A 57,671-nucleotide genomic window follows, 5' to 3' on the forward strand; every position below is an offset into this window, starting at 1 on the left:
GAAAGAAGCCGCCATGCAGGGCGCGCTCGACCACAATGGCGGTTTCGGCCGCGCGGGCGAACTGCACGATGCGGTCGGGGTGGGGCGCCTTGGCGGCGGCGAGCGCCAGGGCGCGGCCGAAGCCGATGAGGTAGTGGGCGTCCTGAACGATGTAGTGGGTGAACCGCGCGCGGGTCAGGGTCCCGGCGGCGAGTTCCGTGTTGAACGGCATCGTCCGGATCGTCTCGTAGGCCGCGGCGTTGGCGGCCCAGGCTTGTGCGGAGAACGGGCTCATGCGGCGGCCCCGTGCGAGGCGGCCGCCTCGTGCGAGAGGGTGACGGCGTGCTGCGCCACGTTGCCCGGCGCCAGGAGGCGCTGCGAGTCCCGCTCGCGCAATTCGCCCGCGTAGCCCGCCCAATCGGCGTGGCCGGTCCAGCATTCGAGGGACAGGAATGGCGCCGTCGGCTTCGTCCACACGGCGAGGTGGGGGAAATCCGAGACCGCCATGCGCAGGGCGCTGCCGTCCGGAGCGACGAAGCGCATCCAGGTGCTCGCGGCCTCGCGCAGAACCAGGGCCTCGGTGAATAGGGCGGGGTCGAGGGGCAGGGTGGCGCCGTCGAGGGGGATCGGCCGCTCGGTTCGCAGGAGCAGGCCGCCGGCCCCCACCTCCGGCACCAGGGGGCGTTCGGGTTTTTCGAAGTCGACGCGATAGCCGCCGCCCGCCGTCCGCTCGCCCCCGGCGAAGGGCCATGGAAACGCGGGGTGGAACCCGAGGGCATAGGGCAGGGGGCTGGCCCCGGTGTTCTCGATCCGGATCTCGAAGGCGAGGCGGCCGGGCTCGACCCGCGCGGTGATGTCGAGGCGGAACGGGAACGGATAGTGCGGCAGGGTCGCGGCGCTCTCCTCCAGACGCAGGGTCACGCGATCGTCCGTGCGCGCCAGGACCCGGAACGGCAGGTCGCGGGCGAAGCCGTGCTGGGCCATGGGGTAGCTCCGGCCCTCGACCTGGACGGCTCCCTGCGCTGAGGCGCCGACCACGGGAAACAGCCAGGGGGCATGCCGGTCCCAATGCGCCGGGTCGCCGCTCCAGAGATACTCGGTCCCGTCCACCCGCCAGGAGACCGGCTCGGCGCCGCGGAGGGCGATGACGGCCTCGGTGTTCCCCGCCGTGAGGGTGATGCGTTCGCCCATGGTTCTCCCCGGTCGTTCTCTCATACTGCCTTCGGTCGATCGATCCGGCCTGTCGCGCCCGGTCAATCCGATACGATCAATCAGTAGCGGTATCATGCGCTGTGCTGGGCCAGCCGCCACGCCTCGAACATCAGGATCGGCCACAGGCCGACGGCATGGTTGCGGGTGCCGGTCTGGTGTTCGGCGAACATCGCGCGCACCCGCGCGCGATCGAGGAAGCCGCCGCCGAGATCGGGCGCATGGAGTAGGTCCCCGGCATAGGCGCGCAGGGGACCGCGCAGCCAGGCGGCCAGCGGCGGGGCGAAGCCCTGCTTTGGGCGCTCGAACACGGCGCGGGGCACGTGCCGGGCGAGTACCTCGCGCAAGAGCCATTTCCGGGCCCCATTGCGCACGAGGAGGTGGGGCGGCAGCCGCCACGCGAAGGCGACCACCGACCGGTCGAGGAGGGGAACGCGCGCCTCGAGGCCCGCCGCCATACTGGCGCGGTCGACCTTGGCCAGAACGTCGTCGGGCAGGTAGGCGAGGCTGTCGAGGCGGCGCATCCGGTCGAGGAGGGGGCCGTCGCCGGGGCGGTCCATGGGGCTCGGCAGGCCGGGAACGCCGTTGGCGAGGGCTCGCGCGTCGGGGTTGAGGGTGAGGAGCCGGGCGTAGACATCGAAGCCATCGCCGGGCAGCTGGGCTGCAGCCTTGCGCAGGCGGTCGGCGCCCTCTGGCCCGCCCCACGGATCGGGCAGGGCACGCGCCGCGAGGGAAAGGCCAGCCTGCGGCATCCGCCGCACCGTGCCGGCGGCGGCCCGGCGCAGCATTCGGGGGATCGGCGCCACGCGGGTGGCGAAGCGCGTCGCCAGGGCATAGCGGTCGTAGCCGGCGAACAGTTCGTCGCCGCCATCCCCCGACAGGGCGACGGTGAGGCCGGCCCGGCGGGTCGCGGCGCAGAGCAGCGCAGTGGGCAGACCGGAGGGATCGGCCAGGGGCTCGTCGTAGAGGCGGGGCAGATCGGCCACGAGGGCGAGGGCGTCGGCCTCGCGCACCGGGATGGTGGTGTGATCCGTCCCGAGGTGGTGGGCCACAGCCGCCGCGTGGCCGCTCTCGTCGAAGCGCGGGTCGTCGGTGAACCCCACCGCGAAGGTTTTCGTCGGTCTCCCCCCGGCCATGAGGGCCGCGACGAGGGACGAGTCGATGCCCCCCGACAGGAAGGCGCCCAAGGGAACGTCGGCATTCATCTGCCGCTGGACGGCCCCGCTGAGCAGGGCTTCCAAGGCGTCGATGGCGTCCGCATCCGAGCCGGTGAACGGGTCGGCCTGGCCGGCCGCGATCACCGCGTCGAGGCTCCAGTAGGGGGCGATGACGGGGGCTTCGCCGAGGCGCCAGGACAGCCAGTGCCCCGGTTCGAGCTTGCTCACCCCGGAGCGGATCGCGCCCGGCGCCGGCACGTAGCCGTGGCGCAGCAGGCTCGACACGGCGGCCGGATCGATGGAAAACGTCGCGGCGGGACAGGCGTCGAGGGCCGTGAGCGTCGAGCCGAACAGGAAACGCCGGTCGGTCGCGGCGTAGAACAGCGGCTTCACCCCCATCCGGTCGCGGGCGAGCCAGAGCCGTCGCTCCTGGCGATCATAGGCTGCGAAGGCGAAAATGCCCTCGACATCGGCCAGGGCCCCGGCGACGCCATGCCGGGCGATGCGTTCGACGAGGATCTCGGTGTCGGAATGCCCGGCAAAGACGTGGCCACCCGCCGCCAGGGCGGCCCGCGCGGCCTCCGTCCCGTAGAGTTCGCCGTTGTAGGTCAGGACCCAGCGCCCATTGCGGGAGGCCATGGGCTGGGCGCCGGCGGGGCTGAGGTCCACGATGGCGAGGCGGCGATGGCCCAGAGCCACGGCCCCTTCCGCCCACACCCCGCGCCCGTCCGGGCCACGATGGCTGAGGGCGTCGGCCATGCGCCCGGCCGCGTCGGTGAGGTCGCCGGGCGAGAGGCGGGGATCGACGAGGCCGGCAATGCCGCACATGGGGCGCTCAGGCGTTGGGCACGCCGACACCGACGTAGCGGAAGCCGTGGCGGGCGATGTCGTCCGGCCGATAGACGTTGCGCAGGTCGACCACGGTGCGGCCGGGCATGCGCGCGGCGAGTTCCGTCCAGTCGAGGGCGCGGAAGGCGTTCCACTCCGTGACGATGACGAGGGCATCGGCCCCCGTCGCGCACTCGTAGGGATCGTCCGTGTACGTGATGTCGGGCATGAGTGCGCGGGCGCCCGCCATGCCCTCCGGGTCGTAGGCTCTGATCCGGGCGCCGCCATCCTGGAGGCCCGCCACGATGGCGAGCGACGGCGCGTCGCGCATGTCGTCGGTGTTCGGCTTGAAGGTGAGGCCGAGGATCGCGATGGTCTTGCCCCGCACCGAGCCGCCGCAGGCCGCCGTGACCTTGCGGGCCATGGCACGCTTGCGCTGGTCGTTGACGGCCACCACGGCTTCCACGAGGCGCAAGGGCGTGCCGGAATCCTGCGCGGTTTTCACCAGCGCCAGGGTGTCCTTGGGGAAGCACGAGCCGCCATAGCCCGGCCCTGCGTGCAGGAACTTCGCCCCGATGCGGTTGTCGAGGCCGATGCCGCGCGCGACCTCCTGCACGTTGGCGCCCACCTGCTCGCAGAGATCAGCAATCTCATTGATGAAGGTGATCTTGGTGGCGAGGAACGCGTTGGCCGCGTATTTCGTCAGCTCGGCCGTGCGCCGGCCGGTGACGAGGATCGGCGCCTGATTGAGGTAGAGTGGCTGGTAGACCTCGCGCATCACGGAAGCGGCGCGGTCGTCCTCGGCTCCGATGACGATGCGGTCGGGCCGTTTGAAGTCGGAGATCGCCGCGCCTTCGCGCAGGAATTCGGGATTGGAGACCACCGCGAAGGCGGCGTCTGGCCGGGCTTCGCGGATGATGCGCTCGACCTCGTCCCCGGTGCCCACCGGCACCGTCGATTTCGTCACCACCACGGTGTAGCCGTCGAGCGACGCGGCGATGTCGCGGGCGGCGGCGTAGACGTAGGACAGGTCGGCGAAGCCGTCACCGCGCCGGGACGGCGTGCCGACGGCGATGAACACCACGTCGGCCTGGGCCACGGCCCCTGACACTTCCGTGGAGAAAGTGAGCCGGCTATGGCGGACATTGTCGGCCACGAGGGTGTCGAGGCCGGGTTCGAAGATCGGAATGCGCCCGTCTTCCAGGGCGGCGATCTTCGCCGGATCGGTATCGACGCAGCACACCGTGTGGCCGAAATCGGCGAAGCAGGCTCCGGAGACGAGCCCGACATAGCCGGCGCCGATCATGGCGATTTTCATGCGGTGATGTCCTTAGGCTTGAAAGGTCGGGCCGGGCGAGACCGGCGCCGCCGTAGCGGGTAACCGCCCGCTCTTAAGCCCGGCGTCGAGAGAATAATAGTCGCGCAGAAGGGATGAATAGCTGGCAAAATGATTGGTCTCTGATCCTTGTCGGGGGAAAGTGTCCGGATGGTCGAGGGAGAGCAGCACGTCGTTGAGGCGCCCCGGATCGTTGGCGAGGGCCGGATCGAGGCGGTTGTCCATGCCGAGGGCCCGTAGGCGCTCGGCCGGCGCGCCGAGGTCGAACACCGCGACGGGCAGGCCCGAGACGAGGGCGATGGACAGGGTGTAGCAGTAGGTTTCCGGCCAGATCGACGGGATCAGGATCAGGTCGATCGCGTGGCATTCGAGGAGGGCCAGGGCTTCGGCGTTGTCGGCATAGCGACCCGTCTCCACGACGCCCATGGCGGCCATCTTCTCGGGGATGTCCGAATGGCCGATGATCGTGAAGGCGAGGTCGAGGCCGCGCCGACGGGCATCGCGGGCGAGGGCATGGATCACGTCCGCGCCCTTGTGAGCGCCGATTGCGCCGAGCACGCCGATCCGGCGGACGGGTCCGCCGCGTGGGGCGCGGGGCGGCAGGGGCTCGGGCAGTTCCTCCTCGTGGGGCAGGACCGTGATGGCGAGCGGACCGAACAGGGCGTCGATGCGGGTCGCCGTATCGTGTGACGGCGCCAGGATCCGGTCGGCCGCGCGGTAGAAGGCGGCGTGGCGCGCCATCCGGTCGAGACCCGGCCGGGCTTCGGCGCAATCGCAATCGGCGCAGGGGCGCCCGCCGGGCAGGCCACAATAGATCCCCTCCCGGGTCACGAGGTGGTTGCGTAGGCAGACGCTCGAATAGTCGTGCAGGGTCACGACGGTTCGGCCGGGCGCTGCCTCGATGAGATCCATCAGGGCGGATGTCGCCGTCGCATCGAGGCCATAGAATGAGTGGACGTGGGTGAAGAGTGGCCCGAGCCAGTCGAGGAACCGCGCGACGATGCGGTAATCGTCGAGCACCGACAGGGTGCGCAGGTTCGGCAGGTAGGGGCCGTCCGCGCCGAACAGGCCGAGGCCGATGCCCGCCCCATCCGTGATCGTGAGGGTGACGACGCGGACTCCCTCGTCCGTGAGACGCCGGGCGAGATGATCGGCGTGGACGGAGGCCCCCCCACCCTTCGCGTGGACGACGAAGACGGCGGTGCGGGGGCCGGCCGCCCGCGCGAGGCGGTAGAGGTCGAGGGCGAGCCGCACGTCGGCGGCTGGATCGGCGGCGACGAAGCGCTCGATACGCAGGGTGTAGTCCGGGTGCTTGGCCAGCAGCGCGGCTTGGCCTTGCGTGTATTCGGAATCGTAGACGTCCGAGAACGAGATCTTGCCCGAGTGGTAGACGAAAACGTCCGCCGCGAGGATGTTGCGCCCGCCCGCCTTGAGGACGCGCAGGCAGTAATCGTTCTCCTCGCCGTAGCCCTTGCCGAACGCCTCCGCGTCGAGGGGGCCGAGTTCGGCGATGAGGGATCCACGCATGTAGAAGCAGAACCCAACGCCCGTCGGCACCTCGACCCAGCGGCCGGGATTGGCCGCCGCCGCCGCCGCGTCGAGGGCGCGGGGCGAAAGTTCGAGGGCCACGGTGTTATTGCGGTCGGAATCCGGATAGCTGCAGATCGTGGCGTTGTTGGAGAACGGGGTGATCGTGCCGATTGAGGGATCGCGCGTCGCGTGGGCCAGCAGGCGGTCGATCCAGTCGCCGAACACGATGGTATCGCTGTTCAGTAGGATCACATCCCGCGCGCCCGTCAACTCCAGGGCCCGGTTGATGGTGCCGACGAAGCCGAGGTTCTGCGGGTTCTCATAGTAGGTGAACAGGTCCCGCGCCGCGAGGGCGCGCAGGTCCGCCGTCAGACGCGGATCGGGGCTGGAATCGTTGAGGACCAGGAGGGCGAACGGCGCGACCTGGGACTCCGTCAGCACCGCGTGAAGGGTGCGCAGGGTCTCGTCGTAGCCTTTGTAGACGGGCACCACCACGACGACCCTGGCGGCCTCGATGGTGGCGGCCGCCGTCACGCCGTACCAATCGGCGGCTTCGGGCGCCTTCGTCGGCGGCCATTTGGCATCGCCGAGGGGATTGGGCTTGCGTCCCTCCGCCCGGCCGAACCGCAGATAGTGGAAGAACGGGTTGGTGCCCCCGAGCGCAAGATCGGGGTTCGTGCGGACGTAATAGGAGGTCCAGAACAACTCCGTCGGGTCGCGGCCTTCCTTCCAGCCATGGCTGGCGTAATGGGCGACAGGGTCGACGCCCGACGCGGCGACGTCGGCGTAGCTCGCCCGGTAATGCGCCGCATCGAAATATGGCCGGATCGCCGCGATGACTTCGGAAAGCGGCGTCCGATCACCGTGGGCCTGTGCGAAATCCGGCATCGGCGTCGTTGAGACGTAGTGATAGAACGGGCTGAGGTTCAGCAGGCGAACGTGGGGATTCGCCTGGAGGTAGGTCGTCCCGTCGAAGTCCGGGCGCGGGTCGAGGCCGCGCCGCCAGCCGGACGCGAGATAGTCGAGGAGCGCCGTCTCCGGATCGACGAGGCCCGTGAGCGACCCGTAATGCCGGGCATCGAAATACGGGCGGACGACCTCGGCCTGGACGGCGTGGAACGCCTCGGGCGTCGCCGGCCGCGTCGTGCGGCTCGCCCGTGCCGCGCCCGCCTCGGCATGAGCTTCGAGGGGATTGCGCGTCAGTCCGGCGGTCTTGAGGTACTTGTCCTTGTAGTACAGCGTCGAGAAGTCGGGGGCCGGATCACGGCCTTCGCGGAACCCATGTCTGAGATAATGATCTAGGGGGCCGCCGCCGTAATCGCCGACATCGGGGTATTGCGTGGTGTAGTATTCGGCGTCGAACAGTTTTCGGATGCGGCGTGAGCGTATCGAGAAAAGAGAATACGCTTTCGATTTCATGGCGTACTATGATCCTCCCCCGGCCGGCTGCTCGTACGCGGTCGCGGTCCGATCGGTCAACCCGTGCTTCAGCGGGCCGGATCAAGCCACCGGCGTCTGGGTCAGGGGCAGGACCACGGCGCTGCGGTAGGCGCGCAGGAGGTCGGTGTCGAGCTTTTCCCCCATGTCCCGCATGATCTCGTGGGCCGCCTCGTGGGGGAGGGGATTGCGGTAGGCCCGCCGTTCGGTGAGGGCGGAATGGATGTCGCAGATGGTGACGAGGCGCACCAGATCGGGGATTTCCGTCCCCGACAGGCCGTCCGGATAGCCGCTGCCGTCGAGCATCTCGTGGTGGTGGCGCACCACCGCGAGCAGGGTCGGGTCGAAGGTGCCCTGGTCTTCGAGGAGATCGGCGCCCACGGATGGATGGGTCCGCATCACCGCCATCTCGTCGGCGGTCAGGCGGTCGGGCTTGTTCAGGATCGCCAGGGGAATCCGTGACTTGCCGATGTCGTGCAGCAAGGCCGCGCGCGCGAGATTCATCTGGTCGGCCCGCGCGAGCGACAGGCCCGCGCCGAAGGCGGCGGCATAGCCGGCGACGCTGAGGGAATGCTGGTAGAGCTGCTGGTCGTAGCGGCCGATGATCTCGAGCCAGGTGCGGATGCCGTATTCGGACACGGCTTCGAGGATCGCCTCCGTGCCGGCCTCGACGGCGGCGAGGGACAGGGGGGCGCCGCGCCGGGCCGCATCGAACGCCTCGGTGACGGAGTGATTGGCCGTTTCGGCCTTGGTGCCAACCTGGATTCTGCGTCGGTCGGCCTCGTCGAAGCGGCGCTCCCGGCCGGCCTCGATGCCGTCCATGAGATCGAAGACCGCCGCCAGGACGGTCATGCGGGGGGCGTTCGCGGGCAGGAACCGGGTTGGCGGGCGTGTCGTGACGGGGCGCGGGGCGAGTTGGAGGCTCGGGACCCGCAAGCCGTGCAGGCGCGTGAGCCAAGTGGTCGCCGCGGCTTCATCTTCCGTGACGTCCACCACCGCCAGGAACGGGCGCTGCGCCGGCATCTCGGATCCGGACGCGATCTGCCGACAGGTGACGACGGTGCCGATTGCCCGCACCAGTGGGGCGGCCTGTTCCGGGCGGTCCGAGATGACGAGAACGGAGGCTTCCTGAATCACGTGTGCGTCCGTTCGCGATGGCGCACGGTTCCGTCCCGAAATGGGCGAACTGCCGCCTTGATCGATATCATTATCGAACGCTTTACTACAAAACATTTCATGCGCCCCGGGCCAAGCGAAGGCCGCGCCAGGGCCGGTCGGGGGCCGGTCGCCCGTCCGGCCCCGGTTCTTGTTCCCTCTCCGCGGGCGTGCCACACGCCCCGGGCAGGCGGAGGAGCGACGCCGATGGGGAAGCGGAACGTCACGGGGAACGCCCCGTTGAACCGGCGCGAGATGGTGGCCGCCGCCCTCCTGCGCCTCGCGCCGCGTCTGCCCGATTTCGAGGCGGGGGTGGCCCTCGACCGGGCCCTCGCGAGCCCCGGACTGCGTGGGGCGGCCCCCGAGACGGCGGCTTGGCTCTCCCTCGTGGCCTATGCCCGTCACGTCTTCACCGAGTACGACGCCCTCCTGGATGACGGCTACGACCGCGAGAGTGCCCGCCATTTCGTGCGCGACGATCTCAATGCGGCCCTTGGCGCCTGGGGTGTGCGCCGACAGATCTCCGATGCGGACACCGACGCTCCGAACGGGGCCGACGATCCGTTCTGAAATCGGCCACGATGCCGTGGGACGAAAGCCCCCTCGCGGAGGCGGTCGCCGCCGCCGGCTCGGCCCGACACCGAACGGAAAGGACGTCCATGACGACCAGAACCCAGCCCCGTCGCATGGTCGCGGTTTCGTGATGCGGGTGCGCGCCCTCGCGGCCGTCGCCGCCCTGTTTCTCATATCGGGGGCCAGGGCCCAGGAGCCGGCCCGCTCCGCCGAAGCCGTGCCGGAATCCACCGATCCGGCGATCTGTACGGGGTTCGACTGGCCGCTCCTGCGCGAGCAGGCGTGGTTCGCTGCCCCGAATCTGCCCCGCCTGGAGAGTGGGGGGGCCCTGTCGGCCGGAATGCCCGGCGCCGTCCTGAAGCTGAAGCCGCAGGCCGACTTGGTGCCGCCGTTCCAGCCGACGCGGGAGCCCAAGCCCGGAACCTATGGCGGCGTCCTCACCGTGCCGGCCCCGGTCACGCCGGGCCTGTATCAAGTCACCCTCTCGGCTAAGGCCTGGGTCGATGTCAGCCAGGACGGAACGACACCGCGCCCGCCCCTCGCGCATACCGCCCAGCATGGATGCCGAGGCCTTGCCAAGAGCGTCCGGTTCCAGCTCGGGACGGCCCCCCTCGTCGTGGTGGTGAGCGGCGCCCGCGCCGACACCATCCGCATCGCCGTCGCCCCGGCCGAATAGGTCGCGCGACGGTCCCCGATCGGTTAGCCTCGCCCGATCCTCGATTGCCCCCGTGCCTGGAGCCTAAGCCCTGTCCCTCCGCCGGTTCCCTCGCCCGATCCCCGTCGCAGCTCTCGCGCTCCTCGCCCTCGGTTCGGCCGTCCAGGCCCAGGACCGGGGCACCCTCGACCCGAAGCCCCTGCCGCCGCTGGCCGACCCGGACGCCCCTGGCACCCCCGCCAAGGCCCTGTTCGGTCGCGCGACCTCGCCCGCGCCCGGGCCGGCCCACGCCTACGGCTCCTATGCCAAGGGGTGCTTCTCGGGTGGCGAGGCCCTGGCCGCCGACGGGCCGACCTGGCAGGTGATGCGCCTGTCGCGCAACCGGATGTGGGGCACCCCGCCCCTGGTGGATTTCCTCGAGCGGCTCGCCGCCCAGGCCCCGCGCGTCGGTTGGCCCGGTCTCCTCGTCGGCGACATGTCGCAGCCGCGCGGCGGTCCGATGCTCACGGGGCACGCCTCGCACCAACTCGGCCTCGATGCCGACATCTGGCTGACCCCCATGCCGGATCATCGCATGAGCCGGCGCGAGCGCGAGGAGACCTCCGCCACCGACGTCGTGCGCGCCGACCGCCTCGACATCGATCCCCGTGTCTGGACGCCCGAGCACCTGAAGCTCATCCGCCTCACGGCGAAGCAGCCCGAGGTGACGCGCCTGTTCGTGAACCCGGCGATCAAGAAGGCCCTGTGCCGCGAGGCGGGGGGCGACCGGGCCTGGCTCTCGAAGGTGAGGCCCATGTACGGGCACAATTATCATTACCACATCCGCCTCGCCTGCCCGGCGGGCCAGGATCAGTGCGACGATCAGGCCCCGCCCCCCGGCGGTGACGGCTGCGGCGAGGAACTCGCCTACTGGTTCAGCGACGCGGTGCTCCATCCGCCGAAACCGACGAAGCCCCCGAAGCTCAAGCCGCCGATGACCATGGCGGCCCTGCCGGCCGCCTGCCGCGCGGTGCTCAAGGCGCGTTGACCCCTCGGGGGGCGACGATGGGGGGACGGCCTTCCCAAAGCCCCGCTTCGTCCCACTTAAGGCGCCATGCTGAACGATCGCCGTCTCGCGTTGCGAGCCCTGCGCCGCCCCGATCCCCAGACCCCGGCGGTCGACCGGCCTGGGCAAAAAAAAATCCTGAGTTGGAACCTCCTGCGGCGCACGGGCGCCAACGTCGCCGCCCTCGCGGCCCTGATCGACCGCGAAAAGCCCGATCTCGTGCTGATGCAGGAGGCCACGAAGGAGATCGCCGGCCTCCGGGACCGCCTCGGGGGCGATTACGCCTGGGTGCCCCTGCCGGGGCGCATCCACGGCCCCGCCCTGTGGAGCCCGACGCCGTTCCTCGCGCCCCCGACCGTCGTTGAGCTACCGTCCGGGGCCATGTTCGATCGGGTCTGCCAGATCCTCGATCTCGGCGATTTCGGGGTCGCTAACGTCCACCTGTCCCATGGCCAGATGCTGAACCGGCGCCAGTTGCGCCGCATCGCCGAGCACCTGCCCGAGTGCGCGGCGGTGATCGGCGATTACAACCTCGTCGGCCCGCCCCTGCTCGCCGGGTTCCGCGATGTCGGTCCGCGCCTGCCGACCCATGCCATGGGCCGCATCGTTCCCTTACGCCTCGACCGTTGCCTCGTGCGTGGCCTGACCTGCCACGCCTCCGCCGTGCTTCCGCGCGGCCCCTCCGATCACCGCCCCATCGTCGTCGCACTCGCCCCGACGCCGTTCATCGCCCGGCGCCCCGAGGAGACGCGCTCCGGCAATCGGCTCGATCGCTTCGCCCTGCGAATCTCGGCCTCGCTCAAGCGCCGCGTCGGCTGAGGGGCAATGTCGGGCTTAAGCCCGACACCCGCTCGACAAGGATGATCCCTCCGCAAACCCAATGGTCACAAATAGGGGAGGGCGAGGCGGACGGCGGCGTCGCGCAGCCGGATGGGCAGGGGGCGGGCGGTCAGGTCGCCGAGCGTCAGGCGCTCTTCCATCTTCGCCCGCATGATGGCGTCGAGGGCCTGGGCGAGGCCGGCATCGTAGAACTCGACATTGACCTCGAAGTTGAGGCGGAAGCTGCGCATGTCCCAGTTCGCCGAGCCGACGAAGCACCACGTCCCGTCGACGACGAGGATCTTCGAATGGTCGAAGGGCGGGGCGTCGAGCCAGATTCGGACGCCGCTGCGCAGGAGCGGTTCGACATGGGCCCGCGTCGCCCAGTCGACGAAGCGGTGGTCGCTCACCTTCGGGATGATGACGTCGACCTGGATGCCCCGGCTCGCGGCGAGGCCGAGGGCGCCCGTGAGGATCTCGTTGGGAAGGAAGTAGGGCGTCGACAGGCGGATGCTGTGTCGTGCGCAGGCCACGGCCTGGAAGACCGCGAGTTCGATCTTGCGCAGGTCGGCGTCCGGCCCCGAGGTCACCACCCGCGCCGGGACGGTGCCGGCGGGGGACAGGCTTGGGAACCACGTCTCGCCCGTGAGGTCCTCGCCCGAGACGAAGATCCAGTCGCTGGCGAAGGCGGCGGCCAGTTGGTCCACCACCGGGCCGACGATGCGGAAATGGGTGTCGCGGATCGGATGCGGCGGGTTCTCGGCGACGCGGTTGTCCTCCGCGATGTTGAGGCCGCCCGTGAAGGCGATGCGGCCGTCGAGGATCAGCAGCTTCTTGTGCGAGCGCATGTTCAGGAACGGCATCCGCCACGGCAGGGCGGAGTGCATGAACCGGCCCACCGGAACGCCGGCCTGCTGCAGGCGCCGGGTGATGCCGGCCCGGAAATAGCCGCCGCCGATGCCGTCGATGATGACCCGGACGGCGACGCCACGGGCGTGGGCCGCCGCCAGGGCGTCGCAGAAGGCCCGGCCCGTGGCGTCGTCGCGGAAGATGTAGCTCGACAGGGCGACGGAGGTTTGCGCCGCCGCGATGGCTTCGAGCATCACCGGGTAGGCGGCGTCGCCGTTGCGGAACAGCGTCACGGCGTTGCCTGGCCGCAGGGGCAGGTGGGTGATCCGCCGCACGGCGTGGTCGAGGGGGCGGAAGGCTTCCGGCAGGGTCTCGGGCAGGGGCGGCGGCGTCAGGGCGTCATCGGGCGAGCGGGCGGCGCCGGCGCTCTGGGTCGGGCGAATGCGCAGCTTGTGCGCCCGGCGCGTGACCCGGTTGATGCCGAACAGGGCGTAGAGGCCGGACCCGAACAGGGGCGAGAGCCAGGCGAGGCCGATCCAGCCGATGGCGCCCCCGACCTCGCGCTTGCGCAGGAGCACGTGCATGGTCACGACGACGGAGAGGCCGAGCCCGAGGAGCGCGAACACTTCGGAGCGGATCGACAGCAATTGGCCGATCCAACTCAACAGAGCCTGTTCCAACGCCGCTCCTCACCTCGCCCGTGGCCGGCTTGATACGGGAAACGACGCCCCGCCCCAAGCGCGCTTCACAGGTCCCCGCAAAACTCCCGACCCTGGACGGTTTTCGTTTCGAGGCCGACGGTGCGACGGGAGTTGTGCGAGCGACACTCAGGCCCGGGCGAGATCGCCGAGCAGGCTCGCCGCCACCGTCGCCTTCGAGACCGTCAGTCCCGAGTCGGCGATGGCCTCCACGGCCGTGCGAATGCGGCTGAGTGCCGGCCCCCGCGCCGTGATCCAGGCTTCGACGGCCTCCGGACCGTCACCGACATCGGACACCACCTCCGCCGTGAGGCGGCGGTGGGCCGTGGAGATGCCCGACACCGCCCGCTCCAGGGCGACGCGGTCGAAGGTGTCGTTCACCGGGACTTTGCGGGCGTCGGCCACGAGGCTGTCGAGGCGGAAATGGTGGCCGAGGGCGAAATGCGTCGCCGCGATCCCCGCCACGGGGCGCCCGCCATCCTCGGCCACCCGGACGATGTCGGGGCCGGCGGAGAGAAACGCCAGGGAAGCGAGGCGCCGGGCGGCGTCGGGGGCGAGGCCGTAGCCCGTCAATTCCGCCTGCCGGGCGTCGAGGGCCTGCATCGCTTGCGCGTCGAGCACCTCCGGCAGGGCGGCCATCACGGCGGCGATGCCGTCGCGGTAGCGCGCCACCAGGGGCGCGATGTTGCCCGAGAGGTCGAGGTTGCGGATGAACCAGACGATGCGCCCGATCAGCAGATCCTGCACGTCGGCATAGAGGTCGAGCTGGGCTTGGCCCGGCACGGCGCCGGCGAGGTCGTCGATGGCGAGGTTCAGCTCCATCAGGCCGAAGGCGTCGCGGGTCACCGCGTAGGCTTTCGCGATAGCGGCCGCATCCGCCCCGGTCTCGTCGATGAGGCGGGTGACCAGCGAGGGGCCGCCCCGGTTGACGATGATGTTGGAGAGCGCCGTGGCGATGATCTCCCGGCGCAGGCGATGACCCTTCACGGCGTCGGGGAACTGCTTGCGCAGGGCTTGGGGGAAGTAGCGCTGCAGTTCGCGGTCGAAATACGGGTCGTTCGGCACCGGACTCGCGAGGATCGCGTCGTAGAGCGAGAGTTTCGCGTAGGCGAGGAGCACGGCGTATTCGGGCCGGGTCAGGCCCTCGCCCCGGCGCAGGCGTTCGGCGATGGCGGCATCGTCGGGCAGGAACTCCACCGCCCGGTCGAGGCGGCCCTCGGCTTCGAGGGCTTGCAGGGTCCGCACCGCGAAGGCCGTCTCGCCGACGCCCCGGCGCTGGGCCAGGGACAGGGCCAGGGTCTGGAGTTCGTTGTTGCGCAGCACGAGGGCCGCGACCTCGTCGGTCATGCCGACCAGGAGGGCGTTGCGGGCGGCGGCGTCGAGGCGTCCGTCGCGTTCGGGGCCCATCAGGGCGATCTTGATGTTCACCTCGACGTCGGAGGTGTTCACCCCGGCGGAATTGTCGATGGCATCGGTGTTGAGGCGCACGCCCGCGCGCGCCGCCTCGATGCGGCCGCGCTGGGTCAGGCCGAGATTGGCGCCTTCGCCCACCACCTTGGCGCGCACGCCCGAGCCGGTGATGCGGATGGCGTCGTTGGCCCGGTCGCCCACCTCCTCGTCGGTCTCGGACCCGGCGCGGATGTAGGTGCCGATGCCGCCGAACCACAGGAGATCGACGGGGGCCTTCAGGATCGCCTGCATCACCTCGGCCGGCGTCGCCTCGTTCTGCGGGAGGCCGAGCACCGCCTGAATCTCCGGCGACAGGGGAACGGTCTTCAGGCTGCGGGAGAAGACGCCGCCGCCCCGCGAGATCAGGGATGCGTCGTAATCGCGCCAGCTCGACCGTGGCAGATCGAACAGGCGCCGCCGCTCTGCGAAGCTCGCCGCCGGATCGGGGGTGGGGTCGAGGAAGATATCGCGGTGGTCGAAGGCCGCGACGAGCTTCAGGCTGCGCGACAGCAGCATGCCGTTGCCGAACACGTCGCCCGACATGTCGCCGACCCCCGCCACGGTGACGGGGTCGGCCTGCACGTCGACGTCCATCTCGCGGAAATGGCGCTTGACCGCTTCCCAGGCGCCGCGCGCGGTGATGCCCATGCGCTTGTGGTCGTAGCCCTGGCTGCCGCCCGACGCGAAGGCGTCGCCGAGCCAGTGGCCGCGCTCCAGGGAGAGGGCATTGGCGACGTCCGAGAAGGTGGCGGTGCCCTTGTCGGCCGCCACCACGAGGTAGGCGTCGTCGGGGTCGTGCCGCACGGTGTCGGCGGGCGGGCGGATCGCGTCGTCGACGATGTTATCCGTGAGGTCGAGGAGCGTACGGATGAAGACCCGGTAGCTCTCGGTGCCCTCCGCGAGCCACGCCTCGCGGTCGGAGGCCGGCGGCAGGCGCTTGGGGAAGAACCCGCCCTTGGCGCCCACGGGCACGATGACGGCGTTCTTGACCTGCTGGGCCTTCACCAGCCCGAGGATCTCGGTCCGGAAATCCTCCGGCCGGTCGGACCAGCGCAGGCCGCCGCGCGCCACGTAGCCGTAGCGCAGGTGCATACCCTCGAGGCGCGGCGCGTAGACGAAGATCTCGAAGAACGGACGCGGCAAGGGCATGCCGCTCACCTTGGCGCAGGCGAACTTGAACGCGATGGTCTCGCGCGGGGCCCCGTCCTCGCGGCTCTGGAAGAAGTTGGTCCGGACGGCGGCTTCGACGAGGTTGATGAAGCGGCGCAGGATCCGGTCCTCGTCGAGGCTGGTGACGCTGGACAGCGCCGTCTCGATCTCGGTCCGGATGGCGGCCTCGCGCGTCGCGCGGTCTTCCACGGCCGGATCGAAGCGGGCGTGGAACAGGGCGACGATGCGGGCGGCGATGGCAGGGTGCTGGGCGAGGGTGGCGGCGAGGTAGCCCTGGCCGTAGCGGACCCGGAGCTGGCGCAGGTAGCGGCCGAGGCCGCGCAGGAGGGCGACGTCGCGCCAGCCGAGGTCGGCTTCGAGCACGAGGCGGTTGTAGCCGTCGGATTCCGCCTCCCCCGCCGCGATGGCGAGGAGGGCGGACTCCAGGGGGGCTTCCAGCCGGTCCCGGTCGATGGCCGCCCCCGTGGCCCGCGCCAGCAGCATGTCGTGGAGCCAAACCTGGGCCGCCTCCGGCCCCTCGCCGAGGCGGATGCGGTAGGTCCGCTCGTTGATCACCCGGAAGCCGAGGTTCTCGAGGGCCGGTACCCGGTCCGACAGGGACACGGCGGCGCCGCGTGAAAACACCTTGAGGCGGATCTGATGGGCCTGATCGCTGTCGCGGCGGCCGATATCGACGGCGCGCGGGCGGGCTTCGCTCAAGGATTCGAGGATGGCGATGTCGGCGATGGCGGCTTGAGGCGTGAAGTTCTCCCGGTAGGCGGCCGAGAACGCGTCCGCGTAACGGGCGGCGAGGGCGCGGGCCTCCCGGCCGGGTCGCGCCTCGGCCAGGGCCAAGCGCAGGTCGTCGCCCCAGTTCCGCACCAGGGCGCCGATCTCGGCCTCGAGGCGGGCGGGATCGGGCTCCGGCGCCCGGCCTTCGGACAGGCCGCCGATGATGTAGTGGGTCCGGGCAAGGGAGCCTTCGGGGAAATCGGGATAGGCCGCCGAGAGCCGGCCGCCATAGGTCCGGGCGAGGTGGAGGCCGATGCGGGTGCGGACCCCGGAATCGTAGCGGTCCTTCGGCACGTAGACGAGGAGGGAGACGAAGCGGCCGAAGCGGTCGAGGCGGGGCAGGACCCGGATGCGCGGCCGTTCGGCGAGGCTGCCGATGGCCAGGGTGAAGCGGTAAAGGCGGTCGGTCTCGATCTGGAACAGGTCGTCCCTTGGGTAGGTCTCCAGCACGTTGAGAAGGCTGCGCCCGGCATGGCTCGTCGGGTCGAGGCCGGCGCAGGCGACGACGGCGGCGACCTTTTCCCGCAGGTACGGGACGTCCCGGGCCAGGGCCGTGTCGGCGCTCGCCGTGAACAGGCCGACGAGGCGCACCTCGCCCGCGAGGCGCCCGTCTTGCGCGAACAGCTTGATCCCGACGTAATCGAGATGGCCCGCACGATGTACCCGCGACCGGATGCTCGATTTGGTGACCAAGAGGGCCTGGGGACCTTCGAGGAAGGCGCGGATCTCCGGCGTGTCGTCGGCGACGGCCTGGCCGCCGCGCAGGACCTCCACGGCGGGATCGCGCAGCACGCCGAGGCTCGCCCCCGGCACCGCCGCGTGTCCGTCTTCGGCCAGCGCATATTCGCGCAAGCCCAGGAGCGTGAAATGGCCGTCGCGCAACCATGCGAGGAAGGCGTGGGCCTCCGCCACCTCGGCCGCCGGCAGGGACGGGCGCCCGGCCCCGTACTGCTCCGTCAGGTCGGCGAGGCGCGCCTCCATGGCGTCGTGATCGTCGGTGACCCGGGCGACGTCGCGGAACACGCGGGCGAGGCCGGCTTCCAGGCGGTCGCGGGCCTCGCCCGCATCGAGGCGGTCGAGATGGAGGTGGATGAAGCTCTCGCGGCCGAGGGCGCCCTGCATGTCCGCCGTGGTCTCGCCGACCACGCGCACGAGGCCGCCATCGGCATCGCGCTCGACGCCGAGGATCGGGTGGGCGACGAGGTGGGGGGTAAGGCCCTGCTCGGTCAGTTCCGCGAGGGCGGAGGCGAGGAGGAACGGCCGGTTGTCGTTCACCACCTCGACCACGGTGAGTTCGCGGGGACGCCCGTCGCGGTCCACCGTCAGGTCGGAGAGGCGCAGGTCGCAGGGCGTGCCGGGACGACGGGGGGCGGCGAGGTGCTGGCGGGCCGCGAGGGCGAGGTCGGCGAGGGCTTCCGGCGGGTAGGGCGCCAGATCCTCCGGCGGGACGCGCCCGAACAGATCGCGGACGAAACCGCCGGGCCCATCGCGGCGGTCGACGAGACTGGCCGCCGCATTGAGGCGATCGTTCCGGATGGATCGTGCCTCGGCGCTCGCCAGGACGGTTGCGGCTTCGCTGTCCATAGGTCTCGATCCCTCCGTCTCCGCACACCCGTTCCCGCCCGATGGTGGAGCTCGTGCGGTGAGGCCGTGCGGCCCGGCTGCGACCGGGGGCGGGATGATGCGCAGGGTTGGAAGACCGTTTCAATCAGCCCCCGTATCCACCGATGCGGGGCGGGTGACGCCCCTGCCAAGCTGTCATCGAGCCGGCGGTGGACCGCCTCCGGATCGAGGAAGCCTCAGGAGCGATGCTTGAGGTGCTGCCACTCGAAGAAGCCGAAGGCGAACGCGCAGGCGACGCCCATCATGATGAAACTCCAGCCCCAATCACCGGGGACCTGGCCATCGAAGGGATGGCCGACGAGGCCGGAGGTCAGGGCCACCCCGAAGCCCGTCAGGGCGGCCGAACACAGAACACCGAGCGTCAGGACGTTGAACATGGGACGGGTCCCTTGGAATGGGCGGAGGCAGCCGTGAGGTTCGATCCGATGGCCCTCCTCGCGCCGGGGATCGAGGTGGATGCCTCGCTGGAGAAACGTGAGGGCGGGCAACAGGAAGGTTGGAGCCGCGCGGTCTCGATGATCCGGCGGCCGCGTCGCTTGCGCGGGCGCCGGATCATGGCGGGCTCAGTGCGCGGGCTTCTGCGTCTGGCCCGAGCTCGCCGTGGCGACGGGGGCCGCCTTCGCGGACGCGGCGTCGGCCTTCGCCTTGTCGGGGACGCCGATGGCATCCACCATGGTGAAGCGGATGCCGTCCTCGGCCTTCTTCAGCACGGCGTTGGCCTCGTAGTACTTGCCCTGGCCGATGAGGCTCGCGGCCTGATCCACGTCGGCGGTGGTCTGGGCCAGGGGCACGACCGCCATGGTGAAGTTCACGTCGATGCCAGCGAGCTTGAGCTTGTCGACGGCGGCCTTCTGGTCACCCTTCTCGAGGCTCTTGTTGGCATCCGTCACGGCGGCCGCCTTGGTGGGCGTGGCGACGAAATCCTCACCCAGGGTCAATTGCCCGTCGATGGGGAGCCAGGCCACCGGCTGCGTGCTGGGAGCCGCTTTCGCTGATGCGGTGGCGGCGGCCTGCGTAGGCTTGGTCGCCGCCGGAGCCTTGAGATCCGCCTCGGCCTTGGTGAACAGGGTCTCGTCGGTCTTGGCCTTGGTCAAGGCTTCCTGCGCCTTCCGGATGTCCGCCTTGGCCTGATCGGGCGCCGCGTCGAAGATGGCGATCCGGGCCAGATGCAGATCGCGGAAGGCCTGCGCCCCGTCCTTCGAGAGTTTGCCGACATCCCGGTCCACGACCCGCTGGGCGGCCGGGATTTCGGGAGTCCCCAAAGACTTGGCCTGCTCGTTCGCGAGAGCCGCGCCGCCGATCATCGTCGTGGCGACCAGGGTAAGAGCAAGAGTTCTTGTTTTGAGCATGACGACACCTGTTCTCGACATAGCATCACCATCCGGTAAGCTCAGGTCTTGGTCGGTTTCGGCCTATAGCCTGTTCTTGCCTTGGTGATTTGAGAACGTCCGGTCATCTCCGCGAGTTTCATTAAAGTTCGGCAAGGATTCCGTAAGGTCCGTCTATGCGTCGGCCCGTCCCTTGGCGCGGGCGCGAGGGACCGGCCGGCTGACGAAGCGCGAGCCCGCGACGAGGAAGCGCCACGGCGTCTCGACGGCGCGGGTGAGGCCGATGCGGCGGTCTGCGACCACGGAGCCGTCGGGCGTGCCGAGGCTCAAGGCGAACGGGGGGCGGTCGAGGAGGAGGCCGTCTTCCGCGTCCGTCACGCCCAGGGCCTGGCAAAGGCGGCCCGGCCCGGCGCAGAGGCGGCGGGGATCGTCGAGGCCGCGCCGGGCCGCCATGGCGGCGAGGTCGTGGCGCGGTTCGAGGGCCCGGATCAGCACGGCGCTGCCGGGCTGGCAGACGAGGTTGAGGCACCAGTGCAGCCCGTAGGAGCGGTAGACGTAGGCGTGTCCGGCCGGACCGAACATGCTGGCGTTGCGACGGGTCGGCCCCGCGAAGCTGTGGGAGGCGGGGTCGGTCCGGTCGTAGGCTTCCGTTTCGACGATGGGGCCGCCGACGCCGTGGATTCGGAGATCGCAGCCGACGAGTTCGCGCGCGACGAGCGCCGCTGGACGGTCGAAGAAGCCCGCCGGCAGCGCGGGGCCGGTCACGGCGACGGGGTGCCCTTCGCCGCCGCGTGGGCGCGGGCGAAGTCCTCCGGGCCGAGGTGCAGGGCGACGCGGATCGCCGCCTCGACATAGGCCGGGGCGGTGAGGCCGGCGGCCTTGGCGGCGCGGGCGATCTCCGGGCCGAGGGCGAGGTCGACGGGGACCTGCGTCGTGCGCGGTGCGGTGGCGAAGCCGGCCGCGAGGGCCGCCGTTCCCTTGAGGCGGGCGGGGGCGGGAGCGGTCGGGGCCGATGCGGCCGAGTCCGGCGCCGGGCTTGACGCCGTCAGCGAGACCGTGGCGGCGGGAACCGCTCCGGCGGGAGCCGCCCCGACAGGGGCCGCCAGGGCCTCGCGGCGACCCTGGGCGGCGAGGCGGTCGGCCCGCTCGTTGCCGATCTCGCCCGTATGGCCGCGCACCCAGGTCCAGCGCACGTCGCGCTTGGCCGCCAGGGCGTCGAGGCTCTGCATGAGGTCAACGTTCTTGACCGGGCCGGTGCTCGTGCGCCAGCCCTTGGCCTTCCAGCCCTTCATCCATTCCGTCACCGACTTGATGACGTACTGGCTGTCACACCGCATCTCGATGGCCGCGCCCTCGGGGAAATGCGCGAGGGCGTTGATGGCGGCGGTCAATTCCATGCGGTTGTTGGTGGTGGAGCGCTCGCCGCCGCACAACTCGACGGTGCCGGTCTCGGCCCGGATGACGACGCCCCAGCCGCCGGGGCCGGGATTGGGGTCGCATCCTCCGTCGGCGTAGACGATGGTTCGCATGGGGGAGACTCGATCCGTGGGGCGTCTGTTTGGGGCGCCGCCCATAGCACGGCGGAGCCTCCCTGCGGCACCCCCGGATCGGGACGCTCCGTCAGCGCGGATTCTGCCACGTGGACGGTTGAGCGGTCGGTTGGCTCGCCGGCACGGCGACGGGCTGACGCATGGGGGCGCCGGTTCGGGTGACGACCGGGCGGACCGCCTCGCGCTCGGCCACGTTCACGGGCCGCGCCCGGACGATGGCCGCCTGACGCCGCGCCCGCACGCTGCGGTGGCGCCGGGCGCGACGGGGCCGGGCGCGCTCGGTGTTCGAGCCGACGACACCGCCCACCACGGCGCCGACCACCGCCCCGATGGGGCCGCCGACCACGGCGCCGGCCACGGCGCCCGTGCCGACGCCCACCACGGTGTTGCTCGCGGCCTGCGCCGCCGCCGGCATCGCCAGGGCGCCGAGGAGCAGCGCCCGGAAGGCTAGGTTCTTCATGTCTCGGACCTCTCTCGCTCGGTCATCAAACACCGCCCGGGGGCGCGGGGAGGGCGCGTCGCCGGGCGGTTCCGATGCGCTGGCGCACCGGAATCGAGGCGCCCCGTGTGGCGCCCCACCATGACCAAATCGGGGCCGGGATTCAGGCGGCGCAGTCGAGGAAGCCGGCGCGGATCGCCTGCGGGTCGAGCTTGCGGCCGATGAACACCACCCGCGAGACGCGGGCCTCGTCGTCCTTCCACGGCCCCTGGAGGTCGCCGTCGAGGATCTGGTGGACGCCCTGGAACACGAAGCGCTGCGGCTCGTCGGGAAACGCCACGATGCCCTTGCAGCGCAGGATGTCCGGCCCCTGGACCTGGGTGAGGGTCGAGATCCACGGCATGAACTTCTCCGGGTCCACCGGCCCGTCGATCTTGGCCGAGACCGACTGCATCTCGTCGTCGTGGTGATGGTGGTGGCCCTCCTCGAGGAAGTCGGGCTCGATGTCGAGGATGCGCGAGAGGTCGAAGGCGTTGCGGTCGAGCACCTGATCGAGGGGCACGGCGCAGCGGCTGGTGCGGTGGACCTTGGCGTAGGGGTTGATCGACCGGATGAGACCTTCGACGCGGTCGAGGTCGGCCGGCTCCACGAGGTCGGCCTTGTTGAGCAGGATCACGTCCGCGAAGGCGATCTGGTTCTTGGCCTCGGGGGCGTCCTTCAGGCGGTCGGCGAGCCATTTCGCGTCCGCCACCGTCACCACGGCGTCGAGGCGGGCGGCCCCACCCACATCCTCGTCGATGAAGAAGGTCTGGGCCACGGGGGCCGGATCGGCGAGGCCCGTGGTCTCCACGATGATGGCGTCGAACTTGCCGCGCCGCTTCACCAGCCCGTCCATGATGCGGATGAGGTCGCCGCGCACGGTGCAGCAGACGCAGCCGTTGTTCATCTCGAACACTTCCTCGTCGGCGCCGATGACGAGGTCGTTGTCGATGCCGATCTCGCCGAACTCGTTCACGATCACGGCGTAGCGCTTGCCGTGGTTCTCCGTGAGGATGCGGTTGAGGAGCGTGGTCTTGCCGGCCCCGAGATAGCCCGTGAGCACGGTCACGGGAATTTTTTGGGAGGTGGCGTTCGAGGTCTCGGACATGGCGGCCCTTGAGTTGGGTTTTCGCGCGAAGGCGGTCGGGGGTGCCGGTGTTATATTGTATCATTTGCCCGGGATGAAAGCCCGGTCTCAGACGCCGCGCGGGCTCAGGGCCTCGCACAGGGCCTCCAAAGTGCCGCGAAATCCGGTTGTCCCGGCAAGCACCCGCTCCAGCAGGAGTGCGCCCTCCAGGGTCGCCACCACCAGCCGGGCCGTGGAGCCGGGATCGAGCCCCGCCCGCACGCTGCCGTCGGCGAGGCCCTCGGCCAGCACCCGCTCCAGCCAGGCGATGTGCTTGTCGAAGAACCGCGCGATGGCCGTGCGAACGGCGTCCGGCAGGGCGTCGCGCTCCACCGCCAGCACGGCGCAGAGGCAGCCGAGGTCGTCCTCGACGCCGCCGAGATAGAGCCGGCCATAAGCCTCGATCCGCGCAACGCCGCTTCTGGCCTGCGCCAGGATTGCCGCGAGGGCCGCGTCGTAGCGTTCGTCGTAGGCGGCGACCAGGGCGAGGGCGAGGTCGGCCTTGGCCGGGAAGTGGTGATGGATGCTCGCCTTGCGGATGCCCACCACCGCCGCGAGGTCCGCGTAGCTGAAGCCGGAATAGCCCCGGCCCCGGACCAGGATCTCAGCCTGCAGGATCAGTTCCGCGCGGGTGTCTCTCATGTTGGGGCCATCGGGGCGGCACTCCGGACTCAACGGCGATCAAGAAAATGTGCCATTGACGGCGCCGGAAATCTACCTACTCAATGGTAGGCAAGAAAACAAGCGGAGGACGTCCGGTATGGTGGCCCAGTTCGGCCTCTCACCCCCCGTCGCGGGTGGTGTCCAAGCGAGCCGGCGCGCGGCCCTGTTCGGCGGCCTGTGCCTGTGCTGCCTGCCGACCCTGGGGCGTTCGGCGGAAGGGTTCGCCCTGGACGAGGTGGGCCCCGGCATCTTCATCCGGCGCGGTCCCGATGCCGAGGCGACGGCCGAGAATGCCGACGCCATCGCCAATATCGGCTTCATCGTCGGCGAGCGGTCTGTCCTCGTGACCGAATCAGGTGGCAGCCTCGCCGACGGGCAGTGGCTGCGCGCCGAGATCCGCAAGCGCACGGACAAGCCCATCAGCCACGTGGTACTCACCCATGTGCATCCGGACCATTGCTTCGGGGCCGAGGCGTTCGCCGCCGACGCGCCGGTCTTCGTCGGCCATCACGCCCTGCGCGCCGCCCTCGACGCGCGCGGCGACTATTATCGGACCCGCCTCGTGGAGCTTCTCGGGGCGGACCGAGCCGGGAAGGTGGTCTATCCCACCTTGGAGGTGACGGACGGCGCCGAGGTCGATCTCGGCGGGCGAACGCTGAGTTTCCACGCCCACGGGGTCGCCCACACCAATTGCGACCTCTCCATGCGGGATTCGGCCTCCGGTCTGCTGTTTCCCGCCGACCTCCTGTTCGTGACCCGCATCCCGTCCCTCGACGGCAGCCTTCTCGGCTGGCTGAAGGAGGCGGACGTGCTCAAAGCCATGGGGGCCGCGCAGGCCGTGCCGGGCCACGGCCCGACCCGCGTGGACTTCGCCCCCGCCATGGCCGACCTCACCCGCTACCTCGGCACCCTGCGCGACGAGACCCGCAAGGCGATCGCCGCCGACCTGCCCATCGAGAAGGCGGTCGCCACCATCGGGCAGTCGGAAGCCCGGAACTGGGCTCTGTTCGACCTCTACAACGGCCGCAACGTCACGCAGGCCTTCAAGGAACTCGAATGGGAGTGATCCCGCCCCATCTGCCCTATCAGAGGAGACACGCCATGAAGCCGTTTGCCACCGCCCTCGCCCTGTCGCTCACTATCGCTTGTCCCACCCTTGCTTTCGCCGCCGGTGCTTCGGACACCGATGCCGAGCGCCTCGCCCGCTGGAACGAGATTCGCACCTCGATCTTCGGCGACAAGGCGGTGCAGCCGACCGAGACCCTGGTGAAGGTCGATGCCCCCGTCCGCGCCCTCGACGCCGCCCTGGTGCCCATCACTCTGACGATGCCGGAGCCGGGCAAGGTCGCGGGCGTGTCCCTGGTGATCGACGACAACCCGTCGCCCTACGCCGCCAACATCACCTTCGGCCCCGCCGCCGACCCGAGCGAGATCAAGCTCCGGGTGCGGGTGAACAACTACACCAACGTCCACGCCGTGGTGCGGACCAAGGATGGCGGTCTGTTCGAGACGGCGAAGTTCGTCAAAGCGTCGGGCGGCTGCTCGGCCCCCATGGGCATGAGCGACGAGGAGGCCATGAAGGGCATGGGCGACATGCGGATGAAGTTTGCGGAAGGCCCCCACGGCGCCAAGTCCACGGAGGCGACGCTGATGATCCGCCATCCGAATTTTTCCGGGATGCAGATGAACCAGATCACCCGCGACTACACCCCGGCCCGCTACATCCAGAAGGTCGTGGTCTCGCAGGGGGCACGCAACATCCTGACGCTCGATGGCGACATTTCCATCGCGTCGAACCCGGTGATCAACTTCGCGTTCCTGCCGGAGGGAACGGCGCCCGTGACCGTGGTGGCCTCCGACAACCAGGACGGCCGTTGGGAGCACAGCTTCCCGGTGCCGAGCCCGAGCAACTGAGGCGCGACCCGCATGACGCTTCTCAGCCGCCTCGCCGCCGCCGCCCTCCTCACCCTCGGGGTGGCGGCGGCGCCCGCCGATTCACCGGTCAACGTGCAAGAGCCCGAGGGCTTCCACACCGGCCCGCAGCAGGGCTACACCCCGCCGACCCTGAAGGGCGCCGTCGTCCTCGACATCGACGGCCTCGACCGGGTGGTGGCGACGGGCAAGGCCGTGCTCATCGACGTGGCGCTCGCCGACCGGCGCCCCGCCGGCATGGCCCCCGACAAGCCCTGGCTGCCGGCCCATCGCAGCGTGCCGGGCGCCATCTGGATGCCGAATGCCGGCGCCGCGCCTCTCGACCCCGCCCACGAGAACCTGTTCCTCGCGCGCGTCGCGGAGCTCACGGGCGGTGACAAAGCCCGGCCCATCGTCACCTTCTGCCATCCCGATTGCTGGGGCAGCTGGAATGCGGGCAAGCGCCTCGTCCAGGCCGGCTACACGGCCGTGCACTGGTTTCCCACGGGCATCGAGGGCTGGCAGGAGCGGCACGAGACCGCCGTGCTGAAGGAGGACCCCGCCTGGGCGGCGCGCTCCACGAACGCGGCGCAACGTTGAAGCGGAAGGTTTCGAATCGCTCCATTCTCCGCGGGCGCAGTTGACACCGGCCGGGTTGTGGCGGAAGAAAGGCGCGCACCGGCGGCCCAAGTCTAGGGAGGAAACGCCCAGTGAAGAGTGCGGGACGGCGACGCCATCGCCGTCACTGCAACGTGGGTGGTGTGGTGTCGCCTCAGTAATCGAGGTCAACAAAGCCTTTCAAGTCCCGCTCTTCGTCTCTGCCGAGCCGCGCGCGCGATCGCGCGGCGGTGTATGCCTCCCCACCCAATGCCCGTCCCCGCTCGGTGGGGACCGCGAGCCCGGTGGAGTTCGATGTCTCAAGTTGTCCAATCCCGCCGCATCCGTGCCGTCGATCTCGCCAAGCGTAAGGCGGCGGGCGACAAGATCATCGCGCTGACGGCTTATCACGCCCACACCGCCGGCATCCTCGACCCCCATTGCGACTTCATCCTGGTCGGCGATTCCCTCGGCATGGTGATGCACGGCATGGAATCGACCCTGCCGGTGACCCTGGAAATGATGATCGTCCAGGCGCAGGCGGTGATCCGGGGCACGTCGCGGGCACTCATCGTGGTGGACATGCCGTTCGGCTCCTACGAGGCGAGCCGCGAGCAGGCGTTCCTCAGCGCCGCCCGCGTCCTGAAGGAGACGGGGGCGGGTGCCATCAAGATGGAGGGCGGCGCGCAATTCGCCGACACCGTGGCGTTCCTCGTGGCGCGCGGCATTCCGGTCATGGGCCATATCGGCCTCACCCCCCAATCGGTGAACACCATGGGGGGCTTCAAGGTGCAGGGGCGCGGCGGCGGTGACGAGCAGCGCCTCCTCGCCGATGCCCGCGCCATCAGCGAGGCGGGGGCCTTCGCCATCGTGCTGGAGGGCATCGTCGAGCCCGTGGCCCGCGCCATCGCGACGGCCCCCGGGATTACGGCGGCCACCATCGGCATCGGCGCCAGCACCGCCTGCGACGGTCAGATCCTCGTGCTGGAGGACATGCTGGGCCTGAGCGACCGCGTGCCGAAATTCGTCAAGCAGTTCGGGTCCCTGCGCAGCCAGATCGAGGGCGCCGTGGCGGCCTATGCGGAGGAGGTTCGCGCCGGTCGTTTCCCGGCGGACGAGCACACCTATCCGCCGGCGTGATCGCCGTGCGGTCGCGCACGGGATCGTGCCCGGGGTGGCAAGGCCCGGTTACCGTTCATCAACCGTTCGATGTCCAGTTTCCAGACTGAAATCTGGATTCGAGACCTTTCAAGGAACAGCCTCATGAAGCGGACTCTCCTCTGCGCGGTGCTGGCCGGCAGCCTCGCGATCACCGTGGCGCCGGGCGCCCAGGCCCGTGACGGCATCGGCCCCGGCGGCGCGGCGGCCCTGGGCGTGCTCGGCGGCCTCGCCATCGGGGGCGCCATCGCCTCGTCGCAGAACAACGGCTACTACCCCGGCCGCCCGGTCTACCGCGAGCCGCGGCCGGTCTATGTCGAGCCGCGACCCGTCTATGTCGAGCCGCGCCGGGTCTATGTCGAGGAGCAGGTCTGCCACACGGAACGGCGCGGCTACATCGACGCCTACGGCGACGAGCACATCCGCCGCGTCCGGGTCTGCGAATAGGTTTTGGGGGGCGAAGGTCGATCCTTCGCCCCGGTCGTCTCACCAGCGGTAGCCCAGGCTGGCGATGATGCGGCGCTGGGTGCCGTAGAAGCACGAGGTCGCGTTCGAGCACGACGTGACGAAGCGCTTGTCGCCGGCGTTCTGGATGTTGATCGCCGCCCGCCAGCCGTCACGCTCGTAATGCACCGCCGCATCGAAGGTGACGTATTCGGGCACCTTCAAGCTGTTGGCGACATCCGCGTAGGACCGGCCGACATAGTTCACGCCGCCGCCGAAGCCGAAGCCTTTCCAGTCGCCCACGGGGATCGTGTAATCGGCCCAGAGCGAGGCGAAGGTCTCGGGGATGCCCACCGGCACCCGGCCGAGGTCGAGGTTCGTGCCCTCGATCGTGCGCAAGCCGTAGATGGTGTAGGACGCCACGAGATTGAGCCCCTCGGCGAGGTTGGCCACCGCCGAGGCCTCGAAGCCGCGCGAGCGCACGGCGCCGATCTGCAGGTTGGTGAAGACGTTGGCCGGGTTCGGCGTCAGCACGTTGGAACGCGTCAGGTCGAAGGCCGCCACCGTGAAGAGGGTATTCCAGCCCACCGGTTGGAACTTGGCGCCGACCTCGATCTGCTCGCCTTTGTCCGCCTTGAACGGCCGATTGTTGCCGTCGACGCCCGCCGTAGGATTGAAAGAGGTGCCGTAGGTGACATACGGCGCCAGCCCGTTGTCGAAATTGTAGATGAGCCCGAGGCGGCCGGTGAAGGCCGTCTCATCCCGGACAGTGGAGTTGGCGAGGACAAGCTTGTCTTGGACGGTGTTGCTCACGAAGTCCTGACGGCCGCCGATGAGGAACGTCAGGCGATCCGTGAGCGCGATCTGATCCTGAGCGTAGAGGCCGATCTGCTGGAGTTGCTGATTGACCACGCGATAGGGAGCCGGCGCCGAACTGAACTGGAAGTAGCGCGGCGACAGAATGTTGAGGGACGGCACGGGGAATTGCGGCGGGAACGGCGTCGCCCCCTGGTTGTCCGACAGGCTGTAGCGCTTGTAATCGACGCCCATCAGCAGGGTGTGGCCGAAATATCCGTCGCTGAAGCGCGCCTGCGCCTGGTTGTCGACGGTGAACAGGCCGGCGCGCGGCGTGGTGAGGAAGCCGTAGCGGGCGAGTTCGAGCTGGGCGGCATCGGCGTAGCCGTTGCCGACGTAGCGCTGGTCCCGCACCTCCGTGAACGAGAACCGGACGTTCTGGCGGACCGTCCAGACGTCGTCGACATGGTGCTCGAATTCGTAGCCGAGATTCGCCTGGTTGCGGGTGTAGCCGTCGACCAGGGGATCGCTGGCGTTGAGGGTGCGGGCGATGCGCAGGCCAGACGCGTTCGGGCGCACGGTGCCGAAATAGGGCAGGAACTGGCCCGCACCCCCGGTCTCGTCGCGCTGGAAGCTCGTCAGCACCGTGAAGGTGGTGGCCCCGTCGGGCTTATACGTGAAGGCGGGCGCGATGTAGTAGCGGTCCTCCGGCGCGAACCGGACCTGGGCATCGCTGTTCTGAAGCCGGCCCGTCAGGCGGTAGAACCAGTGGCCGGAATCGTCGGCCGGGCCGCCGAGGTCGAAGGCGGCGTAGCGCTGGTTGAACGAGCCGCCGCCGAGCTCGAGGTAGCGGAGCGGCTCCGCGGTGGGGCGCTTCGACACGATGTTGACGAGGCCGCCCACCGGCGAGCCGCCGAACAGGGTCGCGGCCGGGCCGCGCAGGACCTCGATGCGCTCGGCGCCGAAGGGATCGATGCGGTAATTCGCGAATGCCGTCTGGAACAGCTGCAGCCCGTCGCGGAACAGGCCGGTCTCGGTGGCCGAGAAGCCGCGAATGAGGAACCAGTCGAGGCGCGTGTCGGGGCCGAACTGGTTGGCGTAGATGCCGGGCGTGTAGCGCACGGCCTCGGAGATCGTCTGTGACCGCTGCGCCTCGATCTGCTGCGCGCCGATGACGCTGATGGATTGCGGCGTGCGGATGAGTGGCGTGTCGGTCTTCGTCGCCGTGGCGCTGCGGCTGGCGACGTAGCCGGGAACGGGGCCGAGCGCCGTTTCGGGTCGCGTCGCGCCGGGCCCCCCGGAGCCGAGGCCGGCGCCGCTGCCCTCCACGCTCAGGGTTTCGAGGGTCACGGCGTTCTGCTGGGCCTCGGCCGCCCCGGCGAGGACGAGGAGCGAAGCGCCCGTGAGGGCGGCACGCGTGAGGGGCCTTCCTCGCATCGGCATCGAGGGCATGGTGTGTTCTCCCTGGCGCGGGCGAGCACCCGCGATCCCGCGCCGAGGGGGGCGGGTCAGGGCGCGACGCGCTGTTTAGAATTATCGTAAAGTGTTGTGATACAACGGCTTTACGGAATTCTTAGGCGCCGGCTCGACTGTATACAAGGCCGTTCCGATCGTCTCTCGACGAGCGTGGCGGCAGGGGCACAGGCCGGCGAAGCGGCCTCGCGGCCGGGGCGAATCAACCCCGGCGGCGGGCGTCCCCGAGGCGTTCGAGGAAATCGACGGCGAGGCGCCCGCGCTCGGCCGGGTCCTCGCTGCCGCGACGCAGGAGCACCCGGCGGTCCTTGCACACGAGGTCGTCCGAGACCGGCACGAGGAGGGCGGGCGCGTCCGGATGCAGGTCGGCCGCGAGGCCCTGGGGACCGCCGCTGAGACGACTGATCCCGAGGGCGCAGCAGCCGACGCGCAGGTGCGCGAGGGTGACGAGGTCTGTCACGGCTTCGGGCAGGGGGCCGAACCGATCCTCGACCTCGCCGCGCAGGGCCTCGACCTCTTCCGGTGAGCGCAGGCGCAGGAGCCGGGTGTAGAGGCTGAGGCGTAGTTCCGGCTCCGGCACGTAATCGGCGGGCACGCGGCCGGTGAGTCCGAGGCGGATCTCCGGCGTCCAATCCTCGGCAGATTCTCCCTTGGCCGCCCGCAGGGCGAGGTGGAGGAGGTGCTGATAGAGCCCGAGGCCGATGAGCTTGACGTGGCCGGCCTGATTCTCGCCGACGAGATCGCCGGCCCCGCGTAGGTCGAGGTCGCGGGCGCTGATGGCGAAGCCCGCGCCGAGTCGGTCGAGGGCCTCCAGGGTGCGCAGACGCTTCTCCGTCGCCGGCGCCAGGGGCTTCTCCGGCCGGCTCAGGAGATAGGTGACGCCCCGGCGCTGGCCGCGCCCGACCCGGCCGCGCAACTGGTGCAGCTGGGCGAGGCCGAAGCGCTCCGCCTCCCACACCAGCATGGTGTTGGCGCGGGGCACGTCGAGGCCGCTCTCGATGATGCTGGTGGCGAGCAGGACGTCGCCCTCGCCATCGGCGAAGCGCACCATCACGCTGTCCATCTCGGCGGCCTTGAGGTCGCCGTGGGCGATGAGCGTCGTGAGTTCGGGCACGAGGGCGGCGAGGCGTTTCGCCATCGGGGCGATGTCCTCGACGCGGGGACAGACCAGGAAGCTCTGCCCGCCACGGCGGTGCTCGCGCAGGAGGGCGGCGCGCACGGCGCCGTCGTCGAACGGCAGGATCACCGTGCGGATCGGCTGGCGCACGCTCGGCGGCGTGGCGATGACGCTGAGGGATTGCAGGCCGACGAGGGCCGATTGCAGGGTGCGGGGGATCGGCGTCGCCGTGAGGGTCATGACGTGGCCGTCGCCGGCTGCTCGGCGCAGGCTTTCCTTCAGCTTGGCGCCGAAGCGCTGCTCCTCGTCGATGACCATGAGGCCGAGATCCGCGAAGGTGACGCCCTTGGCCGCCAGCCCCTGCGTGCCGATCACCAGACGGATGCTGCCATCGGCGAGGCCCGCCTTCACGCGCTTGGCCTCCGTCGGGGAGACGAGGCGGGACAGGTGCGCGACCTCGATGCCGAACCGCGCGAAGCGGCGCTGGAAGGTCTGAACGTGCTGGCGCACCAGGACGGTGGTGGGCGCTACCACGGCGACCTGCTTGCCGGCGAACAGGGCCGCCGCGACGGCGCGGAGCGCCACCTCTGTCTTGCCGAAGCCGACATCGCCGCAGACGAGGCGATCCATGGGCTGGCCCGAGGCGAGGTCGGCGAGCGCCCCGTCCACGGCGCTCGCCTGATCGGTCGTGAGGTTGAAGCCGAAGCCGGCGGCGAAGCGCTCCATCTCACGGGGCATGGCCTCGAGCACGGGCGCCTTGATCGCACGACGCGCCTCGGCGCTCTTCAACATGCCGCGGGCGGCCTTGGCGAGGGCCGCCTCCGTCTCCAGGCGACGACGCGCCCAGGCGTTGCCGTCGAGGCGGTCGAGGCTGACGGCGTCGGGCTCCGAACCGTAGCGCCAGATCCGGTCGGACTGGCTCACCGGCACCATGAGGACGGCGTCCCCCGCGAAGCGCAGCCGCAAGGCGTCTTCTTCCCCCTCGCCCATCCGCACGGATTCGAGGCCCTCGAACACGCACAGGCCGTGGTCGCGGTCGACGGCCACATCCCCCACCCGCAGGTCGACTTCGCCCATGGGCAGGATCGCCGTCTGCCCGGTCTTCGCGGTGGCGGCTTGGGCGCCGAACAGATCGGCCGCCGCGATCACGGCGATATCCCGGTCCGGCACGCGGAACCCGGCCTCGACGGGCGCGGCGAGGACGAGGACGTCGCCGGCCGGCGCCCGAAGCACCTCCGCCCAGTCCCGCACCTTGCTGACCTTGCGGGACAGGGCCTTCTCGGCGGCGCGCACGAGGCGCGGCAGGGCTTCGGCCGGCCCCGTGAGCAGCACGCGCTCGCCCGCCGCGACGTGTCCCCGCAGGCATTGCGTGAAGGCCGGCCCCGGCCGTGCTTTCTGCGCGAAGGACGGCAGGGCGATGGCCTCGGCCGCCTCGTTCGAGGCCGGGGTGACGGGGCGCGCGTCCCGGAGCGCGGCCCATTCGGCCGGTTCGAGGTAGAGCTCGCGGGGCAGGGGCGTCGCGCGCCCCGAACTCTCGCGCCCCTCGGCGATCTGCTCGAAGAAGGCGGCGGCGCGTTCCTCGGCGCCGCTCTCGACGACGAGGCGGGCGCCGGGAACGTAATCGAGGGGGGTGACGAGGCGCGGATACAGGCGCGGCAACTCGTGTTCCTGGCCGGTGAAGGGGCGCAGGGACACGCCCGTGTCGCGCGGCAGCACGATCTCGGTGGCCGAGTCGATCACCAGGGTGTCGACATCGGTGAGCGAGCGCTGCGATACGGGATCGTAGGTACGGATGGCGGTGACGCGGGCCTCGTCGTGTTCGATCCGGGACGGACGCTCGGCAGCGGCGGGGAAGATCTCGATGGTGCGGCCCCGGACCGCGACCTCGCCGGGCTCGTCCACCCGGTCGTCGAGGATGTAGCCAAGCCGCTGGAGATCCGTCGTGAGGGTCTGCGGGTCGAGGCGGTCGCCGACGCGGATCTCGAGATGGGCGTCGGCCCAGGTCTCGGGTGGCGGCACCCGCTGGATCAGGGCCGGAGCCGTGGTGAGCACGATGTCGGGGAGGTTCTTCGCGTCGGTGAGCCACCGCAGCACGCCCGCCCGTGCCCCCATGGTGCCCCGCGAAGGCGAGGCCCGGTCGTAGGGCAGGCAATCCCATTCCGGGTAGATCGCCACGCTGCGCTCCGGCGCCAGCGCCTTCAGGATGTCGGCGAGGGCCCCGAGGCGGTGGCGTTCGCGGGCGATGTGGATGAGGGGATGGGCGTCGGCCTCGCGGTCGAGGAGCGCCACCGCGAGGGCGCCCGTGGGCACGAGGGGCGCGATATCCGCCTCGTGATGGGCGGGGGCCGTCTTGGTCCTGCGCTTTGCCATCGCGGTTGCGTGCCGTCCTGCTTGGTTCTTGGGCAGGGGGAACGCGCTCGCGCCCCCCAGGCTCCCGACCGAATCGGCTTGTCCCCTGTTTGCCGCAGATCCTTTCCGGGCGTCGCAGGTTCTTCCCTGACGTCGCAAGTCTCGTCGAGGCGTCGCAGGCCCTTCCCACTCGGCGACGCTTCCGCTCTAAGGTTTCTCGATCCGGCCCGCAGGCCGGCGCGGAGATGCGAGTACGATGACGGCGAAGCTTGTGGCGACGACCCCGTTCCCGGACCAGAAGCCCGGCACCTCCGGCCTGCGCAAGAAGGTCGCGGTGTTCCGCCAGCCGCGCTACGTCGAGAACTTCGTCCAGTCGATCTTCGACGCGATCCCCGGCCGGGCCGGCGCCACCCTGGTGATCGGCGGCGATGGCCGGTTCTTCAACCGCGAGGTGGTGCAGACGGCCCTGAAGATGGCGGCGGCCAACGGCTTTTCCCGCGTCCTCGTCGGCCAGGGCGGCTTGCTCTCGACGCCCGCCGCTTCCTGCGTGATCCGCAAATACGGCGCCATCGGCGGCCTCGTCCTGTCGGCGAGCCACAATCCCGGCGGGCCGGACGGCGATTTCGGCATCAAGTTCAACACCGCCAATGGCGGCCCCGCCCCCGAGGACGTCACCGCCGCGATCTTCGCCCGCACCCTGGCGCTCACCGAATACCGCATCGTCGAGGCCCCCGACCTCGACCTCGACGCCGTGGGCGAGACCCGGCTCGGCGACATGGCCGTCACGATTCTCGACCCCGTGGCCGATTACCTCGACCTCATGCGGACCCTGGTCGATTTCGACGCGATCCGGGCTCTGTTCGCGGGTGGCTTCCGCATGCGCTTCGATGCCATGAGCGCGGTGACGGGGCCTTACGCACACGCGATTCTCGAAGGCGAACTCGGCGCCGCGCCCGGCACCGTCGTCAACGGCACGCCGCAGCCGGATTTCGGCGGGCACCATCCCGATCCGAACCCGGTCCATTGCCACGACCTCTACGACCTCATGCTCAGCCCCGAGGCCCCGGATTTCGGCGCGGCTTCGGATGGTGACGGCGACCGTAACATGATCGTGGCGCCGGGCCTGTTCGTCACGCCGAGCGACAGCCTGGCGATCCTCGCCGCCCATGCCCACCGGGCGCCGGGCTACGCCGCGGGTCTGGCGGGGGTCGCCCGCTCCATGCCGACAAGCCGGGCCGTGGACCGGGTGGCGGCGTCCCTGGGCATCCCCGCCTACGAGACGCCGACGGGCTGGAAGTTCTTCGGCTCCCTGTTGGATGCCGGCCGCATCACCCTGTGCGGCGAGGAAAGTGCCGGCACCGGCTCGAACCACGTGCGCGAGAAGGACGGTCTCTGGGCCGTGCTTCTCTGGCTCAACGTGCTGGCCGCCACGGGGACGCCCGCCCGCGACCTCGTCCACGCCCACTGGGCCCGCTTCGGGCGCGACTACTACACCCGCCACGATTACGAGGAGATCGACGCGGAGGCCGCCAAGACCCTCATGGACGGCCTGCGCGCCAAGCTCGACGCCTTGCCGGGGCAGCGCTTCGGCGACCTCACCGTCGCGACGGCCGACGACTTCCGCTACGTCGATCCCGTGGACGGGTCGGTGACGGCGCAGCAGGGCATCCGCATCGGCTTCGCCGAGGATGCCCGCGTGGTCTACCGCCTCTCGGGCACCGGCACGGCGGGGGCGACGCTCCGGGTCTATATCGAGCGCTTCGAGCCCGCTTCCGGCCGCCTCGACCGGCCCGTGGCGGAGGTGTTGGCCTCGGCCGTCGCCGCCGCAGGGGCGATCGCCGACATCGCGGCCCTCACCGGCCGGGACGCGCCGAGCGTCGTGACCTGATCCGCACGTTGGGCATGGACCGGAGTCCATGCCCGCGCGCCCCTCTTTCGACGCGATGGGTAGCGTAGGGGAGGACGAGAAAGAAACGGGACGGGGGCGCGGTGAACGAGACGGAAGCGGCCCGGCGGCGCGTCGGCATCGCGCTCATGTGCGGGACCCTGGTGTTCTTCGCCTGCCTCGATGCCTCGGCCAAGGGCTTGGCGCGCCTCGGCGTCGATCCCCTGCTCGCCACCTTCATGCGCTACGCCGTCAGCGTCGCGGCAATCTCGCTTTTTCTGAACCCCGTGACCTCGCCCGGGGTGATGCGGACCAATCGGCTCGGCCTGCAGATCCTGCGCTCGGGGCTGCTGTTCGGCTCCACCGCCCTGAACTTTTTGGCGCTGCGCCACCTGCAACTGGCCGAGACCCTGTCGATCCAGTTCGCCGCCCCCCTGGCCGTCGCGCTGCTCGCCGGGCCGGTGCTGGGCGAATGGACCTCGCCCCGGCGGCTCGTCGCCATCGGCGTCGGGTTCCTCGGCGTCCTCGTCATCGTCCGGCCGGGCGTCGGGCCGGTCCAGCCGGCGGTGCTGCTGAGCCTCGGCAACATGCTGTGCTACGCCCTCTACATCCTCACCACGCGCAAGCTGGCGGCCCACGATTCCACCGCCACCACCATGGTGTATTCCGGGCTCGCGGGCCTCGCCCTGATGACGCCGCTGCTGCCGTGGATCTGGACCACGCCGCCGAACGGCCTCGCCTGGGCGCTCCTCGTCGGCGTCGGCCTGTTCGGCACCCTCGGGCACTGGCTCCTGGTGCTGGCTCATGCCCGCGCTCCGGCCAACGTGCTGGCGCCCTTCATCTATACGCAATTGCTGTGGTCGGTGCTCTTCGGGGCCGTCATCTTCGGAGACGTGCCGAACCGATGGACGCTGCTGGGCGCGTCCATCGTCGTGGGCTCGGGTCTCTACCTCCTGGCGCAGGATCGCCGGGGGCGAATTGCGCCTCAGCGGTAATGGCGACGGTGGTGGCGATGATGCCGGCGCGACTTCAGCCGGGTGCGGTAGGCGCCCCGGCCCGGATCGATGCCGAGCGCCCCGTTCACCGTTCCCACGGCGCCGCCGACCGCACCACCCACGATGCCGCCCACGGGACCGGCGACCCGGTCACCCTCGGCGGCGCCCCGGCGGATGCCGCCCGGAAGACCCTGAGCCTCGGCGGCGCCGGAGAGGGCGAAGGTCGACAGAACGAGGCTGGCGGCGAGCAGGACGTGTTTCATGGCGGGTTCCTCCGGTGTCATGTTGGCCGTCCCGCGAGGCGAAGCCCGCCGGACGTTCTGGGAGGACAACGGCCGAGCTTCGAAAAAGTCCCCGTTCCACGATGCGCGCCGGGGACCGCGCTTTCGCCGAAAACCCGATTTCCCTTCGTGAGCCGATGCTTTAGAACCCCGCGCATGTGCGCTGATGCCGATCCGCGCGGCCCGGACGCTCCGCGTCCCCCCGGCCGCCTGCGAATTACGAGCCCGGCCTCCGTCTGAGGGCCGCCGCGACGCGTGCCCGGCGGAGGCCGGGAGGGCACTCGATTGCCCCTTCCGCCGCCGGTCCCGCCCGGACCGCCTCCCGCTTCAGCGCCCCGTCCCCTCGCGGCGCCCGGACTTCCAGAGAGCCATGACCGATTCCGAAAAGCCCGCCGGCGCGGCCGCCCGCGACTACTCCAAGACCCTGTTCCTGCCCCAGACCGACTTCCCCATGCGGGCCGGCCTGCCCGTGCGCGAGCCCCTGCTGCTGGACCGCTGGGCGGCCACCGACCTCTATGGGCAGATCCGCGCAAAGGCCGCCGGCCAGCCGAAATTCGTGCTGCACGACGGGCCTCCCTACGCCAACGGCAACATCCACATCGGCACGGCCCTGAACAAGATCCTGAAGGACGTCATCGTCCGCGCGCAAGGCGCGCTCGGCTACGACGCCAACTACGTGCCGGGTTGGGACTGTCACGGCCTGCCCATCGAGTGGAAGATCGAGGAGGCCTACCGCGCCAAGGGCCGCAACAAGGACAGCGTGCCGGTCCTCGAATTCCGCCAGGAATGCCGGGCCTTCGCCGGCCAGTGGCTCGACACCCAGCGCGGCGAATTCAAGCGCCTCGGCGTCACCGGCGATTGGGACCATCCCTACGCCACCATGACGTTCCCGGCCGAAGCCACTATCGCCCGCGAACTCATGACCTTCGCCACCACCGGCCAGCTCTATCGCGGCTCGAAGCCGGTGATGTGGTCCGTCGTGGAGAAGACGGCCCTCGCCGAGGCGGAGGTCGAGTACGAGGACGTCGTCAGCGACACGATCTTCGCTGCCTTCCGGCCGACCGCCGGGGCCGCCGACGATCTCGCCTCGGCGCGGGTGGTGATCTGGACGACCACGCCATGGACCATCCCGGGCAACCGCGCCGTGGCCTATTCGAAGCGTGTCGCCTACGGCCTGTTCCGGGTGACGGCCGCCGCCGAAGACAATTGGGCCAAGGTCGGGGACCTCTACGTCCTGGCCGACACCCTGGCGGCCTCCGTCTTCGCCGCCGCCCGCGTCGAGGGCTTCGAGCGGGTGCGCGACGTGACCGCGGTCGAACTCGCGGGCCTGACCCTCGCGCATCCCCTGGCGGGCCACGTTCCCGGCTACGACTTCGCCGTGCCGCTCCTCGACGGCGACCACGTCACCGACGAGGCCGGCACGGGCTTCGTCCACACGGCGCCGGGCCATGGTCGCGAGGATTTCGAAGTCTGGATGGCCAATGGCCGGGCGCTCGCCGAGCGCGGCATCGACACCCGTATCCCCTACACCGTCGATGCCGATGGTGCCCTGACGGAGGACGCGCCCGGTTTCACGGGAAAACTCGTTCTTAACCACAAGGGCGAGAAGGGCGACGCCAACAAGGCGGTCATCGCGGCCCTGACGGAGGCCGGCACCCTGGTGGCGCGTGGCACCCTCAAGCACAGCTATCCCCATTCCTGGCGCTCGAAGAAGCCCGTCATCTTCCGCAACACGCCGCAATGGTTCATCGCCATGGACAAGCCGGTGGAGACGCTCGGCAACCGCACCCTGCGCGAGACGGCGCTTCAGGCGATCGAGGACACCCGCTGGGTGCCGCCACAGGGCAAGAACCGCATCAACGGCATGGTTGGCAACCGGCCCGATTGGGTGGTCTCGCGCCAGCGCGCCTGGGGCGTGCCGATCACGGTGTTCGTCAAGCGCGGCACCCACGAGGTTCTTCGCGATGCGGCCGTGAACGCCCGCATCGTCGCGGCCTTCGAGGCGGAAGGCGCCGATGCGTGGTTCACGGATGCCGACGGCGCGCGGTTCCTGGCGCCCGATTACGATCCGGCGGACTACGAGAAGGTCACGGACGTCCTCGACGTCTGGTTCGATTCCGGCTCGACCCATGCCTTCGTGCTCGACGATCCGGAGCAGTTCCCGGGTCTCTCCGGCGTGGTGCGCAAGCGCGACGGCGGCGGCGACACGGTGATGTACCTCGAAGGCTCGGACCAGCATCGCGGCTGGTTCCAGTCGTCGCTCCTGGAGTCGAGCGGCACGCGGGGCCGGGCGCCCTATGACATCGTCCTCACCCACGGGTTCGTCCTCGACCCTAAGGGGCTGAAGATGTCGAAATCCAAGGGCAACGTCGTCGCCCCCCAGAACATCATCAAGGATTCCGGCGCCGACATCCTGCGCCTGTGGGTGGCGGCCTCCGACTACACCGACGACCTGCGCATCGGCCCCGAGATCATCAAGACCTTCGCGGAGACCTACCGCAAGCTGCGCAACAGCTTACGCTGGATGCTCGGGTCCCTGGCACATTTCGAACCCGGCACCGAGATCCCCCATGCCGAACTGCCCGAACTGGAGCGCCTGATCCGGCACCGCCTCGCCGAACTCGACGGCGAGATCCGCGACGCCTACGCGAGCTTCGACCTCAAGCGGGTCGTCGCCCTGCTCAACGGCTTCATGACCGGCGACCTCTCGGCCTTCTACTTCGATGTCCGCAAGGACGCGCTCTACTGCGATCCGATCTCGTCGCGGGTGCGCCGCGCCGCCCTGCAGGTGATCGACGAGACGTTCACCCGCTGCACCATCTGGCTGAGCCCCGTCCTCGCCTTCACGGCCGAGGAGGCGTGGCTCGATCGGTATCCGTCGGAGACCGGCTCCGTGCATCTCCAGACCCTGCCCGAGACCCCATCCGCCTGGCGCGACGAGGCCCTGGCGGCGCGCTGGCAGAAGATCCGCCGCGTCCGCCGCGTCGTCACCGGCGCCCTGGAGATCGAGCGGGCGGCCAAGCGCATCGGCGCCAGTCTCGAGGCGGCGCCCGTGGTTCATGTCGCCGATGCGGACCTGCGCGCCGCCCTCGACGGCATCGACTTCGCCGAGGTGTGCATCACCTCGGCGATCCGCGTCGAAGCCGGCGAGGGGCCGGAGCAAGCCTTCCGCCTCGACGACGTGCGCGGCGTCGCCGTGGTGCCGGCCCTCGCCGAGGGACGCAAATGCGCCCGCTCCTGGCGGGTCAGCCCCGAGGTCGGCACGGACGAGGCTTATCCGGACGTGACGCCCCGCGACGCGAAAGCCCTGCGCGAGTGGGACGCCGCCCACGGCGCCGCGGCGTGAGCCCGGCCACGCCGCGACCGCGTCGATCCCTTCCCCGACGGGGGGAGGGACCCGCGTGCCAATCCCGTGCCCTCCGGACGATCCGATGACTGCCTTCCGCCTCGGCCTCGTCGGCCTCCTCGCCACCCTGATCCTCGATCAGGTCTCGAAGCTCTGGCTCTATCGCGGCACCGACCTCGTCCTGACCCAGCCCTGGCGGGTCGCTCCCTTCGCCGATCTCCTCGTGGTGTGGAACCGGGGCGTGTCCTACGGCCTGTTCCAGCAGGACGGCGGCTTCGGCCGCTGGCTCCTCGTCGGCATCTCGGCGCTCGCCGCCATCGGTCTCGTGGTGTGGATGCGCCGGACGGAATCGCGTCTCCTCGCCGTCTCCCTCGGGCTCGTGGCGGGCGGCGCCATCGGCAACGCCATCGACCGGGCGGTGTACGGGGCGGTGTTCGACTTCGTGCACCTCTACTGGGGCACGTGGTCCTGGTACGTGTTCAACATTGCCGACGCGGCCATCGTGGCGGGCGTGGTCGGCCTCGTCATCGACAGCCTGCGGCCCGACCCGCGGAAGGCCGCCGCGCCGCCGGTTTGAGGTGCGCGCCAATCGGGCGGGGTCTGTGATCCGTAAACCACATCCGGGATCGTTGTCGGCCGGTCTCTGGCGCCCTGTGGCCAAGGCGCCATACGATCGCCCGAAACCGGGATCAGGCGTTGCGAGCCGGATCAGGATCGCTTTCGCGAACGCGACTATTCGAGCCCGGTCTGCCGGGCGTGGAGACCGGACAGGCATCGGGGATGGCATGATCGCACAGCGTGGATTCCTCTCTTCCGTCACCGGCTTCCTGGCGGGGGCGCTCGTCCTGGCCGGGTCCGCGCAGGCCCAGCAGGGCGTGTTCATGCGCGACGCCCTGAGCGGGATCGGCCTGATCGAGCCGGAGAAGCCGGCCATCACCTATCGTGAGCGGGCACCCCTGGTGATGCCGCCCAAACTCGACGGCAAGGCGCTGCCGCCGCCGCGCCAAGCCACCGCCTCGCCGCAATGGCCGAAGGACCCGGAACTGGTTCAGCGCGAACGCGAGCGGGCCGAGGCCCGCAAGCCCATCGTGCGGGGGGCGCAGGGGCGCATGGACGACAACAACATGACCCTCTCCATCGACGAGATGCGGGCCGGGCGCCGCGCCGACGCGCAGGTGCGCACGGAGCCGGGCCGGCCCGAGGGTGAGACGGAGGACCGCAACTCCTTCTGGGCCAACCCCTTCGGCCTGCGCTCCGCCGAGGCGTCCGAACCATCCCAGGTCGAGCCGGATCGGGACGTGCTGACCGATCCGCCGACCGGCTACCGCAAGCCGCCCCGCAAGGTCGCCAAGACCAGCGGCGATCCCATCAACAACCCCTCGCGCGAGCGTGAGGAATCCGATCCGGGCGCCTATTTCCGTGCCCGCGCCAACTGACGTTCCTCCGGCCTCCGGGCCGGTCCGTGGGCTCGGTCCCGCCCCTACGGCGTGAGGCTCGGCTCCGTGTGATGCGCAACGAGACGGACGGTCCCGCGCGGACCGGACGCTGAAGGAAAGCTCTTCGATGCACCTGTTCCGGAAGGACGTTCCGCTCCTCGGCTCCGGCCGCCCCCATGCCAGCGCCGGCCGGGTCGAGGCCGCCCCGTTCGGGCGTTCCGAGGCGGGTGGTCCGGATGTCGGCGCCTTCACCCTCGACAACGGCCTCGACGTCGTCGTGGTGCCCGATCACCGTGCCCCCGTGGTCACCCACATGGTGTGGTACCGCAACGGGTCGGCCGACGATCCGCAGGGTCAGTCCGGCATCGCCCACTTCCTCGAGCACCTGATGTTCAAGGGCACCGAGCGGCATCCCGTCGGCGCCTTCTCGAAGGCCGTCTCGGGCCTCGGCGGCCAGGAGAACGCCTTCACGAGCTACGACTACACCGCCTATTTCCAGCGCGTGGCCCGCGACCATCTCAAGACCATGATGGAGTTCGAGGCCGACCGCATGACCGGCCTCGTCCTCGACGACGCCGTGGTGGCGCCCGAGCGCGACGTGGTACTGGAGGAGCGCCGCATGCGGGTCGAGACGGATCCCTCGGCCCAGCTCTCCGAGGCCATGGCCGCCTCCCTGTTCGTGCACCATCCCTACGGCACGCCGATCATCGGCTGGATGCATGAGATCGAGGAACTGAACCGCACCCACGCGCTGAACTACTACAAGCGCTTCTATACCCCCGAGAACGCCATCCTGGTGGTGGCCGGTGACGTCACCGCAGACGACGTGCGCCGCATGGCCGACGACACCTATGGCCGCGTGACGCCTCAGGGCGCCCGGCCCGTGCGGGTGCGGGCCCGCGAGCCTGAGCCGAAGGCCCTGCGCCGCCTTGCCGTCGCCGACCCCAAGGTCGAGCAGCCCACCCTGCAGCGGCTCTATCTCACCCCCTCGTGCATGACGGCCCGGGACGGCGAGTGCCACGCCCTCGAACTCCTCGCCGAAGTGATGGGCGGGGGCTCGACCTCCTACCTTTACCGCAAGCTCGTCATGGAACGCGGCGTCGCCGTGAATGCCGGCGCCTGGTACATGGGCTCGGCCATCGACGACACCCGCTTCTCCGTCTACGCGATCCCCGCCGAGGGCGTGAGCCTGGAGAAGTTGGAGGAGGAGGTCGACCGCGTCCTGCGCCGGGCGCCGTCCGAAGCGCTGACCCCGGAGGCCATCGAGCGGGCCAAGACCCGGCTCGTGGCCGAGACGGTGTACTCGTCCGACAGCCAATCGTCGCTGGCCCGCATCTACGGCTCGGCGCTCGCCATCGGCGAGAGCATCGAGGAAGTGCGCCGCTGGCCCTCCGATATCGAGGGCGTGACCCCGGCCCGCCTCGCGGCCGTGGCCGAGCGTTACCTCGTGCCGCAGCGCTCCGTCACCGGCTACCTGACCAAGACCCGCGAGGCCGACGCCTGAGCCAAGCGTTCCGCCCGGATTCCGGGGCCGTGGCGCGAGACCCGCGCCGGGCCCGTCACAGAACAACGAGGTACCCATGAGCATGGCTCCCCAACTGGTCGACACTGCTCCCCATGCGTCGAACTCGCCGACGCAGGCCGTGCCCGTCACCACGGCCGCCGGCATCGAGGCCTGGCACGTCGAATCGCAGGTGGTGCCCCTCATCGCCCTGGCCTTCACCTTCGAGGGCGGTGCCGCCCAGGACCCCGAGGGCAAGGCCGGCGTCGCCCAGATGCTGGCCCGCCTCCTCGACGAGGGCGCGGGGGATCTGGTCTCCGACGCCTTTCAGGAGCGCCTGGCGGCGCGCGCCATCGAGCTGTCGTTCCATGCCGGGGCGGATGCCCTCGGCGGCTCCCTCAAGATGCTGGTCAAGCACGCCGACGAGGCCATCGACCTCCTGGCCCTGGCTCTGGCCAAGCCCCGCCTCGACCCCGACGCCATCGAGCGGGTGCGGGCCCAGACGCTGGCCGGTCTGCGCTACCAGCAGAACGATCCCGGCGTGATGGCCTCGCGCCGCTTCTTCGCCGAAGCCTTCGCGGGCCACCCCTACGCTCGCCCCTCGTCGGGCACGCCCGAGAGCATCGCGGCCATCACCCGTGACGACCTCGTGGCCATGCACGCCAAGATCATCGGGCGCGGCGGCGTGAAGGTCGCGGCCGTGGGCGCCATCGACACGGCGCGCCTCGCCGAGGCCCTGGACCGGGCCTTCGGCCGCCTCAATCTCGCCGCGCCCCTGACGGCGATCCCACAGACGCAGGTGGGCCATCTCGGCCAGCGCCACGTCGTCGATATCGACGTGCCGCAATCGGTCCTGCGCTTCGGCATGGGCGGCGTGCCGTGGCGCGACCCGGACTTCATCCCGGCCTACGTCCTGAACCACATCCTCGGCGGCGGCTCGTTCACGTCGCGCCTGTTCCAGGAGGTGCGCGAAAAGCGGGGCCTCGCCTATTCCGTCGGGACCTCGCTGGTCAGCCACCGGGCGAGCGCCATGACCTGGGGCTACACCGCCACCAAGAACGAGCGCGTCGGCGAGGCCCTCGCGGTCATCGGCGACGAGATCGGCCGGCTCATCGCGCAAGGTCCGTCCGACGAGGAGTTGCAGAAGGCCAAGGACTACCTCACGGGCTCCTATGCGCTGGGCTTCGACACCTCGACGAAGATCGCGCATCAACTCGCCCAGATCGCCTTCGAGGGCCTGGGGATGGACTACATCGCCCGCCGCAACGATCTCGTCGCCAACGTGACCCAGGCGGACATTCGCCGCGCGGGGGCCCGCACCTTCGCGGACGGCAAGATGCTCGTCGTGGCTGCCGGACGGCCGACCGACTTCTAGGATACGCTTCGGGGGTGCCGTCCGGGCATGGCGGTTGCTACACTGCAACCGCCTGTCACGAACCCGGGACCCCTTTCGCATGACCTCTGCCCTGCCGACGTTCCTGGCCCGTATGGCCGTCCCGGCCCTGGGCCTCCTCGTCGCCACGCCCGCCCTGGCCCATCCCGGTCATGACACCGGGGGCTTCGTGACAGGGGGCATCGTGACAGGGGGCTTGGCGCACGGGTTCCTGCATCCCCTCGGCGGGCTCGACCACGTCCTCGCCATGGTAGCGGTGGGTCTCATCGCGGCGCGCATCGGCGGCCGGGCGATACTCCTCGTGCCGGCGACCTTCCTCGGCATGATGGCGCTCGGCGGCGCGGCTGGCGCCATGGGCGGGGCTCTCCCCCATGTCGAGACCGCCATCGCCCTGTCGGTCCTCGTCCTGGGGCTCGTCCTCGCCCTCGGGGTGGTGCCGCCGGTGGCCGGCGCCATGGCGCTGGTGGGCGCCTTCGCGGTGTTCCACGGCTTCGCCCACGGCGCCGAAATGCCCGGCGCTGCGTCCGGCCTCGCCTACGGCCTCGGTTTCCTCGTCGCCACGGCGCTCCTTCACGCCGCCGGCCTCGGTCTCGGCCTCGCGGCCCGTCGCGTCCAGACCCGCCCGGCCCTGCGTGTTGCCGGCGCGGCGCTCGCCGCCGCCGGCCTCGGTCTCCTCGCGGGCGCCTTCTGAGGTTGCCTCAGAGGGTCGCCGCCAGGGCCACGGCCTCGGCGCGGCCCTTGGCGCGGGATTCCCGGTCGAGGTCCGCGCCCATCAGGCCCTTCTCCACCAGGATCTGGTGCACGTCGGTGACGCCGACCATGCGCAGCCACGTGGCCATGTAGGTCGATTGGTGATCGTAGATCTCGGCCGGAAAGTCCGCCCCGATGGCGACGCCCCGCGCATTGATGACCACGGCCTTGGCCGTGAGCAGCCCGTTCTGGCCGCGCTCGTCGAAGCTGAACAGCAGGTCCTTCTGCGACACGACATCGAACAGGTGCTTGAGCTTGTACGGGATCGTGTAATTCCACATCGGTACCCCGAACACGAGGAGGTCGGCCGCGCGGAAGCGCTCGGCCAGCGCGCGGATCGACCGCCACGCCGCCTCCTGCGCCGGGCTCAAGGACTCGCCCGCAAGCGCCGCATACTTGGCAGCGAGCACCTCGCCGTCGAAGTCCGGCAAGTGGGTGTTCCACACATCCAGGGTGTCGACGGTGCCGTCGGGGTGGCGCGCACGCCAGGCGTCGAGGAAGGCGTGGGCGACCTCGATGGAGGCGGACCGCGTCTTGCGCGGCGAGGCTTCGATGGAGAGAAGGTGGGGCATCGGGGGCTCCGGGGATCGGTCGTCCCCAACCTATCGCGCCGGGCGCCCCGGGCCAGGGACGGCACGGCTTTGTCATTCGCGCCCGCCCGCCCCATCTGGGCATCAGATCCCTTCACGCCACAGGCCGGACCGCCCGATGCAACTCACCGGAATTCACCACCTCACCGCCATCACGGCACGGGCGGCCGACAATGCGGCGTTCTACACCCGCACCCTCGGCCTGCGGCTCGTGAAGAAGACGGTGAATCAGGACGACGTCTCGGCCTATCACCTCTTCTATGCCGACGGCCTCGCCTCGCCGGGCACCGATCTCACCTTCTTCGACTGGCCGGCGCCCCCTGAGCGGCGCGGCACCGACAGCATCACCCGCACGGGCCTGCGCGTGGCGGGCGCTGCATCCCTCGATTGGTGGCGCGAGCATTTCGCCCGCACGGGCGTCGCCCATGGCGAGCCGGTGGAGCAGGACGGCCGCCTCAGCCTCGATTTCGAGGATGCGGAAGGCCAGCGCTTCACCCTCGTGGACGATGGCGGCGCCGGCCCTGCCCACCCGTGGGCGGGCAGCCCCGTCCCGGCCGAACACCAGATCCGGGGCCTCGGGCCGATCCGGCTGACCGTCGCGCGGATCGACGCCACGGAAGCGGTGCTCACCGAGGTTCTGGGCATGGCGCACGATCGTACGTACGACCTTCCCGAAGGCCCGGTCCGGGTCTGGCGCATGGGGGAGGGGGGAGCGGCCGCCGAACTCCATCTCGTGTCGCAGCCGAATCTGCCGGCCGCGCGCCAGGGGGCGGGGGCCGTGCATCACGTCGCCTTCCGCATCCCCGATGCGGATTACGCAGCCTGGGCTGATCGCCTCAAGGTGAAGCGTATGCCGACGAGCGGCCCCGTCGACCGGTTCTACTTTCGCAGCCTCTACTTCCGCGAGCCCAACGGCATCCTGTTCGAGATCGCCACGGACGGCCCCGGCTTCACCGCCGACGAGCCCCTGGAGACCCTGGGCCAGCGCCTCGCCCTGCCGCCGTTCCTCGAAGGCCGCCGGGCCGAGATCGAGGCCGGCTTGAAGCCGCTCTGACCTGGCCTTCGGCTAATTCAGAGCAATTCCAGACAGTTGCGCGATGGCAATCTGGCTGGACGGTGCGGGGCACCTGCGCGTCCGCACCGTCTTGACCGGACACCGCAGGTGCGAGAAGACCCCCGCAAAGCTTCGAGATTCGAGACGGACCCGGCGAAATGAGTAAGTTCAACGAGGAGCGCGTCCTCTCCGTCCACCATTGGACGGACACCCTGTTCTCCTTCCGCACGACCCGCGATCCCGCCTTCCGCTTTCGCAACGGCGAGTTCGTGATGATCGGCCTGGAAGTGGAGGGACGCCCGCTCCTGCGTGCCTACTCGGTGGTTTCGGCCAATTACGAGGAGGAACTCGAGTTCTTCTCCATCAAGGTCCCGAACGGTCCCCTCACCTCGAAGCTCCAGCACCTCAAGGTCGGCGACCCGATCATCGTCGGCAAGAAGCCCACCGGCACCCTGGTGCTCGACAACCTCCTGCCGGGCAAGAATCTCTATCTGCTCGGCACCGGCACCGGCCTCGCGCCGTTCATGTCGATCATCAAGGACCCGGAGACCTACGAGCGCTTCGAGAAGGTCGTCCTCGTGCACGGGTGCCGGCAGGTGCAGGAACTCGCCTATGGCGAGACCATCACGAAGGATCTGCCGAACCACGAATTCCTCGGCGAGGTGATCTCCGCCGGGCTGATCTACTATCCGACCGTGACCCGCGAGCCGTTCCGCAACCGTGGCCGGATCACCGACCTCATGACCTCCGGCAAGCTGTTTTCCGATATCGGCCTGCCGCCCATGTCGGTCGAGAACGACCGATTCATGCTCTGCGGCAGCCCGGACATGATCCGCGACACCCGCGAACTCCTCACCAATGGCGGCTACGTCGAGGGTAACCACGGCGAGGCCGGCCACTACGTCATCGAGAAGGCGTTCGTGGAGAAGTGAGCTGAATCGAGACGTGAGCGGCGCCATCTTCATCGCCGGGGCCGGGACGGAAATCGGCAAGACCTATGTCACCGCCGCCCTGACGCGGCGGCTTCTGGCCGAGGACCAAGCGGTCCGCACCCTCAAGCCCGTCGCCAGCGGCGTTCCACCCGTGACGGAGGCGGATTTCCGCTTCAGCGACACGGCGATCCTTCTCGAAGCGCAGGGCCTCGCCGTCTCGCCCGAGACCGTCGCCGCCTGCTCGCCCTGGCGCTTCCGTGCGCCCCTCGCCCCCGATCTCGCCGCTGCCCACGAGGGCCGAACTCTTGCGCTCGCCGATCTCGTCGCCTGGTGCCGGTCCGAAATCGCCGCGACGCCGCCGGACGCCACCCTCCTCATCGAGGGGGTGGGCGGCCTGATGAGCCCGGTGACGGAAGAACACACCGGCCTCGCCTGGCTCGAAGCCCTGGCGCTGCCCGCACTCCTCGTCTCCGGCTCCTATCTCGGCGCCATCAGCCATGCTCTCACGGCGGCCGAAACTCTGCGTTCTCGCGGCGTGCCCCTGCTCGGCCTCGTCGTCTGCGAGAGCGAGGGCGCCCCGACGCCCCTGGCGACGGTGGCGGCCTCCATCCGGCGCCACGTGCCGGTGCCGGTTCACGAAATCGGCCGTGGGGGCGCCTGTCCGAACGGGCTCGCCCAGGCGATCCGGGCGCACGCCTGACCGGTACGTCCGACGCCGCGTTTTCATCCCTGGACGTTGCCCCGCGATCCCCCTACCTCACCGCCGCAGAAGCGTCGCCGCAGCGACCGGCCGGGAGGTTCGCCCTTGTCCCAAGATCAGACCCGGTCCGGGCGTGGGGGCGTCGCGCGCCCCGCCGCCCTCATCGGCGCCCTCGGCATCGTCTACGGCGATATCGGCACGAGCCCGCTCTACGCCTTCAAGGAGGCGGTGCGGGCGGCGAGCGCCGGGGCGCCGCCCACACCCATCGCCGTCACGGGCGCCGTCTCCCTCATCCTGTGGGCGCTGATCCTCATCGTCTCGGTGAAGTACGCCGTGCTGATCCTCCGCGCCGACAACCGGGGCGAGGGCGGGATCGTCGCCCTGCTGGCCCTCCTCGGGGCCCGCCACGCCAAGCCGGGCTCGTGGAGTGGCGTGCTCCTGGTGGTCGGCCTCGTGGGTGCGGCCCTGCTCTACGGCGACGGGGCGATCACCCCGGCCATCTCGGTGCTCTCCGCCGTCGAGGGGTTGAAGGTCGATGCGCCGGGGCTCTCCCGGTTCGTCGTTCCCATCACTCTGGCGATTCTGGTCGCCCTGTTCCTCGTCCAGAGCAAGGGCGTCGCCTTCATCGGGCGCATCTTCGGGCCGGTGATGCTGGCGTGGTTCGTCGTCCTGGCGCTCATGGGGCTGGGCGGGATCCTTCATGCGCCGCAGATCCTCGGGGCGGTGAATCCCCTGCGGGCCCTGGAGTTCCTCCTGCATGCCGGCTGGCACGTGAGCTTCGCCATGCTGGGCGCCGCCTTCCTGGCGGTGACGGGCGGCGAGGCGATGTATGCCGATCTCGGGCATTTCGGCGCCGGCCCGATCCGCCTGTCCTGGTTCGGCCTCGTGCTGCCGGCCCTGGTGATCCACTATTTCGGGCAGGGCGCGCTCCTGCTCGCCGAACCCGACGCCCTGGAGAACCCGTTCTATCGCCTCGCCCCCGACTGGGCGCATTATCCCCTCATCGGCCTCGCGACGCTGGCCACCGTCATCGCCTCGCAGGCGATCATCTCGGGCGCGTTCTCCCTCACCCAGCAATCGATCCAGCTCGGCTTCCTGCCGCCCGTGCGGGTGGTCCACACCGCCCGGCACGAGCGCGGGCAGATCTACGTGCCGGTGGTGAACTGGCTGCTCGCGGCCGCCACCGTCAGTGCCGTGCTGATCTTCGAGACCTCCGACGCCCTCGCCGGGGCCTACGGCATCGCGGTTGCCTCGCTGATGGCGATCACCACCCTGCTGGCCGCCCTCGTCGCCCTCAAATGGGGCTACAACCTCGTGCTGGTGCTGGCGGTCAACGGCTTCTTCCTCGCCATCGACCTCGTGTTCCTCGGCGCCAACAGCGTGAAGCTCGTCGAGGGCGGCTGGTTTCCCCTCCTGCTCGCCGGCCTCGTCGCGTTCCTGATGCTGACATGGCGCAAGGGGACCTGTCTCGTGGAAGAGGCGCGGGTCCACCTGCGCCAGCCCGAGGCCGCGTTCCTCGATCAGCTGCGCCGCGATCCGCCCCTGACGTTGCCGGGCAACGCCGCCTTCCTCACCTCGGCGACGAGCGGCGTGCCCCTCCACCTGTCGCGCTTCGTCGAGCGCTCCCACGCCCTGCCCAAACGCATCCTCATCGTCACGGCCCTCTACGAGGAGGAGCCCGTGGTGCCGCGCGAAGGCCGGGCGGAAATCGTCCCCATCACACCGGACATCACCCGCGTGATCCTGCGCTACGGCTTCATGGAAAACGCGTCCGTCCCCGAGGGTCTCGCCTGCGCGGTTGAGGCCGGCAAGCTTCCGGGCGAATGCCTCAAGGATCTCACGTTCTTCATCGGCCACGAGACCATAATCCCGAAGAGCGACGCACGCGGCATGGCCGATTGGCGGGAGGGGCTGTTCGCGTTCCTCCTGCGCAACGCCGAGCGGACGGGGGCGCATTTCTGCATCCCCACGCGCCAACTGGTGGAGGTCGGGACCGAGATCGAGATCTGATCACAACGTCTCGATCCTCTTGCGAGGCGCGCGCCACCGCATCAAGAAGACGGGCGGCGTCTGGAGCCGCCCGCCGCATCCCAAAGGCCCCGTATGCCCGAACGCGCCCCCGAGGCCCTGGCGCTCCGCCTGCGCCAACAGGCGATCCTCTCCGATTTCGGCGTCGAGGCCCTGCGGGCGACGGAACTGCTGCCCCTGCTGCAGCGGGCGACGGAACTCTGCGCCGAGGGCATGGAGGCGCAGTTCTGTAAGGCCCTCGAATATCAGCCGCATCAGGATTGCCTGCTCGTCTGCGCCGGCGTCGGCTGGGCACCCGAGGCCATCGGCACGGCGATCGTGGGTGCCGATCTCGCCTCGCCCGCCGGCTACGCCCTCAAGACCGGTCGGCCGGTGATCTCGAACCATCTCGAGAACGAGACCCGGTTCCGCACGCCGAAGCTCATGGCCGATCACGGCATCCGCCGCGCCATCAACGTGCTCATCGCCAACCGCGACGGCCATTACGGTGTCCTCGAAGTGGACGATACCCGCGTGGGGCAGTTCGAGGAGGCGGACATCGCCTTCATGCAGGGCTTCGCCAACCTCGTCGGCGGCGCCATCGAGCGCCAGCGCGCCGAGGCCCGCCTCAAGGCCGCCCTGGAGCGCCAGGAGCTGCTGTCCCGCGAGATGAGCCATCGGGTGAAGAACAGCCTCGCGGTGGTCGCCGGGTTCCTCGGCCTGCAGGCCCGGGGCTCCGACAACGCGGAGGTGAAGGCGGCCCTCGCCGATGCGCGGGCGCGGGTCGATGCCGTCGCGCAGGTCCACGACCAGCTCTGGCGCCAGCCGAGCCTGGAAGCCATCGACGTGGCCGGCTTCCTCGACGCCCTGTGCGACCGCCTGCAGGAGAGCGCGCCGCATCACACCCTGGTGTGCCGGGCGCAGCCCGTGAGCCTGCCCGCCGATCTGGCGATTCCGCTTGGCCTATTCGTCAACGAACTCGTGACCAACGCCATCAAGTACGCCTATCCCGACGGGGCGGGCGAGATCCGCGTGACGGTCCGGGAGACCGATGCCGGTGGCCTCGTCCTGTCCGTCTGCGACGATGGCGTCGGTCTTCCCGAGGGGTTCGACCCGACGACGCCGCGCAGCGCCAGCCTCGGTATGCGCATCGTCAACAGCCTCGCCCGCCAACTCGGCGGTCCCCTCACGGTGGCGACCGATCGGCCAGGGGCGCATTTCTCCCTACCGATCGCCACGACAGCCTGATCGGGATGACCGCCTGATCGGGATCGCGAAGGGATCATCCCTTCGCCGGGTGTCGGGCGGAGCCCGACGAAGGCCCCAGGGCCAGCCTTGACCGAGAACTCGCCTGGACCCGCGAAGGGCTCGCCCTTCGAACCCCTTTCCTCGGGACGCTCCTCAGCCCCGAGCCGCCACGGAGGCCGCCGTCAGGGCCGTCATGTTGACGATGCCGCGCACGGTGGCCGAGGGCGTGAGGATGTGGACGGGCTTGGCCGCGCCGAGGAGGATCGGCCCGACGGAGACGCCCTGACCGGACACCACTTTCAGGGCGTTGAACGTGATGTTTGCCGCGTCCAGATTGGGCATGATCAGGAGGTTCGCCTCCGCCGTCAGGGCGGAATCCGGCCGCAGGCGTCCGAGGACCGCCCGGCTCAGCGCCGTGTCGGCCGACATCTCGCCGTCGATCTCGAGGTCCGGCGCCCGCGTCCGGATGAGGTCGAGCGCCGCCCGCATCTTGCGCGAGGATGGATCGTCGACGCTGCCGAAATTCGACGCGGTGATCAGGGCCGCGCGCGGAAGCTGACCGAAGCGGCGCATCTCTTCCGCCGCCAGCACCGTCATCTCGGCGATCTCCTCCGCGCTCGGATCGCGGTGGATGTAGGGATCGCAGATGAACAGCGTGTGGCGGGGTAGCTGCAGCAGGCCCATGGCGGCGAGGCCCTTGGCGCCGGCCTTCAGGCCGATGGTCCGGGACACGTCGGCGAGGTGCTCCGGATAGGTCCCGGTGATGCCGCAGAGCAGGCCGTCGACTTCGCCCGACGCCAGGAGCTGCGCGGCCCGCGCGGTGCCGGCCTCTGCGCATTCGACCACGTCGACGGTCTCGCCGACCCGGATGCGCAGGCCGAGGCGGGCGATTCGGTCGGCGATGATGTCGGGTCGGCCGACGAGGACGGGCCGGGCGAGACGCTCGTCGACCACCACCTGCGCGGCTCGCAGGGTGCGGTCCTCCTCGCCCTCGGCGTAGGCGATCCGGCTGCCGCCGGCCTCGGAAGCCGCCGCGAAGACGGGCTGCATCACGGTGCCGGAGGTGTAGACGAGACGCTCCAGGGACCGGCGATAGGACGCGACATCCTTGAACGGCCGGGTCGCGACGCCGCTGTCGATGGCGGCTTGCGCCACGGCGGGCGCCACCGTGGTGATCAGGCGCGGGTCGAAGGGGCGCGGGATGAGATAGTCCGGTCCGAAGCGCAGGTCGTGGGCGCCGTAGGCTGCCGCGACCACGTCCGACTGCTCGGCCTGAACGAGGTCGGCGATGGCGCGGACAGCCGCGAGCTTCATCGCCTCGTTGATCTCCGTGGCACCGACATCCAGCGCACCCCGGAAGATGAAGGGGAAGCACAGGACGTTGTTGACCTGGTTCGGGTAGTCCGAGCGGCCCGTGGCGATGAGGCAATCCGGCCGCACTTGCCTCGCGCGTTCGGGCAGGATTTCCGGATCGGGGTTGGCCAGGGCCAGGATGATGGGCTTGTCCGCCATGGTGGCGACCATCTCGGGCTTGAGGACGCCACCCTGGGAGACGCCGAGGAAGATGTCGGCGCCCGCCACCGCGTCGCCCAGCGTCCGGGCCTGGGTGTCGCGGGCATAAGCGCGCTTCTGCTCGTCCAGCGACGCCATCCGGTCGGTGGAGACGACGCCGCGCGAATCGCAGACGAAGATGTTCTCCTTGCGCAGGCCGAGACCCACGAGGATGTTGAGGCAGGCGATGGCCGCCGCCCCGGCGCCGGAACAGACGAGGCGCACGCCCTCGATAGGCTTGCCCACCACCTGAAGGGCGTTGAGGATCGCGGCGGCCGCCACGATGGCGGTGCCGTGCTGGTCGTCGTGGAAGACCGGAATCTTCATGCGCTCGCGCAGCTTCGTCTCGATGACGAAGCACTCGGGCGCCTTGATGTCCTCGAGGTTGATCCCCCCGAAGGTCGGTTCCAGGCGGGCGACGGTCTCGATGAACTTCTCCGGATCGGCCTCGTCGACCTCGATGTCGAACACGTCGATGCCGGCGAACTTCTTGAACAGGCAGCCCTTGCCCTCCATCACGGGCTTGCCGGCCAGCGCGCCGATATTGCCGAGGCCGAGCACGGCGGTGCCGTTGGTGATGACGGCGACGAGGTTGCCGCGCGAGGTCAAGCTGTAGGCCTCGTCCGGCTCGTGCTTGATCGCCATGCAGGCGGCGGCGACACCGGGCGAATAGGCCAGCGCGAGGTCGCGCTGGGTCGACATGTCCTTGGTCGGCTGGACCGAGATCTTCCCGGGCTTGGGAAACCGGTGGTAGTCGAGGGCGGCGCGCTCCAGGGCGGCCTCGGCGCCTGCATCGGCGTTGGCGACGGCGCCGGGCGCCCGCAGGTCTGGTTCGTTGCTCATGATCTCGTCGGGTCCACGCGTCGGTTGTCGGCGGGCACAGCCGTGCCCGTCCCCGGGCCGTACGGCCCGGAGGGTGGTTCGGTCCTGGCGGTGCGACGCCTCAGGGGCGCCGCACCCATGGCTTGAGGTCAGTGGGCCTTCTTCGGCCCGTCCTTCTTCGGCATGTAGAGGTCGGTGATCGTGCCCTCGAAGGCCTCGGCTGCGAGGCCGATGGTCTCCGACAGGGTCGGATGCGGGTGGATGGTCAGGCCGATATCCTCGGCATCCGCCCCCATCTCGATGGCGAGTGCGGCTTCCGCGATGAGGTCACCGGCATTGGGTCCGACGATGCCGCAGCCGAGGATTCGGTCGGTCTCGGGGTCGAACAGCACCTTGGTCAGGCCCTCCTCGCGGCCCAGCGCCAGGGAGCGGCCGGAGGCGGCCCAGGGGAACACGCCCTTGCCGACCTTGATCCCCTTCGCCTTGGCCTCGTTCTCGGTCATGCCGACCCAGGCCACTTCCGGATCGGTGTAGGCGACCGAGGGAATGACCTTGGCGTCGAAGGCGCTGGCCTTGCCGGCGGCGACTTCCGCCGCGACCTTGCCTTCGTGCGTCGCCTTGTGGGCGAGCATCGGCTGGCCGACAATGTCGCCGATGGCGAAGATGTGGGACACGTTGGTGCGCATCTGCTTGTCGACGGCGATGAAGCCGCGCTCGTCGACGGCGACGCCCGCCGCCTCCGCGCCGATGCGCTTGCCGTTGGGGCGCCGCCCCACGGAGACCAGGACTTTGTCGAAGGTGTCGGAGGCCGGCGCGGTGCCGCCCTCGAACGAGACCTTCAGCCCCTCCGGCGTCGCCTCGACGGCGGTGACCTTGGCCTTGAGGTGGATCGCCTCGTACTGCTTTTGGATGCGCTTCATCAGCGGCGTGACCAAGTCCTTGTCGGCACCCGGAATGATCTGGTCCATCAGCTCGACGATGGTCACTTTCGAGCCCAGGGCGTGATAGACGGTGGCCATCTCCAGACCGATGATGCCGCCGCCGATGACGAGGAGGCGGGCCGGCACGCCGTCGAGTTCGAGCGCCCCCGTCGAGTCGATGACCCGTGGGTCGTCATGCGGGATGAACGGCATCTGCACGGGCTCGGACCCCGCCGCGATGATGGCGTGATCGAAGCCGATGATGCGGGTCTGACCCTCATGCGCCACCGCCACCTGGTTCGGGGATACGAACCGGGCCTCGCCCGTCACCACCGTGACCTTGCGCTGCTTGGCGAGTCCGCCGAGTCCGCCGACGAGGCGCTTGACCACCCCGTCCTTCCAGGTGCGCAGCTTGTCGATGTCGATCTGCGGCGCCGTGAAGGAGATGCCGTGCGCCGCCATGGCGTGGCTCTCGTCGATGACCTTGGCGGCGTGCAGCAGGGCTTTGGACGGAATGCAGCCGACGTTGAGGCAGACGCCGCCGAGGGTGGGCCACCGCTCGACGAGCACCACCGACTGGCCGAGATCGGCTGCCCGGAACGCGGCGGTGTAGCCGCCGGGGCCGGCACCGATGACGAGCACTTGGGCCCGCATCTCCTCGCCGGAGACGGGGGCGGCGCCCTTCGGAGCCGGAACCTTCGCGGCGGCGGTGCCGCCCTGCGTCGCGGCCGAGCCGTAGCCGGCCTGCCCCTCGCCCGGCGCGTGGCTGGATGTCGCCACGCCACTGGCGGATCCTGCGGCCGGGCCGGTGGTGTCCGTGACGGTGGGCTTCGGGGCACCCGTGGCGGCGGCCTCGGCCATCACCAGGATCAGGTCGCCCTGGCTCACCGTGTCGCCCGGCTTGATTCGGACCTCGGCCACGGTGCCGGCCACCGGGGACGGAATGTCCATGGTCGCCTTGTCGGATTCGAGGACGAGGATCACGTCGTCGACCGAGATCACGTCGCCGGGGCTGACGCTCACCTCGATGACCGGCACGTTCTTGAAGTCGCCGATATCCGGCAGGGTCACGTTGCTGCTGCTCATGGGGTCACCTCACGCGTTGCGCTGTTCCGGCTCAATCAGACGACGAGGCGGCGGACGTCCTCGAGGACGTGGGCGAGGTGGCGGGTGAAGCGCGCGGCGAGCGCACCGTCGATGACGCGGTGGTCGTACGAGAGGGAGAGCGGCAGCATCAGGCGCGGCTCGAAGTCCTTGCCGTTCCAGACGGGGGCCATCTTGGAGCGTGCGACGCCGAGGATCGCGACTTCCGGCGCGTTGACGAGGGGCGTGAAGGACGTGCCGCCGATGCCGCCGAGGCTCGAGATCGAGAAGGTCGCTCCCTGCATGTCGGCCGCCGCGAGCTTGCCGTCGCGGGCCTTCGCCGAGATCGCCCCGAGATCGCGGCTGATCTCGATGAGGCCCTTGCGGTCGGCGTCCTTGATCACCGGGACCACGAGGCCCTCCGGCGTGTCCACGGCGACACCGATATTGTAATACTGCTTGAGGATCAGCGCATCCTTCTCAGGCGAGAGCGAGGCATTGAACTCGGGATGCTTGCGCAGGGCCGAGACGGCCGCCTTGATCAGGAAGGCCAGCAGGGTGACGCGGTAACCCTTGTCCTTCAGTGCTTTGCCGGCCTCGTCGAGTTCCTTGCGGTACTGATCGGTCTCGGTGATGTCCGACTCGTCCTGATGGGTGACGAGGGGCACGTTGAGCCACGACCGGTGCAGGTGCGCGCCGGAAATCTTCTTGATCCGCGACAGGGGCCGCGTCTCGACGGGGCCGAACTTCGAGAAGTCCACGGCCGGGATTTCGGGGATACCCATGCCGCCGCCGGAGAACGCGGCGGTGCCTGCCGCCGCGGCCGGGGCGGCCGAACGGGTGAGGTGGCCCTTCACGTCTTCCTTGGTCACGCGGCCCTTCTCGCCGGTGCCCTTGATGGCGGTGAGGTCGAGGCCGAGTTCGCGGGCGAGGCGGCGCACCCCGGGACTGGCATGGACCTGCGAGAAATCGGGGAGGTTGCTTGGCGGAGCAGCCGGAGCCGCGCTCGGGGCGGGGGCGGCGCTCGGCGCGGGTTCCTGCTTGGCCAGCAGGGCCGCGCTGTCGGCGCCGACCGGGGCCTCGGTGGCCTTCTCGGCGGCGGCCGCGCCACCCTCGCCCTTGAACACCAGGAGGGGCGAGCCCTCGCTCACCTTGTCGCCGAGCTTGACCAGGATCTTCTCGACCACGCCGGCGCTCGGCGAGGGCACGTCCATGGTCGCCTTGTCGGATTCCAGCGAGACCAGGGGATCGTCCGGCCCGATGGTGTCGCCCTCCTTCACGTGGATCTCGATGATCGGGATGTCCTTGAAGTCACCGATGTCCGGAATGTTGATCGCGATGCCCACTGTGCGTTCTCCCTGGGGATAGGGGGGGCCTCTTGCGGGCCCCCTCGTCCAGTCTGTTCGAATGGGAAGGGTCGGGGATTTCTCGGGCGCCGGCCGCCGCGCGGGGCGGCCGGCGCGGGGCGGATCAGACGGTCCAGGGTGCCGGCCGGTCCGTATCGATGCCGTACTTGGCGATGGCGTCCGCCACCGTCTGGGCGGGGATCACGCCGTCCTCGGCGAGGCTGTGCAGGGCCGCCACCACGACCCAGTGCCGATTGACCTCGAAGAAGTCGCGCAGGCGGACCCGGTAGTCCGAGCGGCCGAAGCCGTCGGTGCCGAGCACACGGTAGCGTCCGGGCACCCAGGTGCGGATCTGGTCGGCGAACAGGCGCATGTAGTCGGTGGCCGCGATCACCGGGCCGGTGCGGCCGGAAAGACACGTCTCCACGTGGGAGAGGCGCTTGCCTTCGAGGGGGTGGAGCAGGTTCCAGCGCTCGGCCGCCATGGCGTCGCGCCGCAGTTCCGTGAAGCTCGGGCAGCTCCAGATGTCGGAGGCGACGCCGAAATCCTGTTCCAGCAG

45 protein-coding genes (2 of these 45 cut by a window edge) are annotated in these 57,671 nt (G+C 70.2%); 22 read left to right on the forward strand and 23 right to left on the reverse strand.

Annotated elements, in window-relative coordinates; translation table 11 throughout:
* The 6 genes from BM249_RS03740 to BM249_RS03765 all read right to left on the reverse strand — a co-directional run.
* On the reverse strand, positions 1-274 hold the 5' portion of the coding sequence (locus tag BM249_RS03740) for a TenA family protein (protein WP_091969142.1). 392 nt of this gene lie to the left of the window's left edge; 274 of the gene's 666 nt are visible here — the first part of the coding sequence; its start codon is at positions 272-274; its stop codon lies off the left edge, out of view.
* Positions 271-1,170 (reverse strand): aldose 1-epimerase family protein, encoded by a 900-nt coding sequence (locus BM249_RS03745; RefSeq protein WP_091969144.1) that lies wholly within the window; start codon positions 1,168-1,170, stop codon positions 271-273. The genes BM249_RS03740 and BM249_RS03745 overlap by 4 nt, the downstream gene beginning before the upstream one ends.
* A gap of 92 nt (positions 1,171-1,262) precedes the next feature.
* Positions 1,263-3,173, reverse strand: a complete 1,911-nt coding sequence (asnB, locus tag BM249_RS03750; protein ID WP_091969146.1) for an asparagine synthase (glutamine-hydrolyzing) — start codon at positions 3,171-3,173, stop codon at positions 1,263-1,265.
* 7 nt (positions 3,174-3,180) lie between these two features.
* Positions 3,181-4,491, reverse strand: coding sequence for a UDP-glucose dehydrogenase family protein (locus tag BM249_RS03755; protein WP_091969148.1), 1,311 nt, complete (start codon positions 4,489-4,491; stop codon positions 3,181-3,183).
* 12 nt (positions 4,492-4,503) lie between these two features.
* On the reverse strand, positions 4,504-7,458 hold the full coding sequence (locus BM249_RS03760; RefSeq protein WP_091969150.1) for a glycosyltransferase: 2,955 nt from the start codon (positions 7,456-7,458) through the stop codon (positions 4,504-4,506).
* 81 nt (positions 7,459-7,539) lie between these two features.
* Positions 7,540-8,613, reverse strand: a complete 1,074-nt coding sequence (locus BM249_RS03765; RefSeq protein WP_244528574.1) for an HD-GYP domain-containing protein — start codon at positions 8,611-8,613, stop codon at positions 7,540-7,542.
* A gap of 225 nt (positions 8,614-8,838) precedes the next feature.
* On the opposite strand from BM249_RS03765, the gene BM249_RS03770 reads away from it, so the two are divergent.
* The 4 genes from BM249_RS03770 to BM249_RS03785 all read left to right on the forward strand — a co-directional run bounded on the left by BM249_RS03770 (position 8,839) and on the right by BM249_RS03785 (position 11,723).
* On the forward strand, positions 8,839-9,201 hold the full coding sequence (locus BM249_RS03770; protein WP_091969155.1) for a DUF2293 domain-containing protein: 363 nt from the start codon (positions 8,839-8,841) through the stop codon (positions 9,199-9,201).
* A gap of 133 nt (positions 9,202-9,334) precedes the next feature.
* Positions 9,335-9,880, forward strand: coding sequence for a hypothetical protein (locus BM249_RS03775; protein ID WP_091969156.1), 546 nt, complete (start codon positions 9,335-9,337; stop codon positions 9,878-9,880).
* 70 nt (positions 9,881-9,950) lie between these two features.
* Complete coding sequence (mepA, locus tag BM249_RS03780; protein WP_425284787.1) at positions 9,951-10,886, forward strand: penicillin-insensitive murein endopeptidase; 936 nt, start codon at positions 9,951-9,953, stop codon at positions 10,884-10,886.
* Positions 10,887-10,952: 66 nt separating this feature from the next.
* The gene (locus BM249_RS03785; protein WP_091969158.1) at positions 10,953-11,723 is read left to right on the forward strand and encodes an endonuclease/exonuclease/phosphatase family protein; all 771 of its coding nucleotides are present in this window, start codon (positions 10,953-10,955) and stop codon (positions 11,721-11,723) included.
* Positions 11,724-11,788: 65 nt separating this feature from the next.
* On the opposite strand, the gene BM249_RS03790 is transcribed toward BM249_RS03785, so the two are convergent.
* The 9 genes from BM249_RS03790 to BM249_RS03830 all read right to left on the reverse strand — a co-directional run bounded on the left by BM249_RS03790 (position 11,789) and on the right by BM249_RS03830 (position 23,407).
* On the reverse strand, positions 11,789-13,252 hold the full coding sequence (locus BM249_RS03790) for a phospholipase D-like domain-containing protein (RefSeq protein WP_091969159.1): 1,464 nt from the start codon (positions 13,250-13,252) through the stop codon (positions 11,789-11,791).
* A gap of 147 nt (positions 13,253-13,399) precedes the next feature.
* A complete protein-coding gene (locus BM249_RS03795) occupies positions 13,400-18,244 on the reverse strand; it encodes an NAD-glutamate dehydrogenase (protein ID WP_091969160.1) in 4,845 nt (1,614 codons plus the stop codon).
* A gap of 215 nt (positions 18,245-18,459) precedes the next feature.
* Positions 18,460-18,660: a hypothetical protein gene (locus BM249_RS21120; RefSeq protein ID WP_143103673.1), complete on the reverse strand. Its 201-nt coding sequence runs from the start codon at positions 18,658-18,660 to the stop codon at positions 18,460-18,462.
* A gap of 186 nt (positions 18,661-18,846) precedes the next feature.
* A complete protein-coding gene (locus BM249_RS03805) occupies positions 18,847-19,632 on the reverse strand; it encodes a YfdX family protein (RefSeq protein ID WP_091969162.1) in 786 nt (261 codons plus the stop codon).
* A gap of 153 nt (positions 19,633-19,785) precedes the next feature.
* Positions 19,786-20,376 carry a DNA-3-methyladenine glycosylase gene (locus tag BM249_RS03810; RefSeq protein ID WP_425284786.1) on the reverse strand — a complete coding sequence of 197 codons (591 nt, stop codon included), beginning with the start codon at positions 20,374-20,376 and terminating at the stop codon, positions 19,786-19,788.
* Positions 20,373-21,140, reverse strand: coding sequence for a ribonuclease HI (gene rnhA, locus BM249_RS03815; RefSeq protein WP_091969163.1), 768 nt, complete (start codon positions 21,138-21,140; stop codon positions 20,373-20,375). The genes BM249_RS03810 and rnhA overlap by 4 nt, the downstream gene beginning before the upstream one ends.
* 91 nt (positions 21,141-21,231) lie before the next feature.
* Positions 21,232-21,621 carry a hypothetical protein gene (locus BM249_RS03820; protein ID WP_091969164.1) on the reverse strand — a complete coding sequence of 130 codons (390 nt, stop codon included), beginning with the start codon at positions 21,619-21,621 and terminating at the stop codon, positions 21,232-21,234.
* Positions 21,622-21,763: 142 nt separating this feature from the next.
* Positions 21,764-22,747: a CobW family GTP-binding protein gene (locus BM249_RS03825; protein ID WP_091969166.1), complete on the reverse strand. Its 984-nt coding sequence runs from the start codon at positions 22,745-22,747 to the stop codon at positions 21,764-21,766.
* Positions 22,748-22,834: 87 nt separating this feature from the next.
* On the reverse strand, positions 22,835-23,407 hold the full coding sequence (locus BM249_RS03830; protein WP_091969168.1) for a TetR/AcrR family transcriptional regulator: 573 nt from the start codon (positions 23,405-23,407) through the stop codon (positions 22,835-22,837).
* Positions 23,408-23,525: 118 nt separating this feature from the next.
* Between BM249_RS03830 and BM249_RS03835 the strand changes: the two genes are divergently transcribed.
* The 5 genes from BM249_RS03835 to BM249_RS03855 all read left to right on the forward strand — a co-directional run bounded on the left by BM249_RS03835 (position 23,526) and on the right by BM249_RS03855 (position 27,541).
* Entirely contained in the window at positions 23,526-24,494 is a 969-nt protein-coding gene (locus tag BM249_RS03835) for a quinoprotein relay system zinc metallohydrolase 2 (RefSeq protein ID WP_091969171.1), read from the forward strand.
* A 35-nt stretch (positions 24,495-24,529) separates the two neighbouring features.
* Entirely contained in the window at positions 24,530-25,342 is an 813-nt protein-coding gene (locus BM249_RS03840) for a quinoprotein dehydrogenase-associated SoxYZ-like carrier (protein WP_091969174.1), read from the forward strand.
* A gap of 12 nt (positions 25,343-25,354) precedes the next feature.
* Positions 25,355-25,939, forward strand: coding sequence for a rhodanese-like domain-containing protein (locus tag BM249_RS03845; RefSeq protein ID WP_091969176.1), 585 nt, complete (start codon positions 25,355-25,357; stop codon positions 25,937-25,939).
* Between the two features lie 312 nt (positions 25,940-26,251).
* A complete protein-coding gene (gene panB, locus BM249_RS03850; protein WP_091969178.1) occupies positions 26,252-27,076 on the forward strand; it encodes a 3-methyl-2-oxobutanoate hydroxymethyltransferase in 825 nt (274 codons plus the stop codon).
* Positions 27,077-27,199: 123 nt separating this feature from the next.
* Positions 27,200-27,541 (forward strand): YjjA family protein, encoded by a 342-nt coding sequence (locus tag BM249_RS03855; protein WP_091969180.1) that lies wholly within the window; start codon positions 27,200-27,202, stop codon positions 27,539-27,541.
* A gap of 39 nt (positions 27,542-27,580) precedes the next feature.
* On the opposite strand, the gene BM249_RS03860 is transcribed toward BM249_RS03855, so the two are convergent.
* Positions 27,581-29,785: a TonB-dependent siderophore receptor gene (locus BM249_RS03860; RefSeq protein ID WP_244528575.1), complete on the reverse strand. Its 2,205-nt coding sequence runs from the start codon at positions 29,783-29,785 to the stop codon at positions 27,581-27,583.
* A gap of 223 nt (positions 29,786-30,008) precedes the next feature.
* Entirely contained in the window at positions 30,009-33,293 is a 3,285-nt protein-coding gene (locus BM249_RS03865) for a DEAD/DEAH box helicase (protein ID WP_091969182.1), read from the reverse strand.
* Positions 33,294-33,528: 235 nt separating this feature from the next.
* On the opposite strand from BM249_RS03865, the gene BM249_RS03870 reads away from it, so the two are divergent.
* The gene (locus BM249_RS03870; protein ID WP_091969184.1) at positions 33,529-35,160 is read left to right on the forward strand and encodes an alpha-D-glucose phosphate-specific phosphoglucomutase; all 1,632 of its coding nucleotides are present in this window, start codon (positions 33,529-33,531) and stop codon (positions 35,158-35,160) included.
* A 101-nt stretch (positions 35,161-35,261) separates the two neighbouring features.
* A complete protein-coding gene (locus BM249_RS03875) occupies positions 35,262-36,152 on the forward strand; it encodes a DMT family transporter (RefSeq protein ID WP_483127888.1) in 891 nt (296 codons plus the stop codon).
* Here the strand turns inward: BM249_RS03875 and BM249_RS03880 are convergent.
* A complete protein-coding gene (locus BM249_RS03880) occupies positions 36,143-36,415 on the reverse strand; it encodes a hypothetical protein (RefSeq protein WP_091969186.1) in 273 nt (90 codons plus the stop codon). The two genes, BM249_RS03875 and BM249_RS03880, sit on opposite strands and share 10 nt — an antisense overlap.
* A 388-nt stretch (positions 36,416-36,803) precedes the next feature.
* On the opposite strand from BM249_RS03880, the gene ileS reads away from it, so the two are divergent.
* From ileS to BM249_RS03910, 6 genes are all read left to right on the forward strand, one after another.
* Entirely contained in the window at positions 36,804-39,779 is a 2,976-nt protein-coding gene (gene ileS, locus BM249_RS03885; protein WP_091969188.1) for an isoleucine--tRNA ligase, read from the forward strand.
* Positions 39,780-39,864: 85 nt separating this feature from the next.
* Positions 39,865-40,356, forward strand: coding sequence for a signal peptidase II (gene lspA / locus BM249_RS03890; protein WP_091969190.1), 492 nt, complete (start codon positions 39,865-39,867; stop codon positions 40,354-40,356).
* A gap of 208 nt (positions 40,357-40,564) precedes the next feature.
* Positions 40,565-41,215 carry a hypothetical protein gene (locus tag BM249_RS03895; RefSeq protein WP_091969192.1) on the forward strand — a complete coding sequence of 217 codons (651 nt, stop codon included), beginning with the start codon at positions 40,565-40,567 and terminating at the stop codon, positions 41,213-41,215.
* Positions 41,216-41,342: 127 nt separating this feature from the next.
* A complete protein-coding gene (locus BM249_RS03900; protein WP_091969195.1) occupies positions 41,343-42,719 on the forward strand; it encodes a M16 family metallopeptidase in 1,377 nt (458 codons plus the stop codon).
* A gap of 76 nt (positions 42,720-42,795) precedes the next feature.
* The gene (locus tag BM249_RS03905; protein ID WP_091969197.1) at positions 42,796-44,091 is read left to right on the forward strand and encodes a M16 family metallopeptidase; all 1,296 of its coding nucleotides are present in this window, start codon (positions 42,796-42,798) and stop codon (positions 44,089-44,091) included.
* Positions 44,092-44,170: 79 nt separating this feature from the next.
* On the forward strand, positions 44,171-44,800 hold the full coding sequence (locus BM249_RS03910; RefSeq protein WP_091969199.1) for a HupE/UreJ family protein: 630 nt from the start codon (positions 44,171-44,173) through the stop codon (positions 44,798-44,800).
* Between the two features lie 7 nt (positions 44,801-44,807).
* Here the strand turns inward: BM249_RS03910 and BM249_RS03915 are convergent, their stop codons facing one another.
* Positions 44,808-45,431 (reverse strand): FMN-dependent NADH-azoreductase, encoded by a 624-nt coding sequence (locus BM249_RS03915; protein WP_091969201.1) that lies wholly within the window; start codon positions 45,429-45,431, stop codon positions 44,808-44,810.
* A gap of 136 nt (positions 45,432-45,567) precedes the next feature.
* Here BM249_RS03915 and BM249_RS03920 point away from each other — a divergent pair, with 136 nt between their 5' ends.
* The 5 genes from BM249_RS03920 to BM249_RS03940 all read left to right on the forward strand — a co-directional run bounded on the left by BM249_RS03920 (position 45,568) and on the right by BM249_RS03940 (position 51,390).
* A complete protein-coding gene (locus tag BM249_RS03920) occupies positions 45,568-46,503 on the forward strand; it encodes a ring-cleaving dioxygenase (RefSeq protein WP_091969202.1) in 936 nt (311 codons plus the stop codon).
* A 158-nt stretch (positions 46,504-46,661) separates the two neighbouring features.
* Positions 46,662-47,435 carry a ferredoxin--NADP reductase gene (locus tag BM249_RS03925; RefSeq protein WP_091969203.1) on the forward strand — a complete coding sequence of 258 codons (774 nt, stop codon included), beginning with the start codon at positions 46,662-46,664 and terminating at the stop codon, positions 47,433-47,435.
* A gap of 13 nt (positions 47,436-47,448) precedes the next feature.
* Positions 47,449-48,135, forward strand: coding sequence for a dethiobiotin synthase (gene bioD, locus BM249_RS03930; protein ID WP_244528576.1), 687 nt, complete (start codon positions 47,449-47,451; stop codon positions 48,133-48,135).
* 105 nt (positions 48,136-48,240) lie between these two features.
* On the forward strand, positions 48,241-50,145 hold the full coding sequence (locus tag BM249_RS03935) for a potassium transporter Kup (RefSeq protein WP_091969204.1): 1,905 nt from the start codon (positions 48,241-48,243) through the stop codon (positions 50,143-50,145).
* A gap of 93 nt (positions 50,146-50,238) precedes the next feature.
* Complete coding sequence (locus BM249_RS03940) at positions 50,239-51,390, forward strand: sensor histidine kinase (protein ID WP_091969205.1); 1,152 nt, start codon at positions 50,239-50,241, stop codon at positions 51,388-51,390.
* Between the two features lie 153 nt (positions 51,391-51,543).
* On the opposite strand, the gene BM249_RS03945 is transcribed toward BM249_RS03940, so the two are convergent.
* From BM249_RS03945 to aceE, 4 genes are all read right to left on the reverse strand, one after another.
* On the reverse strand, positions 51,544-53,784 hold the full coding sequence (locus tag BM249_RS03945) for an NADP-dependent malic enzyme (RefSeq protein WP_091969206.1): 2,241 nt from the start codon (positions 53,782-53,784) through the stop codon (positions 51,544-51,546).
* 128 nt (positions 53,785-53,912) lie between these two features.
* Positions 53,913-55,769: a dihydrolipoyl dehydrogenase gene (lpdA, locus tag BM249_RS03950; RefSeq protein ID WP_091969207.1), complete on the reverse strand. Its 1,857-nt coding sequence runs from the start codon at positions 55,767-55,769 to the stop codon at positions 53,913-53,915.
* A gap of 35 nt (positions 55,770-55,804) precedes the next feature.
* Complete coding sequence (gene aceF / locus BM249_RS03955) at positions 55,805-57,112, reverse strand: dihydrolipoyllysine-residue acetyltransferase (RefSeq protein WP_091969208.1); 1,308 nt, start codon at positions 57,110-57,112, stop codon at positions 55,805-55,807.
* Between the two features lie 124 nt (positions 57,113-57,236).
* Positions 57,237-57,671: the end of a pyruvate dehydrogenase (acetyl-transferring), homodimeric type gene (gene aceE / locus BM249_RS03960; protein WP_091969209.1), read on the reverse strand. It continues 2,229 nt past the right edge of the window; 435 of the gene's 2,664 nt are visible here — the last part of the coding sequence; the start codon falls outside the window, past its right edge — the gene reads right to left on this strand; it ends in the stop codon at positions 57,237-57,239.

The sequence above is a fragment of the Methylobacterium gossipiicola genome, from assembly GCF_900113485.1.
Lineage (GTDB): Bacteria > Pseudomonadota > Alphaproteobacteria > Rhizobiales > Beijerinckiaceae > Methylobacterium > Methylobacterium gossipiicola.

Excerpts from the sequence above, each read along its gene's own strand:
- BM249_RS03870 (WP_091969184.1), top strand. The coding sequence starts at position 33,529 with ATGACGGCGAAGCTTGTGGCGACGACCCCGTTCCCGGACCAGAAGCCC.
- BM249_RS03945 (WP_091969206.1), bottom strand. The coding sequence starts at position 53,784 with ATGAGCAACGAACCAGACCTGCGGGCGCCCGGCGCCGTCGCCAACGCC.
- BM249_RS03845 (WP_091969176.1), top strand. The coding sequence starts at position 25,355 with ATGACGCTTCTCAGCCGCCTCGCCGCCGCCGCCCTCCTCACCCTCGGG.
- BM249_RS03905 (WP_091969197.1), top strand. The coding sequence starts at position 42,796 with ATGAGCATGGCTCCCCAACTGGTCGACACTGCTCCCCATGCGTCGAAC.
- BM249_RS03795 (WP_091969160.1), bottom strand. The coding sequence starts at position 18,244 with ATGGACAGCGAAGCCGCAACCGTCCTGGCGAGCGCCGAGGCACGATCC.
- BM249_RS03915 (WP_091969201.1), bottom strand. The coding sequence starts at position 45,431 with ATGCCCCACCTTCTCTCCATCGAAGCCTCGCCGCGCAAGACGCGGTCC.
- BM249_RS03865 (WP_091969182.1), bottom strand. The coding sequence starts at position 33,293 with ATGGCAAAGCGCAGGACCAAGACGGCCCCCGCCCATCACGAGGCGGAT.
- lpdA (WP_091969207.1), bottom strand. The coding sequence starts at position 55,769 with ATGAGCAGCAGCAACGTGACCCTGCCGGATATCGGCGACTTCAAGAAC.
- lspA (WP_091969190.1), top strand. The coding sequence starts at position 39,865 with ATGACTGCCTTCCGCCTCGGCCTCGTCGGCCTCCTCGCCACCCTGATC.
- BM249_RS03820 (WP_091969164.1), bottom strand. The coding sequence starts at position 21,621 with ATGAAGAACCTAGCCTTCCGGGCGCTGCTCCTCGGCGCCCTGGCGATG.
- ileS (WP_091969188.1), top strand. The coding sequence starts at position 36,804 with ATGACCGATTCCGAAAAGCCCGCCGGCGCGGCCGCCCGCGACTACTCC.
- BM249_RS03840 (WP_091969174.1), top strand. The coding sequence starts at position 24,530 with ATGAAGCCGTTTGCCACCGCCCTCGCCCTGTCGCTCACTATCGCTTGT.
- BM249_RS03775 (WP_091969156.1), top strand. The coding sequence starts at position 9,335 with ATGCGGGTGCGCGCCCTCGCGGCCGTCGCCGCCCTGTTTCTCATATCG.
- BM249_RS21120 (WP_143103673.1), bottom strand. The coding sequence starts at position 18,660 with ATGTTCAACGTCCTGACGCTCGGTGTTCTGTGTTCGGCCGCCCTGACG.
- BM249_RS03910 (WP_091969199.1), top strand. The coding sequence starts at position 44,171 with ATGACCTCTGCCCTGCCGACGTTCCTGGCCCGTATGGCCGTCCCGGCC.
- BM249_RS03895 (WP_091969192.1), top strand. The coding sequence starts at position 40,565 with ATGATCGCACAGCGTGGATTCCTCTCTTCCGTCACCGGCTTCCTGGCG.
- BM249_RS03880 (WP_091969186.1), bottom strand. The coding sequence starts at position 36,415 with ATGAAACACGTCCTGCTCGCCGCCAGCCTCGTTCTGTCGACCTTCGCC.
- BM249_RS03745 (WP_091969144.1), bottom strand. The coding sequence starts at position 1,170 with ATGGGCGAACGCATCACCCTCACGGCGGGGAACACCGAGGCCGTCATC.
- BM249_RS03900 (WP_091969195.1), top strand. The coding sequence starts at position 41,343 with ATGCACCTGTTCCGGAAGGACGTTCCGCTCCTCGGCTCCGGCCGCCCC.
- BM249_RS03860 (WP_244528575.1), bottom strand. The coding sequence starts at position 29,785 with ATGCCCTCGATGCCGATGCGAGGAAGGCCCCTCACGCGTGCCGCCCTC.
- BM249_RS03805 (WP_091969162.1), bottom strand. The coding sequence starts at position 19,632 with ATGCTCAAAACAAGAACTCTTGCTCTTACCCTGGTCGCCACGACGATG.
- BM249_RS03835 (WP_091969171.1), top strand. The coding sequence starts at position 23,526 with ATGGTGGCCCAGTTCGGCCTCTCACCCCCCGTCGCGGGTGGTGTCCAA.
- BM249_RS03830 (WP_091969168.1), bottom strand. The coding sequence starts at position 23,407 with ATGAGAGACACCCGCGCGGAACTGATCCTGCAGGCTGAGATCCTGGTC.
- BM249_RS03920 (WP_091969202.1), top strand. The coding sequence starts at position 45,568 with ATGCAACTCACCGGAATTCACCACCTCACCGCCATCACGGCACGGGCG.
- BM249_RS03925 (WP_091969203.1), top strand. The coding sequence starts at position 46,662 with ATGAGTAAGTTCAACGAGGAGCGCGTCCTCTCCGTCCACCATTGGACG.
- BM249_RS03755 (WP_091969148.1), bottom strand. The coding sequence starts at position 4,491 with ATGAAAATCGCCATGATCGGCGCCGGCTATGTCGGGCTCGTCTCCGGA.
- asnB (WP_091969146.1), bottom strand. The coding sequence starts at position 3,173 with ATGTGCGGCATTGCCGGCCTCGTCGATCCCCGCCTCTCGCCCGGCGAC.
- BM249_RS03770 (WP_091969155.1), top strand. The coding sequence starts at position 8,839 with ATGGGGAAGCGGAACGTCACGGGGAACGCCCCGTTGAACCGGCGCGAG.
- BM249_RS03825 (WP_091969166.1), bottom strand. The coding sequence starts at position 22,747 with ATGTCCGAGACCTCGAACGCCACCTCCCAAAAAATTCCCGTGACCGTG.
- BM249_RS03855 (WP_091969180.1), top strand. The coding sequence starts at position 27,200 with ATGAAGCGGACTCTCCTCTGCGCGGTGCTGGCCGGCAGCCTCGCGATC.
- rnhA (WP_091969163.1), bottom strand. The coding sequence starts at position 21,140 with ATGCGAACCATCGTCTACGCCGACGGAGGATGCGACCCCAATCCCGGC.
- panB (WP_091969178.1), top strand. The coding sequence starts at position 26,252 with ATGTCTCAAGTTGTCCAATCCCGCCGCATCCGTGCCGTCGATCTCGCC.
- BM249_RS03785 (WP_091969158.1), top strand. The coding sequence starts at position 10,953 with ATGCTGAACGATCGCCGTCTCGCGTTGCGAGCCCTGCGCCGCCCCGAT.
- BM249_RS03760 (WP_091969150.1), bottom strand. The coding sequence starts at position 7,458 with ATGAAATCGAAAGCGTATTCTCTTTTCTCGATACGCTCACGCCGCATC.
- BM249_RS03940 (WP_091969205.1), top strand. The coding sequence starts at position 50,239 with ATGCCCGAACGCGCCCCCGAGGCCCTGGCGCTCCGCCTGCGCCAACAG.